The organism is Salmonella sp. A29-2 (genome assembly GCF_020150755.1).
In the GTDB taxonomy this organism is placed as follows: domain Bacteria; phylum Pseudomonadota; class Gammaproteobacteria; order Enterobacterales; family Enterobacteriaceae; genus Salmonella; species Salmonella enterica.
In genome coordinates this window covers 4,373,515-4,431,185 of record NZ_CP083731.1, presented here as the reverse complement: position 1 = coordinate 4,431,185, position 57,671 = coordinate 4,373,515, and the positions used below count along the sequence as shown (strand labels likewise).

The window sequence follows — 57,671 nt, the reverse complement described above, 5'->3', positions numbered from 1 at the left end:
CCCTGATCGCGCAACTGATGCAGAACGTCAAGCAGCTGCTGAATATCGGCAAAGTGCAGGCCGGTGGTCGGCTCGTCGAGAATATACAGCGTCTGCCCGGTGCCGCGCTTCGACAGTTCGCGCGCCAGCTTCACGCGCTGGGCCTCGCCGCCGGAAAGCGTCGTCGCCGACTGACCAAGACGGATATAGGTCAGCCCCACGTCCATCAGCGTCTGCAGCTTACGCGCCAGCGCCGGAACCGCATCAAAGAACTCACGCGCTTCTTCAATGGTCATATCCAGCACTTCGTGGATGGTCTTGCCTTTGTACTTAATCTCCAGCGTTTCCCGGTTATAGCGCTTGCCTTTGCACTGGTCGCACGGCACGTAAATATCTGGCAGAAAGTGCATTTCGACTTTAATGACGCCATCGCCCTGGCACGCTTCGCAGCGACCGCCGCGCACGTTGAAGCTGAATCGCCCTGGCGTATAGCCGCGCGAGCGAGACTCCGGCACGCCAGCAAAAAGCTCGCGAACCGGGGTAAAGACGCCCGTATAGGTCGCCGGGTTGGAACGCGGGGTGCGCCCGATCGGGCTCTGGTCGATATCGATCACTTTATCGAAATGTTCCAGCCCCTGAATATCCCGATACGGCGCCGGTTCGGCGATAGTCGCCCCGTTTAACTGACGCTGGGCGATGGGGAACAGCGTATCGTTAATCAGCGTCGATTTACCGGAACCCGAGACGCCGGTGATACAGGTAAACAGCCCTACCGGTAGCGTAAGGGTCACATCTTTCAGGTTGTTGCCGCGCGCGCCGGTGAGTTTGAGCACTTTTTCTGGATTTGCCGGCACGCGTTGTTTCGGCACTTCAATTTTGCGTTTACCGCTCATGTACTGGCCGGTCAGTGATTCCGGTACCGCCATAATGGCTTCCAGCGGGCCTTCCGCCAGCACCTCGCCGCCGTGAACGCCCGCGCCGGGGCCAATATCAATCACATGGTCGGCGGCGCGGATGGCGTCTTCATCGTGTTCCACCACAATCACGGTATTGCCAAGATTACGCAGATGAATCAGCGTACCCAGCAGCCGTTCGTTATCGCGCTGGTGCAGACCGATGGACGGTTCATCCAGCACATACATCACGCCGACTAACCCGGCGCCTATCTGGCTCGCCAGACGAATACGCTGGGCTTCGCCGCCGGAAAGCGTCTCTGCCGAGCGGGAAAGCGTGAGATAGTTCAGGCCGACGTTCACCAGAAACTTGAGGCGATCGCCGATCTCTTTTAGCACTTTTTCGGCGATTTTCGCTCGTTGCCCGGAAAGCTTGAGATTAGTGAAAAAATCCATCGCATGGCCAATGCTCATATCGGAAATAGCAGGCAGCGGCGTATTTTCCACAAATACATGGCGCGCTTCGCGATTCAGTCGCGTTCCTTCACAGCTGGCGCAGGGGCGATTACTGATGAACTTCGCCAGCTCTTCGCGCACCGCGCTGGATTCCGTCTCTTTATAACGGCGCTCCATATTATGCAGCACGCCTTCGAACGGATGGCGGCGCACGGAGGTATCGCCGCGATCGTTCATATATTTAAATTCAATGTTCTCTTTGCCGGAACCGTACAGCACGACTTTATGTACGTTGGCGCTGAGGCTTGCCCACGGCGCATCTACGTCGAACTTATAGTGTTCCGCCAGCGACTTGAGCATTTGAAAGTAGTAAAAATTGCGACGATCCCAACCACGAATCGCGCCGCCTGCCAGCGACAGGTCGGGATTCTGGATCACGCGGTCCGGATCGAAATATTGCTGAACGCCGAGCCCGTCACAGGTCGGGCAGGCGCCTGCCGGGTTGTTGAACGAGAACAGACGCGGTTCCAGCTCGCGCATACTGTAGCCGCAAATCGGGCAGGCAAAATTGGCGGAGAACAGAAGCTCCTCCGCTTTCTCATCGTCCATATCGGCAACAACCGCCGTGCCGCCGGATAATTCCAGCGCCGTTTCGAACGACTCCGCCAGGCGTTGGGAAAGATCGTTGCGAACTTTGAAGCGATCGATCACCACCTCAATGGTATGTTTCTTTTGCAGCTCCAGCTTCGGCGGATCGGAGAGATCGCAGACTTCGCCGTCAATACGGGCGCGAATGTAACCCTGGCTTGCCAGATTTTCCAGCGTTTTGGTGTGTTCGCCTTTACGCTCTTTAATAATCGGCGCCAGCAGCATCAGACGTTTGCCTTCCGGCTGCGACAGCACGTTATCGACCATCTGGCTAACGGTTTGCGCCGCCAGCGGCACGTCATGGTCCGGACAACGCGGCTCGCCCACGCGGGCAAACAGCAGGCGCAGGTAGTCGTGGATCTCGGTAATAGTACCCACCGTAGAGCGCGGGTTGTGCGATGTCGATTTCTGTTCAATTGAGATCGCGGGTGATAGCCCCTCAATATGGTCGACATCCGGTTTTTCCATGAGCGACAAAAACTGCCGCGCGTAAGCGGAGAGCGATTCAACGTAACGACGCTGCCCTTCGGCATACAGAGTGTCGAAAGCCAGTGAGGATTTGCCTGAACCCGAAAGCCCGGTCACGACAATCAGTTTGTCGCGGGGGATGACGAGGTTAATATTTTTGAGATTATGGGTGCGGGCGCCCCGAACTTCGATCTTATCCATTCACCTTTCCCGGTAGAGACTCGGATGCCTGGTTTGTTTGAAGGACAAACGGCAGAAACGGCTAATTATGACACAATTTAACCTGTTTGAATATACAGTATTGGAATGCATCTTCAGCTAAAGTATGCAACAATATGAGGTTCGCGCGAGTGACCTGGAACCTGCATCGCAGCTATTAAAATGCTACGTGGAAATGGTACACTCACGCGTTTACACTATTTATGAAACGTATTCAGGAGACTCAATTATGGCCAGCAGAGGCGTAAACAAGGTGATTCTCGTTGGTAATCTGGGCCAGGACCCGGAAGTACGCTATATGCCGAGTGGCGGCGCTGTCGCCAACTTAACGCTGGCTACTTCTGAATCCTGGCGCGATAAGCAGACCGGCGAAATGAAAGAGCAGACTGAATGGCACCGGGTGGTGATGTTCGGCAAACTGGCGGAAGTGGCCGGCGAATATCTGCGTAAAGGTTCTCAGGTGTATATCGAAGGTCAATTGCGTACCCGCAAGTGGACCGATCAGAGTGGCCAGGAACGCTATACGACTGAAATTAACGTTCCGCAGATCGGCGGCGTGATGCAGATGCTGGGTGGTCGCCAGGGCGGCGGCGCACCGGCAGGCGGTCAGCAGCAGGGGGGTTGGGGTCAACCGCAACAACCTCAGCAGCCGCAGGGCGGCAACCAGTTCAGCGGCGGCGCGCAGTCACGTCCACAGCAATCCGCGCCAGCGCCGTCTAACGAACCGCCAATGGATTTTGATGACGACATTCCGTTCTGATTTTTGGTAAAAAACTCAAAGCGTTATTTGCATTTTCGCTATAGTTCTCGTCTGCTGAAATGCCTGGTGTAAACCAGGCATTTTCTTACCTGGTATTATTGTCTTAGAGCCTATCCCACCAGGCGTTATTGGCGCAGCCAGTTTGGACACGGACAGCGCGCAAAAACCGGAGCGTATACGTAGTACGTGAAGTTTGACTCGCTACGCTCGCCCTTCGGGCCGCCGCAAGCGGCGTTCAAAACGCTAACGCGTTTTGGCGAGCACTGCCCAGGACCAAAATGGCAAGTAAAATAGCCCTAATGGGATAGGCTCTTAGTATCCCTTTCAAAAAAGAGAAGCGCATATCTTACGGAAAAATGTCGCTTATCGCCTCTGGCCGACTCGCCTCGGCACATCATTATCCAGCCGAAGTTCATAAATGTACTGCAATAACACGGATTGTCTTAAATATGAAAGAGAAAACTCATCTGCAAAATATATAATTTATAGCCATTTTTTGACAACAAAAAGATATTATAAAATAACGTTAGAGAATGGTCGGTATTATCAATAGTTAATTAAATGTTTGCTTTAGCTTGTGATGAGCTCAAATATGATATGTGCATCTTGCTTTATTTTTAATTGCTGAAGATAAAGTTGTTACTTATAGCTGGCTTTATATAAAAAATGGTTTTATTTGTGTGTGTTTTTACGCAATTCTGATTTTTTACTCCCCACTTATTATATTTTTAATGATTTAAGTTATATTGAAGTCCCTATGACCCTATGTTTTAATTGTGAAAATTAATTTTATCCTCTGGAGGCAAATTTATTAAATACGTATGGTTATAACGCGTATTAAAAAGAAATATGTCCTTAAAATGATTTAGAGTTTCAATGATTAGCTAACAAATCTATTTATCGGCGGGTGGTTTTAATTTGCTGATACTATTTTTTATTTATGAGTTGAGAGCTTATGCGATACCTATTATTGGGGAAGATATAGTTAGTGCAATAATTGATGTCTACCTAATTAAAAAATGAAGAGTGTTTTTAATTAAAGCACTCATCTTTGTTGTGGGCGCATAAAAATGGCGTCGTTGTTTTTATTTTTCTGATTACGAGATGTAAGAAAACTGAAATCTATAAAGCGTATTGGTAGCAGGAAGCCAAGGGCGGTAGCGTTCACTTTCTGAATAAGTTGAGCATCCATTATCCTTTCTAATCCACAAAAACATTTTATTCACAATGTAATATCAGGAGACAACATGGAAGACGAAAGTAATCCGTGGCCTAGTTTTGTTGATACATTCTCTACGGTATTGTGCATTTTTATATTTCTTATGTTGGTGTTTGCACTTAATAATATGATTATTATGTATGACAACTCAATTAAAGTTTATAAAGCAAATATAGAGAGTAAGACTAAATCTACTGCTCAAAATAGCGGAGCCAATGACAATTCAAATGCTAATGAAATAGATAATAAGGAAGTGAATACACAAGATGTGTCGGACGGAATGACTACAATGTCAGGTAAGGAGGTTGGAGTATACGATATCGCCGATGGTCAGAAAATTGATATAACATATACAAAAAATGAGCTTGTTATTACGTATCATGGCAGGCTGAGAAGCTTTTCAGAAGAGGACACTCATAAAATAGAGGCTTGGTTAGAAGACAAAACTAATAGTAATTTATTGATAGAAATGGTTATTCCTCAGGCAGACATCTCTTTCTCTGACTCTTTACGACTGGGATATGAACGGGGAATTATTTTAATGAAAGAGATTAAGAAGATATATCCTGATGTAGTTATTGACATGAGTGTTAACTCCGCAGCATCAAGTACAACGAGTAAAGCTATTATCACGACTATTAATAAAAAGGTGTCAGAGTGAAATATATAAATCATTACCGCTATTTGTTTGTCTGTTTTTTCCTTGCCATACTCCCTTTTTTCGCTTTATCTTTTCCCGGTATAAGAGAGTATGTCTTTGATAACTTCATGGTTTCTGCAATTTACAATGGAGTCATTATTGCCATTTATATTACAGGTTCTTTGTGTGCATTATTCACTATTCTTAAAAATATTTCAGCAAAAGACATATTAATAGCTCAGGACGCCAGTAGAAAAAATAGCATTCTTTCTAACCTCAATCAGGTTTTGTTTGCCGGGGAACCCAAACAGTGTGATTTCAATTTACTGATGGAATTAGATGACAATGTGTCTACCGCCCGTAATCAACGATTATCATTTATTATGAGCTGTAGCAATGTGTCGACGCTTGTTGGCCTGTTGGGGACGTTTGCGGGTCTGTCTATTACGATTGGTTCAATCGGGAACTTATTGAGCTCGCCATCAGATGTTGGCGGTGATAATGCAAGTAATACACTCAATATGATCGTGACAATGGTAGCGTCGCTTTCTGAACCATTGAAAGGGATGAATACCGCATTTGTATCTTCTATCTATGGTGTTGTTTGCGCCATCCTCCTGACCTCACAAAGTGTTTTTGTTCGCAGCTCCTATTCCCTTGTTTCTACGGAAATCAAAAAATTAAAAATCATAAGCAACAGATCCAATAATAAACAACGAAGCCTGCGGGTTGAATCAGAGACGCTTGTAGAATTTAAAGAGTTGTTTAAAGCGTTTTTTGATAACTACCTGACAGTTGAAAACTTACGGGCGCAGGATGAAGAAAAGAAACGAGTGATGCTATCAGATAGCTTTGTCACTTTGCAAAACCGACTATTGGATAACTCAGCAAAACTGGAACAACTTTCTACGCTGATTGATGGTTATCTGGTAAGCAGTAACGAAAATCTCAAAAAATTATCTGACGGTGTAATAACAATTACCTCTCGTTTATCTGAAGGTAATATCCTGCTTGCTGATAATAATGCACGACTGGAGGCAATGAGTACAATACAAAATATTATAGATAAAAAGAATGATTCAATAATGGCATCAGTTGATAAATGTTATCAGGAATCTCTTTCACATGGTAAGACCATAAACGATATTGCCGCTGGCAGTGCCGATATTTCCCATACTCTCGATGGGCTGAGAAAAGAAATGGATGAGGATATGAATAATGTTCATTTAGCGCTATCCGATCTATCGGCTACTGATAAAAAGATTATTACTAATACTAAAGAGATTAGTGCTGAAATGGTTAGCTACCGTGATACCTATATGCCATTAATGGAAAAAATAACATCTATGCATCAGGAAATAGTAAAGCAACGTTTGTTAAACAAGGAGGAAAAAAATGAAGATTAAGATGTTTTTTCTGACGACTGCTTTTATTACACAAAGCACATACGCCAGCGAGCTTCCGGTCATTCCTCTAAGAGATTTAGTTAATGCCGCATTAACACATCAGCCCTCTGTTGCTGTTTCATATTATGAGACTGAAAAGAAAAACAGTGACTTAGATCTTTCACGGGCAGCACTTTATCCTACCCTGGATCTAACATCTGGCCTTAATAATAACAGAAAGGAGTCGTCAGGTACCGAGAGGAACGTTGAAAATAAGGTGTCTTTATCATACCGAATAACGGATTTTGGAGTGAGGGGGGCTAATATCAGGAAATCTGAATATGAAAGAGATAATAGTAAAACTGACTATGAAAAAACAAAGAATATAGTGTCTCAGGAGGTTGTGACAACCTATTACAACATCAGTAAATATCGTGAAATGATTGATGGCGTAAATCTGGAGAAAGAGTTTTATAAAAAGATGCTGGAAACTTTTTCGTTGCTGGTATCTTCCGGTGTAGCGATGCAATCTGATATGCGTAAAGTACAAGTATCTATCGATGCATTAAATACCAGAAGCATTATGTATCAGTCGATGTTGGATGATGAAATGTATAAAATGCAGAATATGACTGGTCTGAATTTATCGCCAGTTCAGATTCAAAGCGATGAAAAATTCAACCTCTTCAAAAAATATATCTTTGTCGAAAGCCCTGAAAAACTTATGGACATGGTGATGAAATACAACGATGACTATAAGATGCTTGTCAATACCCGAAAAGCCGCGACCGAAGATATTAATGCCGCAAAATCATCCTATTTTCCGACTGTAGATCTCGTGTCCAGCTATGTACAGAATAACCCGAGCGGTAGTGCCAAAAAAAGTGATTATGAAGATGAATTTAAAACGGGTATCAATGTCAGTTTCAACATTTTTAATGGGTTCAGAAATTCAGCCCAGGAAAGAAAAATGGTGGCAAGTTACTCGCAGGCTAAGCTGCAAATTGACGATTTTTTGATTAAAACGCGTTATAACATTGATTCACAACTTTCAAGATACGCCGCTGCAAAAGAGACTTACTCAGTGGCGGAACGTTCACATACAAACGCGTTACAGCTTACTGAATTATATGAGCAGGAGTTTCAGTTAGGGCAAAAAAGTTTGCTTGATTTAATTTCAAGCCGTAATGAAGCATTTCAGGCATATGTAAGCATGATCGACAGCAAATATAGCCTGTATATTTTAAAGTTACAGCAACTCTCATTGATTTTTCATTTAATGGATTATTTAAAAGGAAATACTGAAAGTGAGTTAAATGTAATGAAATGAATAGAAGACAAAGCGATCATCTCATGATGATAATTATTTCTTTGACGATCTTAATTATTATCCTTACCTACTTTATAGAAATTAATTCAGTGGTTCATGGTCAGGGCGTTATCACCACTAAAGATAATGCTCAGTTAATATCTCTTTCTAAAGGAGGGACGATACAAGATATTTATGTAGCCGAGGGTGATACTGTAAAAAAAGGAGAACTCCTTGCAAAGGTCGTTAACCTTGATCTGCAAAAAGAATATCAAAGGTATAGAACTCAAAAAGGGTATCTGGATAAAGATGTTAACGAAATATCTTTCATTCTTGATAAAGAAAATGAGAGTGGGTTGATTACCCTGGATGGTACCCGTTCTTTAAGCAATAAAGAGGTAAAAGCGAATATTGAATTAGTGCATAGTCAGATAAGAGCTAAAGAGTTAAAAAAAACCTCTCTTGATTCTGAGATTAGCGGATTACAAGAGAAGCTGAGTTCGAAAGAAAAAGAACTTGCATTGCTTGCCGAAGAAATAAATATTCTTTCTCCACTGGTAAAAAAAGGAATTAGCCCATATACCAATTTTCTTAACAAGAAACAGGCGTATATAAAAGTTAAGTCTGAAATTAATGATATTGAAAGTAGCATCACTTTAAAAAAAGATGATATTGAGCTGGTTGTTAATGATATTGAGGCGCTTAATAATGAATTGCGCTTATCTTTATCTAAAATAATATCTAAAAATCTTCAGGAACTTGAGGTTGTTAACTCTACATTAAAAGTAATAGAGAAGCAGATAAATGAGGAGGATATCTATTCACCGGTTGACGGTGTAATTTATAAAATCAATAAAAGTGCCACTACTCATGGTGGTGTGATTCAGGCGGCAGACTTACTTTTTGAAATAAAACCAAAAGTAAGGACTATGCTGGCCGATGTGAAAATATTACCCAAATACCGTGACCAAATATATGTAGATGAAGCCGTTAAACTGGATGTGCAGTCAATTATCCAACCAAAGATAAAATCGTATAATGCGACTATCGATAATATTAGCCCTGATTCCTATGAGGAAAATACCGGAGGAACAATTCAGCGTTATTATAAAGTAATTATTGCATTCGATGTTAATGAAGATGATTTACGGTGGTTAAAACCAGGTATGACTGTTGACGCTAGTGTAATTACCGGAAAACACAGCATTATGGAATACCTGTTATCTCCCTTGATGAAAGGCGTGGACAAAGCCTTTTCAGAACCCGTTAATACTAAACGATTAGATACACCTTGAGAGTGAATATAATATTATGGGAAATAAAAGCATACAAAAGTTTTTTGCCGATCAAAATTCTGTAATTGATTTATCTTCTTTGGGTAATGCCAAAGGCGCAAAAGTTTCTCTTTCCGGGCCAGACATGAACATTACCACGCCGCGTGGTTCAGTGATCATTGTCAATGGCGCTCTTTATTCAAGTATCAAAGGCAATAACCTCGCTGTTAAATTTAAAGATAAGACTATTACCGGCGCTAAAATTCTGGGCAGCGTAGATTTAAAAGATATTCAACTGGAGAGAATTGACAGCTCATTGGTTGATTCTGCTCAGGTAGAAAAGAAAGGTAATGGCAAACGACGAAATAAGAAGGAAGAAGAGGAATTAAAAAAGCAGCTTGACGATGCTGAAAACGCAAAGAAAGAAGCTGATAAGGCGAAGGAAGAAGCAGAGAAAGCTAAGGAGGCTGCAGAAAAAGCGCTCAATGAAGCGTTTGAAGTACAGAACTCATCAAAGCAAATGGAAGAAATGCTGCAGGAATTTTTGGCTGACAATGTAGCAAAAGACAATCTGGCTCAGCAAAGCGATGCTTCCCAGCAAAATACACAGGCTAAAGCAACGCAGGCTTCTAAACAGAACGATGCTGAAAAAGTTCTTCCTCAACCTATTAATAAAAATACCAGCACTGGCAAAAGTAATAGCAGTAAAAATGAGGAAAATAAGCTCGATGCCGAGTCTGTTAAAGAGCCGCTTAAAGTCACATTAGCGCTTGCGGCCGAGAGTAACAGCGGTAGCAAAGATGATAGTATAACTAATTTTACCAAACCTCAGTTTGTAGGTAGCACTGCTCCCAATGCCACGGTCATTATTAAAATTAATGGTATTGCTGTCGGCCAGGCTGTAGCGGATAGTTTGGGTAACTTCACCTTCACTGCGCCTGAAACATTGACTGATGGAACATACAATCTGGAGGCAGAGGCCAAGACTGCTGATGGGAGCGGTAGCGCCAAACTTGTCATTACTATCGATTCCGTTACCGATAAGCCAACATTTGAACTTTCGCCTGAAAGTAGTGTGTCCGGTCATAAGGGCTTAACGCCGACCTTGACGCCTTCAATTGTTGGTACGGCGGAAGAGAATGCTAAGGTTGACATTTATGTAGATAATAAACTGGTTGCCAGCGTTGATGTCGATAAAGATGGAAACTGGAGTTATGAATTTAAGGATAATGAACTATCTGAGGGCGAAAATAGTATAAAAGTCGTTGCCGTAGATAAAGCAGGTAATAAAAACGAAACGACGGATAGTATCATAACCGACACCATTCCTCCGGAAAAGCCGACGATTGAGCTGGATGATAGTAGTGATTCCGGCATTAAAAATGACAACATTACTAATAGCACCCTGCCAACATTTATTGGTGTGGCGGAACCTGGTTCTACAGTCTCTATTTATCTTGGACTTAAACATCTTGGTGAGGTCATTGTTGCTAAAGATGGGACATGGAGCTATACGCTTACTACGCCGCTCAAGGATGGCGAATACAATATAACAGCAACAGCTACTGATATTGCCGGGCATACCTCAGCGACGGCAAATCTGCCTTTTACTATTGATACACGTATCAGCTATTTCAGCGCTGAGATTGAAACGACTGATGATAGCGGTATTGTCGGTGATAACGTTACTAACAATACTCGCCCAACCTTTACAGGTAAAACTGAGCCAAATGCTATTATCAGTGTCATAAATAGTGAGACTGGCGAAGAGGTTGTTTTTAAAGCGAATGACCAGGGTGAATGGACGTTCAATTTCACTTCAGACTCAGTGGAAGGGATTAACAATCTTACGTTCACTGTTGAAGATGTCGCTGGCAACAAAAAGGATTTTTCCTTTAGTTACGTTATTGATACTATTGCCCCTCTACCTCCGACGGTTTCTTTGGAAGATTATGTTGTTTTGCCGAATGGTATAATTTTATCAGGGAATGATTTACCGGCTTTAGTCGGTACGGCAGAGCCAAAGTCTACCATCTTATTGATGCGAGATGGTAAATTATATGACAGCATTGAGGTTGATTCAAACGGGACCTGGAATTATCAGTTTAGTAATAAATTTCTTCAGGGCGCCTATGATATTGAAATCATTTCTCAGGATGCCGCCGGCAATAAATCCTCTACTGTTAAATATTCTTTTACTATTCAAACTGAAGTTGTACCTCCAAAAGCGGAACTCGATGCCAGTGATGATTCCGGTGCAAAAGGCGACTGGATTACCAATAAACATAATGCTCTGACATTACTGGGAACAGCGGATAGGTTTGCTACCGTAAATATCCTTATCGATGGTAAAACGATAGGCGTGACGACTGCGGATGCAGACGGTAACTGGAATTTTGATATTTCCCGAAATCTGTCTGACAATGTTTATAAGATTACGGTTGAATCCATCGATCCTTTAGGAAGAACGTCATCTGTAGATTATCAGCTTACCATTGATAGCTTTACGCCGATCCCTACTGTTATGTTGCATGATAGCGCTGATTCTGGCGTTAAAGGCGATATGATTACTAAAATTAATACGCCGTTGTTTACCGGGATGGCTGAAGCTAATGCTAAGGTTTCCATCTATGTTGACGGTGTGTTAAGTGGCGAGGCTATTGCTGGCGATGATGGTGTATGGAATTTTCAATTTACCACAGCGTTATCCGATGGCTCGCATGACGTAACGGTAAAGGTAGAAGATATTGCCGGTAATACTGCCTCCTCATCAGCGTATAATTTCCAAATCGTAACACAAACGCAAAAACCAACAATAGAGTTGGTCAACGATACGGGGGTTGATAATACAGACCATATTATTAATGAAAAGAATCCTGCACTGACAGGGACCGCTGCACCCTATTCAACGGTTAAACTCTATGTTGATGGCGCACTGATCGCTGAGGTCAGAACAAATAAAGATGGCAGATGGGAGTATACCCTGAAAGCCGATCAAGGTTTGGTTGATGGCGATCATAGAATAACCGCTTCAGTTGAAGATATCGCTGGCAACATTGCCCATTCGGATCCTTTCTTAATTAGCGTCGATACTGCTATTTCAATACCGATAGTTTCATTGAGCCCGGATTCAGATTCGGGAATTTCAGATGATAATTTAACGAATATCGTTAAACCTACCTTGCACCTAAAAGATATTGATCCGGACATTATCAGTGTTCAGGTATGGGATGCCGCGTCTGATACGCAGATCGGTGTTGCCACGCAACAACCTGATGGTTCATGGGCCTATACCTTTACTTCAGATTTAACGGAAGGCTTGCATCAGGTTTATGTCAAGGTTGAGGACATTGCGGGTAATAAAGCGAACAGCGCGGTATTCGATTTTACTATCGATACCACAGTATCAACGCCGGTGATTTCCCTGCTTTCTAAGGATGATACGGGGGTGACAGGCGATAACCTGACCAACATCAATAAGCCAGGTTTTGCTATTTCCGGTGTTGATGCCGATGCGCATCGGGTCGTCGTACAGGTGATGCACAATGGCGTGAGCGAAGAGATCGAACTTTCTCACCTCAATGGTAGTTGGTTATTTACACCAGGGAATACGTGGGCGGATGGCAGCTACACGTTAACGGTGAAAGTAGAAGATAAGGCAGGAAATACCAACTACTCAGCACCGCTGACGGTCGTTATCGATACCCAAATCGCCATTGATGGGGTGGAACTGGTCAACGATAGCGGCGTGAAAGGCGATAATATGACCAACGACGACCGTCCCCACTTTCGTGTGACGGTACCTACGGATATCAATGAAGTCCGTCTGAGCATTGACGGTGGTAATTCGTGGGTTCAGGCAACTCCGGGCGTGGCAGGAAGCTGGGAGTATATCTGGCCGACAGACCTGGCAGATGGTCAATACACGCTAACGGTGGAGGCGACTGATAAAGCAGGCAATACCGTGACGAAGACCATCGATTTCGCGGTGGATACCACGCTGTCAGTGCCGGTCATCGTACTGAATAGCGCGGACGATACCGGTGTCCAGGGCGATAACATGACGAATCGCACCCAGCCGACATTTGCCCTGCAGCATATTGATGATGATGCCGTTCGCGTTACGGTCAGCGTGGAGCATGGCGGCGTCACCACCACATTTGACGCCACGAAAGGCACAGGCGGATGGACCTTTACGCCGCCGGCATTATGGGCGGATGGGGATTATACCCTGAGTGTGTCAGTCGAAGATAAAGCGGGGAACACCAGCCATTCTGCATCGCTGACGGTGACGGTGGACACGCAAATCGCCATTAATAACATTGAACTGGTCAATGACAGCGGTATTCCCGACGATAATCTGACTAATAATGTGCGTCCGCACTTCCAGGTGACGGTACCGACGGATGTTAACGAGGTACGCCTGAGCATTGACGGCGGCAAGACGTGGGTAACAGCGGCGCTGAAGGCAGCCGGGGTTTGGGAATATATCTGGCCGGATGATGTGACCGATGGCTCCCATACCGTGACGGTGGAAGCAATCGATGAGGCGGGAAATAAGGCAACACAGACGCTCGATTTCACCATCGATACCACTCTGTCTGTGCCGACCCTCTCGCTGGACAGCGCAGATGACAGCGGCATCGCGGGCGATAATATCACCAATGTTAAAACGCCGGGCTTTACCCTCAACAATATTGATACCGATGTCAGCCGGGTGATAGTGGAGGTAATGCACAATGGCATTAAACAGGAGGTGCCACTGGTTCAGACCGGCGGACAGTGGCGCTTTGCGCCGACCAGCGACTGGGCGGACGGCGACTATATCCTGACGGTGAAGGTAGAAGATAGGGCCGGAAATGTGAAGCAGTCCGCGCCGTTGACGGTGACAGTGGACACGCACATCGCCATTGACCGTATTGAACTGGTTAACGACAGCGGTATCCCCGACGATAATCTGACCAATGAAGCGCGCCCGCACTTTCAGGTGACAGTACCGGCGGATGTTAACGGTGTAAGACTGAGCATTGATGGCGGCAAAACGTGGTTTGACGCCACGCAGAGCGGGACGTCGGGCGTCTGGGATTACACCTGGCTGACGAATGTGGCTAACGGCCCTCACACCCTGATGGTGGAAGCGTCCGACAAGGCGGGAAACAAAACGACGCAGAAACTGGACTTCATCATCGATACCCTGCTGTCAGAACCGACGATTACCCTGGACAGTGCGGATGATAGCGCCGCTGGCGATAACATCACCAACGTTAAGATGCCAGGCTTTACCCTCGGTAATATCGACGCCGACGTGACCAAAGTGGTGGTGACGGTGGCGCATGATGGTAAGAACCAACAGATAGAGTTGATTAAGAACGGCGGTGTGTGGCGCTTTACGCCGGGCGCAGCCTGGACCGATGGCGACTATACGCTGACGGTAAAGGTAGAAGATAAGGCGGGTAATACAAATTATTCTGCGCCGCTGACGGTGACTATCGATACGCAAACGTCTATTGATCGCATTGAACTTCTTAATGACACGGGTATTGTTGGGGATAACCTGACCAATGAAGCACGTCCACAGTTTCATATTACGGTACCGACGGACGTGAACTCTGTGCAACTGAGTCTTGATGGCGGCATCAACTGGGTTAACGCAACGCTGACGTCTGACGGCGTTTGGGAGTATATATGGCCGACAGAACTGGTCGAAAATACGTATACCCTGACAGTGAAAGCAACCGATGTTGCAGGCAACACGGCGACGGAAACGCTCAATTTTACCATTGATACCACATTGTCGACACCGACCATCACGCTGGACAGCGCAGATGATAGCGGCACCGCCAACGATAATAAGACTAACGTTAAAACGCCGGGTTTTATTATCGGCGGTATTGATTCTGACGTGACTCAGGTCGTCGTGCAGGTGATGCGCGATGGTGGCAGCGAGGAGGTGGAGCTGACGCAGATCGGCGGGCAGTGGCGTTTTGTACCCGGCAGCGCGTGGGCCGATGGCGATTATACGTTGACGGTAACGGTGAAAGATGAGGCGGGTAATATTCGCCACTCAGCGCCGCTGAAGGTCACTGTCGATACGCAAATCGCCATTGACCATATTGAACTGGTCAATGACAGCGGTATTCCCAACGATAATCTGACTAATAACGTGCGTCCGCAGTTCCAGGTGACGGTACCGACGGATGTCAACGTGGTGCGCCTGAGCATTGACGGCGGCAAAACGTGGTTTAACGCCACACAGAGCTCGACGTCGGGCGTCTGGGATTACACCTGGCTGACCGATGTGGCTAACGGTTCTCACACTCTGACGGTGGAAGCGACCGACGCGGCGGGAAACAAGGCAACACAGAACCTGGAGTTCAACATCGACACCCTACTGTCAGAGCCGACTATCGCTCTGGACAGCACGGACGACAGCGGAACAAAAGGCGATAATCTGACCAATGTGAATAAGCCGACGTTTATACTGGGCAATATTGACGCGGACGCACGGTATGTCACGGTTGAGGTACAGCATGGCGGCACGAAAGAGGTGCTGACGGCCACCAAAGGCGCGACCGGCATCTGGAGCGTGACACCGACCGGCACATGGGCAGATGGCAGTCATACGCTGACGGTGAGGGTGGAGGATGATGCGGGTAACGTAAAATACTCATCGCCGCTGACGGTTACGGTCGATACCCATATTGCCATTGATGATATTGAACTGGTTAATGACAGCGGTACTAAGGGCGACAATCTAACTAACGACGCCAATCCACATTTCCGCATCACGGTGCCAGGGGATGTCAACGAAGTCAGTCTGAGCATTGACGGCGGTGTAACCTGGGTTAAGGCGATGCAAAGCTCGAAGTCGGGCGTCTGGAATTATACCTGGCCAAAGACATTGGCAGATGATGACTACACGTTAACGGTGAAAGCGACTGATAACGCAGGCAATACGGTGACCAGGACGCTCGACTTCACTATTGATACCACGCTGTCGACGCCGGTTATCGTACTGGATAGTGCGGACGATACCGGTGTCCAGGGCGATAACATGACCAATCGCACCCAGCCGACATTTAACCTGCAACATATTGATGATGATGCCGTTCGCGTTACGGTCAGCGTGGAGCATGGCGGCGGCGTCACCACATTTGACGCGACTAAAGACGCAGGCGGATGGACCTTTACGCCGCCGACATCATGGGGGGCGGGCGATTATACCCTGAGTGTGTCAGTCGAAGATAAAGCGGGGAACACCAGCCATTCTGCATCGCTGAAGGTCACTGTCGATACCCAAATCGGCATCGACAATATTGAACTGGTTAACGACAGTGGTATCCCCAATGACAACCAGACCAACAACGTGCGCCCGCAGTTCCAGGTGACGGTACCGACGGATGTCAACGTGGTGCGCCTGAGCATTGATGGCGGCAAAACGTGGTTTAACGCCACACAGAGCTCGACGTCGGGAGTCTGGGATTACACCTGGCTGGCTGATGTGGGAGAGGGGAAGCATACCCTGACAGTGGAGGCGACCGACAAGGCGGGAAACAAGGCAACACAGCAACTGGAGTTCACCATCGACACCCTACTGTCAGAGCCGACTATCGCTCTGGACAGCACGGACGACAGCGGAACAAAAGGCGATAATCTGACCAATGTGAATAAGCCGACGTTTATACTGGGCAATATTGACGCGGACGCACGGTATGTCACGGTTGAGGTACAGCATGGCGGCACGAAAGAGGTGCTGACGGCCACCAAAGGCGCGACCGGCATCTGGAGCGTGACACCGACCGGCACATGGGCAGATGGCAGTCATACGCTGACGGTGAGGGTGGAGGATGATGCGGGTAACGTAAAATACTCATCGCCGCTGACGGTTACGGTCGATACCCATATTGCCATTGATGATATTGAACTGGTTAATGATAACGGTATTCCCGGCGACAACCTGACCAATGACGTTCGTCCACACTTCCGCGTCACGGTGCCAGGGGATGTCAACGAGGTACGTCTGAGTATCGACGGCGGTAATACGTGGGTTCGTGCAACACAGGGCACGGCAGGGATCTGGGATTACACCTGGCCGAAAGATGTGACCGACGGGCTACATACCCTGACGGTAGAAGCGACCGATAAGGCGGGAAATAAGACGACGCAGACGCTCGATTTTACCATTGATACCCGGCTGTCAACGCCTACCATCACTATGGATAGCAGGGACGATACAGGCGCCATTGGCGATCATATTACGAGCGTCAAAACACCGGGCTTTACCATTGGCAATATTGACGCCGATGCGCACTCGGTCATTTTGCGGATCACGCAGGGCAGCAATAGCCAGGAAGTGAAACTGACCCAGGTCGGCGGTCAGTGGCGCTTTACGCCAGATACTGACTGGGCGGACGGTAGCTATACGCTAACGGTAGAAGTCCAGGATAACGCGGGGAATGTCCGCCAGTCCACGCCGCTGATAGTGACGGTAGATACGCAAACCAGCATTACCGATATTACATTGGTCAATGATCATGGCGTGCCTGATGACAATCTAACTAACAGCACCCGTCCGCAGTTTGAGATCACGGTGCCGGCGGATGTGAATTCTGTGCAACTGAGCATTGATGGGGGCGCAAACTGGGTGAGCGCGGCGCAGGGTATCGAAGGCGTCTGGGGCTATACCTGGCCAACGGATATGGGCGATGGAAAACACACCCTTACCGTCATGGTCACCGACAGAGCGGGCAATACGGCGACGCAAACGCTTGAATTTTTCATCGACACCCGGTTGTCGACGCCGACCATTGCGCTGGATAGCACGGATGATACCGGTACGCCTGGCGATGATATGACCAATCGCACCCGACCGACCTTTATTCTGCAGAATATCGATTCGGATGTTATCAACGTTACAGTCAGCGTCACGCATAATGGAACGACAACCTCGTTTACCGCGACACAGGGGGCTGGAGGCTGGAGCTTTACACCGCCAGCGCCGTGGGGCGACGGTGATTATACGCTGACGGTGACAGTGGAGGATCGGGCGGGAAATACGCGTCCGTCTACGCCGCTGACGGTGACAGTGGATACGCAAATAGCCATTGATCATATTGAATTAGTCAACGATAGCGGCGTCCCTGGCGATAATGTGACAAAACATGTGCGTCCGCAGTTCCAGATCTCGGTACCGGATGATGTGGAAAAGGTTCTTCTAAGTATTGACGGCGGCACGACCTGGGTTACTGCAATCAAGAGTTCGACGGCTGGCATTTGGGATTACACCTGGCCGACGGATATGCCAGAGGGACAGCATACCCTGACCGTGGAAGTGACTGACGGTGCGGGTAATAAGATGACAGAGACGCTCAATTTCACTATCGACATCACGTTGTTAACGCCAACCATTGAGCTAGCGCCCGATCAGGATACCGGACAGAATAAGAACGATAATCTGACCAGCGTCACTCAGCCGGTATTTGTGTTGGGGAGTATCGATAAAGATGTTCGACACGTGGAATTGAGTATTGAGCATAACGGCACGTTTAAAACGGTGGTACTCACCGAATCAGCCGACGGCTGGCGCTATCGACCGGATGCTGCTTTGGCGGACGGTAGCTACACATTCACCGTGACGGTAACAGATGTGGCAGGCAACCAGCAAACATCCGCGCCTTTAAAGGTGACGATAGACGGTACGTTGACTACGCCGGTGATTGAACTGGCAGCTGGCGAAGATAGCGGTACTGTTGGCGATCGCCTCACCAAACACGATCGGCCTGTGTTCGACATACGCCAGGTTGATTCTGACGTTACGCGCGTGATGGTCAAAGTAACTTACAACGGTAAAACGCACGAGGAAGCGGCGGTATTCACCAATGGTCAATGGCGCTTTACGCCTTCTGCGAGCTGGGCTGATGGCTCATATCAGTTAGCCGTTGTGGTGGAAGATCTGGCGGGGAATGTAAAAGAGTCTGCGCCGTTAGAGGTGCGTATTGATACCACGACAACCATTAACAATATCGTATTGCTTAATGATACTGGCGTGCAGAATGATCAATTAACGAATGTTGCCAAACCGTCATTCAGAATTGACGTTCCCGGTGATGTCATCCAGGTACGCGTAACCCTGGATGGTGGCGCTAACTGGAATGTGATACGCAAAAATGCCGACGGACAGTGGATTTTTGAAAGTCCGAACACGTTGGGTGACGGTACTCATACCCTTCGCGTAGAGGCCACTGATGAGGCCGGTAATATTGCGAATAAAGATTTAGTATTTAATATCGATACTAATATACAGGTTCCGACTATTGCTTTAGACGCAGGACAAGATACCGGAGCGAATACCGCCGATAATATCACTAATATTTCACGACCCACCTTTACGATTGGTAATGTTGACCCCGATGTTATCAAAGTCGTGGTGACGATTGATGGTCATGATTATAACGCGACTAAGGTTGGGGCTGGTTGGCAATTTACACCAGGCAATGCCATTCCGGATGGTTCTTATAATATTACCGTTACGGTTGAAGATAAGGCCGGAAATACCGCGACATCGAAACCATTACCTGTTGTGATAGATACAACGGCTGAAATTGAAAGCGTCACGTTGGTTACAGATAGCGGTGATAGCGATGTAGATAACATTACCAAAGTCGACAAGCCGCAGTTTAGTATTGTTACCGCTGATGATATTACCCATGTGCGCGTTAAAATCGATAACGCCGCTAATTGGATTGAACTCACAAAAGGAGGGGATGGCCGCTGGATATTTAATGTCGGTTCGGCATTACCTGATGGGAAACACACTCTCTTGGTTGATGTGACTGATATCGCCGGCAACGTTGCGCAAGAAACGCTGCAGTTTACGATTGATACGACTCTGCGAGAGCCGACAATTGTACTCGATCCCACCCATGATACTGGTGATGATACTAATGATAATCTTACCAGGATTAACAAACCGGTGTTTATTATCGGTAATGTCGATAATGATGTATCACACATTGTGGTTCATATTGATGGTCGGGATTACACCATTGAAAACACAGGGGGGAATTTAACCTTTACGCCGGATCAACCGCTGTCTGACGGTCAGCATACGATCTCTGTTACCGTAACGGATATTGCTGGTAATACCAAAACATCGGCCGAACTGCAGATTGAAATCGACACGCAGGTTCAGATTGACAGTGTTACGTTAACAACAGATAGCGGCGTCAACGATCACGATAATGTCACCAATGCTACCCGTCCTTCTTTTGAAATTGCAACGCCTGATGATGTGACATCGGTGCTGGTTTCTTTCGATGGCGTAAACTGGACGCCCATCAGTAAAAATGCGGCCGGGCAGTGGCAATTTACTGCAGGTAGCGCATTGTCTGATGGTCATTATACTCTCCATGTCCAGGCGACGGATCGGGCAGGGAATACGGCAAATTCCACGCTGGGCTTCACCGTGGATACGCAGATTGACGGCCTGAGCGTCGTGATGCTGGACGACGCCGGAAAGGATTCTACGGATGGTATTACGAATATTACCTCTCCACGTTTTGAAATTTCAGCCAGAGAACCGCTGCAGAGCGTGACGGTAATTTTAAACGGGAAATCCAGCACACTGACTCAGGGGGCTGGTAATAAATGGCTATTTACCCCTGATACACCGTTAGTGGATGGAACTTACAAAATAGAAATAGTGGCTGAAGATATCGCAGGTAATAAAATTAGCAAAGAGGTATCATTCACAATAGACACTATTGTTTCTGATCCCAGTATTGATTTGCTGGATGCGGATGATACTGGCGAAAGCGCTGTTGATAATATTACGAGTGTCACTAAACCACGTTTCGTTATTGGCAATGTACCCGCCGATATTGATACTGTGGTAATCAGAATTAACGGCGTTTCTTATCCGGTTACGGCAAATGGCAATAACCTCTGGGAATTTCAGGTTCCCGTTGCGTTAAACGATGGCGTATACGAAGCCGTTGTTGTCTTCAGAGATATTGCCGGAAATACTTCTGAAACTAAGCTGCCCTTTACCATTGATACCACGACAAGCGTCAGTGTCAGAATGGAGCCAGCGTCTGATACCGGCAGCTCCAATAGCGATAACCTTACGAATAAGCAAAATCCCAAATTCGAAGGTACTGCGGAGCCTAATGCGAAACTGGTGATTACCATTGTTGACGATAAGTCAGGTCGGGAGGTTCTAAAACACACGATTACGGTTGGCGCCGATGGCAACTGGAGTGTGACGCCGAATATACTGCCGGATGGCATGTATACCATCAACGTCGTCGCAACAGATGTCGCGGGAAATACTGCGCAAACGCAGGAAAGATTCACTATCGATACGGTTACGATCGATCCCACCATTCGCCTTTCGGATCCATCTATTGATGATCAGCATGAAGCAACCAGCCTACGTCCTGAGTTCAAAGGGCTCGCCGAAGCGTTCTCGACGATTATGATTCAGTGGGATGGGAAAGTGGTCGGCTCGGCAAACGCCAATGCGAATGGCGAATGGAGTTGGACGCCGCCATCAGTATTAGCGCCAGGCTCCTATGTTGTGAGCATTGTTGCCAAAGATAAAGCGGGTAATGAATCGTCGCAGGTCGACTTTCCTGTAGTAATACCGGTTATTGATGTCACGCCTCCAACCATAAAGCTCAGCGAGGAGAGCGATAGTGGTGCCTTAGGAGACTTTACCACGAATAATAAAACGCCGACCCTGGTTGGGAACACGTTACCTAATGCGATTGTGAGTATTTATGTGGATGGCGTGAAGGTCGGCGAGGCGACAGCGGATACAGCGGGTCGATATACTTTCCAGTTATCGGAAATGAAAGATGGCCATTATGTCGTCCAGGTGGGTATCGTCAACCCTCGCGATAATAGCGAACTGCGTTCCACCGCCGTTGATGTCACTATCGATACCGAGGTTGCTGAACTGGTATGGAATATATCTGGAATGCATGAGGGCGGATATATCAATACGGTGACGCCGGAGATTGGCGGCACCAGTGAGCCAAACAGCAAAATCACTATCTTTGTGAATGGCGTTGAAAAAGCGATTGCTTATACGACAGGCGCAGGACACTGGGGCGTAGTATTACCCGCTTTGGGTAATGACGGTAATTATGAATTAACGTTTAAAGTTGAAGACGTTGCCGGCAATATCAGAGAGTTTGGTCCGCAGAATGTAATACTGGATACAGTAATTTCGCCGTTAACCGTGGTATTACGCGAAGCTGATGACAGTGGCAAAGTTGGCGACTGGATCACCAATAAATCTCATGTCACCATCGATGGTACTGCCGAAGCCGGAAGTACTTTAACCATCAGGAATCCGCAGGGGGTGGTTATTGCTACCCTGGTGGTAGGCAATGATGGTCGATGGAGCGCAGAATTAGATCTGCGTGAAGGTAGTAATGCCTTTGTCGTGGTATCGGAAGATAAAGCGGGCAACAGTCAACAAAAAGATATTCTGATAGAACATGATACGCAGATTGAAATCAGCGATATTTCATTAAGTCGGGATACTAATAGCGGTGATAAATATGATCTGATTACCAATAATAAGTCTCCGGTACTGGTTGCCATGACCGATCCCGGCGCGACGGTACAGGTTTATATTAATGGTGTGTTACAAGGCACAGTAGAGGCGAGTTCGTCAGGTAATATTAGCTATACCATGCCGGCAAATAGCGCCGACGGCGAGTATCAGGTGCAATTTGTTGCTACGGATACTGCTGGTAACCGGGTTGAGTCTGCGATTACAACCGTGACAATCGATTCTAAAATTGCTGTCTTTGACATTGATGAAGATTCATTACCGGCCCTCTCTAATAACCGGGCGTTGTCAGTCTCAGGTGTCGGGGAGGCTGGTTCTCAGGTCAGCATCTTTGTCGATGGTAAATTAGTCAACGTTGTTATGGTTGAGGCTGATGGCACATGGCGCGCGCCGATACTGCTGCAAGATGATGGTACGTTTAATATTCATTTCAGCATTACTGACGTTGCTGGCAACACTGAAGTGAGCAAGGATTATAGCGTGGATGTCGATTCATCAACCGCCTTCCCAACGCTCAACCTTGAAGATGCGAGCAACTCTGGTTCACTTGACGATCTGATTACTAGTCACAACAAGCCTGTGTTAGTAGGCACCGCAGAAGCGGGAGCCACAATCCATATTTATGTGGATGAAAAGATCGTGGCAAATGTGCTTGTGCTTGAAGATGGAACCTGGTCCTATCAGTTTGATAATGCGTTAAAAGATGGTGAATATTCTATCCGAGTGGTTGCCGAAGACCCGGCAGGTAATACGGCAGAATCGCCTCGCTTACTCGTCACGATAGATACCAGTACGTTTATCGATAATCCTGTTATGATGGCAGGTTCTGATAACGGTATTTTCAGTAATGATAGTATAACGAGTCAAACCCGGCCTGCGTTTAGTATTTTTGGAGAAATGAACCAGAGTGTTCAGATTTTCATTGATGGAGTGCTAGTCGATACGATCACGGTGACGGACAGAAATCAAGTTTATCGACCTGAGTCACCGTTGGGCGATGGTTCCCATAGCATTTATTATGTTATCACCGATAAAGCAGGCAACACGGCTACCTCGAAAACGCTAAACTTTACTATCGATACCTTTAATACGACGCCTGTCGCCATTGATTCTATCGGCGGACAAACGTTAGCAGAGATGACCGGTAGTGATGGCAAAATATATATAACGGACACGACACGTAACTTATTATTTAGTGGCAGTGCCGAGCCCAATAGCAAAATAGAAATCATCATTAATGGCTTAAATGTGGGGGAAGTTTGGGTTAATGACAAAGGCCACTGGCAGATGCCGGTGAACCCGCTTTATTTCACAGAAGGCCAGCTGGATATCAATGTTAAATCTACGGACCGTGCTGGTAACGTAAATCAGGAAAAGTATTCCATTTGGGTCGATACGCATATCCAGGTATTTACCAGCGAGCTTGATGACAATAAATCATCATCGAAAACGGACTGGTGGAGTAATAGCTCCACTATTACCATGAGAGGTATGGGGGAAATTGGCGCTACGGTATCATTAATCGTGGCAGGGGTCACGCTGGCAACCGCTGTCGTTGCGGCTAATGGGAAGTGGGAGTTATCGACCGATCAGCTTCCGGAAGGGAAATACGATATCACGTTGAGTATTGAGGATAACGCAGGCAACCGTAAGGAAGAGGTACATGAAATATTTATTGATCGAACGCCGCCAAACGCTCCGGTCGTAACTTATTCAGATATTGTCAACGATCTAATTATTATGCAGGGAACGGCGGAAGCCAAATCTCAGCTAATAATAACCGATAGTAATGGGAATACTTATACGTTAACCGTTCCTGATAATGGTAAATGGAGTATGGCGATCCCGTATCCATCGGAAGGGAAGTTTACCATTACGAGTGTGGATGCGATTGGTAACCGGAGTGATGATGTCCCTCTCGATATCATGAAAGAGACTCCTGTTATTTCATTATCTCCAGACTCAGACAGTGGTACGGCGGGCGATAATATTACGCGAGATAATCAGCCTACCTTTATTATCGGGAATCTGGAAAGCGATGTTATGGTCGTTCAGGTCGATATCAATGGGACCGTATATAATGCTGAAAAAAATGCCGATGGCGTTTGGTTCTTTACGCCAGGTACACCGTTAGCTGATGGTTCCTACACGATATCGGTAATCGCAAGCGATGCCGCGGGTAATCAGAAAAACTCGTTACCCATTACCGTTACGATCGACAGTACGCTGACCGTGCCGGAGATTGCGCTGGCAGCAGGTGAAGACAATGGCGCTTCAGACAGCGATAACGTGACGAATCACAATCACACCCAGCCTAAGTTCACGCTGCAGCATATTGATGCTGATGTGACCGGGGTGACTGTAAACGTGACGCATAATGGCGTGACAGACATCTATCAGGCGACGCAAGGCGCGGATGGCTGGACCTTCACGCCGCCAGCCGCCTGGAATGATGGTACTTACACGCTGAGCGTGACGGTGGTGGATCGCGCGGGGAATTCACTGCAATCTGCTTCGCTGGAGGTGACGGTTGACTCAACGGTGACGGTAACAGCGGATAGCCAGCATGACGATGCGATCGATGACGCCACGGCAACAGCGGTTACTCCACCGGAGTCTGAAACAGTGAATGCCGAAAGCGCTACGCATCTCCGTACAGTGCCGTCTGCGGCGGAAGAAAGCGTGGTGAAGGAGACAGCCTATAGTATTACATTGTTAAACGCTGACTCTGGGGATGAAATAGATCGTTCAATTAGTCAGACACCTTCTTTTGAAATATCAGTACCTGAGAATATTGTTAATGTCAGTGTTATGTTTGAAGGAGAAGAGTTTACTCTGCCGATAACTAACCAGAAAGCAATATTCGAAGTTCCGCTATCTTTGGAAGATGGTGAATATACTATGGACGTGAAATTCATTGATAAGGACGATGATTTCCTGATTAAGGAAAAAACATTCTCAGTCGATCACTCCTCGGCGGATATTGTGAACGCAATGAATGCAAGAGGAAAGACCGAGGACGATATTAATGATTCCCCTTCCACGAGTTCTGTAGGGCACAACAATAACGGCGCTATTGATGTTTTCGCCGTTAATGAAGTTACGCTACCTGTAGATAATCAAGAAGAACACGCATAATAACGGAGACCCCTCACCTTTGGGTGAGGGGGTTTACTTATGGATAAAAAACTAGAACCTTATTATTTAAGTGCGGAAACGGCATTATCTATAGTGTCTAAAAAATTCAACATAAAAATTGACATCAAAGAGGATGATATAAATTTAAGATTTAAAAAATACGACAGAAATAACACTGATGACTCTATACAAATGAAGAATTTCTTTTTGTCGTTAGGGCTTTCTCTACAGGATATATTATTTAATAATGGTGAGGATTTACTAAATGAGCCTATGCCGATTTTACTATTAACACCAGAAATGAAGTGGATGGTGTGTGTGAGTGGCGGGCAAAAAATAAAGTTGGTAAACGCGCGCGGTGAACTCTGTTATGTTGAAATTGAAGATGAATATTTAAAAGAGTTATCTGCATTTAGTATACTACCTTTAAATAAAGTTGTTGATAGTATAAGAGTAAAAAATATCATAAAAAACTCTTTATCGATGAACAAGATTTTTTATACTAAATACTTCTTTTCATCTCTTTTTATGGCAATTTTTGCGTTAACTATCCCAGTATTTAGTAATCTGTTCTATGATAAGCTTGTTCCAAGTGCTTCGGTTTCATCTTTATTTGGCGTGGCTATAATTGTTGCTGTATTTATTGTTTTTGAGTTTATCCTTCGTACTTCGAAAGATATTTATCAGTCTATCACAGCAAGGCAGGATGACGTCGATATTGATATCGCATTTCTTGAAGCGGTACTTTATAGTAAAAAGAAAAATGGCAGATCCATGTCATCAGCATTTGTGCTATGGAATGAGTTTCAGAAAATTAAACCCGTTTTATTAAACTCGATCTTTCAACGTATAGCCGATATTCCAATATTTATTATATTTCTCATTGTTATATATGTAAATTTAGGTCTGGTCGTTATTGTACCTGTTACCATGTTTATCGTCTCTATTATTATTTCCCTCGTTAACCACCATTATACTAATGAGTTAATGAACAAACAAAAAGAAGGACAGAAGAACAGGAATATTTTTATCTCAGAAGTTTTCTTATCTATTAAAATGATCCATACCTTAAATAATCAAGGTTTACTTTTTGATTGGGTTAATACATCAAATGAACAGTCGTATCTTAACCTGAAGATAAGGAAATTAAATCTTATCTATCAATCTATATTGGGCAGCATGTCATCTGTTACCCAAATAACTATTATGGTAATAGCCTTTTTTATGGTAATTAAGGGTGATGTTACCACTGGCGCAATTGTTTCATCTGTCATTGTCTCTGGCCGTATTTCCGGGATCATTTCGAATTTTTCTTCTACATTAATCTCTATTTTATCAGCAGAAAAAACCGGTAAGGATCTGCTTTCTTTTTTTGATGAAGATCAGGCAGAAAAAACACCGGCATTACAGTCCATATCAAAGTGCAATGGCGATATCTCTATCCGGGGCGTGAGTTATCAGTATGACGCTCAATCTCCGATGATTATTAATCGACTGTCTATAGACATACCTGCGGGGCAACGTGTCGCGGTGGTAGGCGAATGCGGAGCAGGAAAAAGCTCATTACTGGGAATGCTATCTGGCTACCTTTCGCCAACAGACGGTGCCATTTTATATGATGGATATAACTTAGGACATTTATCGCAGAACTTTTTTTCTCAGCATTTAAGTGTGGTGACGACACATGATGTTTTATTCACCGGAACCATTGAAAGTAATTTCGCGTTAAAACCGCAAAACGACAGGGGCCGGGTACTCAAGGCGCTTCATCTGGCGAACTGTGGTTTTATCTTGCAACATCCTATGGGGCTGAAGTTTCCGGTGAATTTTATGGCTAAAAACCTGTCATCCGGACAGCAGCAGCAGTTATTATTAGCACGTAGTCTGAGCAGTAACGCCAGCGTCTTTTTATGGGATGAACCAACATCAAATCTGGATGAGAATACCGAGAAGCAAATTTTTGATAACTTAGATGAGTTTATTCATGGGAAAACGTTGATCATGGTGACGCATCGTCGATATCTGATAAAGTATTTTGACCGGGTCCTGGTAATGAAAGGTGGAAAAATAATCCGTGATTGTTCTCCGGATAAATTATTAATGTAAAATAAGCAGCGCTTGTCGCTGTTATCAGGTGGTACTGCTTAATAAAAAAGACCCGTTGCACAAACGGGTCTTTTTTGTCATTTAACGAGTCGGCAACGTCTTCAATGAGTTTAGCTCGATTCTGTTAGGGCTATTCCACTTGCCATTTTTGGATAACCACACCTGGCGGCCCTCATCAACGGCAATGCGAGGGACGTGATGGTTCGCAAGGCTACCCCTGGCGCGCGGTTCCGCGTTGAGATAACCGGTGGGCGGCTTCAGCGGCAGCGATAGCGTATCAGGTCAGCACCATCGGCCATTCTGGCGGGGTCTGGCTCATCGTTTCGACCATTACGGCTTCAATGTTATGCCAGATCGCAGCGAGATCCATCATGGTAATACCGAGTAAGCCGGTGGCAAACCAGCAGGCGGATACCACGCCCAGACCGCTACTGATCACCGCCAGACCAATATAATCTGATTTACGGAAACGGATATTGAGCGTGCTGGCTAAAAACATGAGCACGGCGCTCAGCAGTTGCCAGCGGAGAAGAACGACACCAGTGGTTATGGCAGCCATGAAACATTTCCTCTGAATAGACCTTTGTCCAGGACAGCACGGCGTTGTTCCCGGGAAACGTGGGACATTCTGGCTATCAACGGACGTCACATCAACATCGAATGAAACATTGTTTCTATTTCATTGTTTTTGTGAACTATATCACAAAAACCAGCTTGTTCGCCAGATCGGCAATGTATTTTTTGTGCGTTTTATAACCGTATTTTTTGTGCGACTTCTACGCGTCCGTAGAGAAACTGCCGGAAAGCAAAGATGTATTATTACTACTCTTTTATTTTTTTCGTGAAATTCAGACCTGATAAAAATATCAAGTTATTTATCAAAAGAAAGGAGTAAAGATGTATACCCCATCGTTTACTTAGGTATAAATCTGATATTATCAAAAATATTTAGCGTCCTGCCTGGTATGCGAAAGAGATTGCGCGTAGTTATTAATGGTAAATGTTGATCGGTAAAAGTCTGTTGCTAATATTGATAAATTCATGCACCGTAAACCTCCGTTTGGTTCACGTCTTATTTTGCCAACAATAGTCACAAATAATGCAGGGAAATAGGCTGAAAATGAGTCAAAGCACACGACGCAAGGTGTTGAGATTTCTCGGAACGATCATTGTGGTGTTACTTCCTGTATTGCTGGCGATCTGGTTTGCTCATATCCGGGCAGTCTCTGAAACCAGAAATCAGTTACATTCATTTGCGCAGTTGGTATTAGATAAAACGGAGCGGGTTATCCTGCAAGCGGATTTAGCCCGCGATGCCGCTGAACAATATCAGGGGCAAGCCTGTACGCCAGCCCATCAACAGCGAATGCTGAATATTATCCGCGGTCGTTTGTACATTAATGAGTTGATTTATGCTAAGGGCCAGCGTTTTCTATGCTCTACGGTTATGACGCCAACAAGTCCTTATTTTATTCCCCGCGCTGACTATAAACGAAAGCCTGACATCGCTATTTATTACTATCGTGATACGCCTTTTTTCAACGGTTATAAAATGACATATATGCAGCGGGGAAACTATGTCGCGGTTATCAATCCCTTATCTTATAGCGAGGTGATGTCAGACGATCCGGCGTTGGCCTGGGGAATGTATGATACGGTGACCAACACCTTTTTCTCCCTGAGTGAACAGGCGCAGGCTGATCAGCTATTACCTTTGGTACGACGGAGTGAACCTGTGTTCCAACAGGGTGAGCGTTTCTATACTCTGGTTAAATCAGCAAAACGACCGGTTGCCGCGATTGTGTCAACCTCAAAGCAACGCTTTTACCAGAACCTCTTTCATCAGCTTACGTTAACGCTACCGTTAGGGATCATCTGTAGCATTATCGTCTTATTTATGTGGTCACGATCCCGGCAGGCATATTACTCACCGCGTCGATTGCTGCAACGGGCCATTACCAGGCACCAGCTTTGCCTTCATTATCAGCCGATCATTGATATCCGAAACGGGACATGTGTAGGTGCCGAAGCGCTATTGCGTTGGCCGGGCTATCACGGTCCGGTGATGAGCCCGTGCGAATTTATTCCGCTGGCGGAAAAAGAGGGGATGATTGAGCAGATCACCGATTATGTCGTCGAAGAGGTATTTAATGATTTAGGTGGTTTTCTGGCCGCGCACCCGCATCTTTATGTCTCTATCAATCTCTCTGCCGCCGATTTTCTCTCTTCCCGACTAATTGTGATGATTCATGAAAAAACGCGTCAGCATTCAGTGCTTGCGCAACAGATAAAGGTTGAAGTGACCGAGCGCGGATTTATTGATGTGCCTAAAATGACGCCGATTATTCAGGCGTTTCGCCAGGCGGGATACGAGGTGGCAATTGATGACTTCGGTACCGGCTATTCGAACTTGCATAACCTGTACTCATTAAATGTCGACCTTTTAAAAATTGATAAATCTTTTGTCGATACGCTAACCACTAATAGCGCCAGCCATTTGATTGTGGAACATATTATTGAAATGGCGCAAAGTTTGCGGCTAAAAATCATTGCGGAGGGGGTTGAAACGGCTGAACAGGTTAGCTGGTTGCTAAAACGCGGCGTTCAGTATTGTCAGGGATGGCACTTTGCGAAGGCGTTACCACCGCAGGAATTCATCTCCTGGCTACAACAAACGCCCGCGCCTCTGACGATACGCGGGCAGACGCCCTACAGGCGGTGACGGTAATCGCTGGGAGTGCGATCGAACTCGCGGCGGAATACACGCGAGAAGGTTTGCTGCGATACATAGCCCAGGTCCATCGCGATATCAAAAATCGGGCGCTCGGTCGTTCGTAGCTCAACAGCCGCCAACAGGAGACGGCGCTGGCGAATATACTCGCCTAATGTTTGATGCGTTACCGTACGAAACATCCGCTGCAAATACCACTTGGAGTAGCCCGATTTTTTTGCCACCACATCAATGTTTAGCGGTTGGTCGATATGTTCATCAATCCATTCGATAAGGGTCTGAATTATCTGCTGATGCGACATATTGTTGCCTCTTAAACAGTATTCGATTCGTCGTTTTGTCTGCGGGCGAGTATAATTCCTCAAGTTAACTTGAGGTAAAGCGATTTATGGAAAAAAAATCTCCCCGTTTAAAAGCCTTACTGACGCCGGGGGAAGTTGCGAAACGTAGCGGTGTTGCTGTGTCCGCCCTGCACTTCTATGAAAGCAAAGGGCTAATTACCAGTATCCGTAATAGCGGTAACCAACGGCGATATAAGCGTGACGTGTTGCGTTATGTCGCGATTATCAAGATCGCCCAGCGTATCGGCATCCCGCTGGCAACTATCGGCGACGCGTTTGGTATCTTGCCGGAAGGACATACGTTAAGCGCGAAAGAGTGGAAGCAGCTCTCCTCGCAGTGGCGCGAAGAGTTAGACCGACGTATTCATACGCTGGTGGCGTTGCGCGATGAGCTGGACGGTTGTATCGGCTGCGGCTGTTTATCGCGTAGCGACTGTCCGCTGCGAAATCCAGGCGACAGGCTTGGCGAACACGGGACGGGTGCCCGGCTGCTTGAAGATGATTAACATGCACTCGGCCATCGGGCTGAGTTCACCTAAAACTAAAGCGCCGCTAAGGGCGCTTTAGTTTGTTTCCGGTCTTTGTCTTTCGCTCTATCCCGCTGATTACAGGAGGGTTTCCCCCGACGTCAACACCCCTCATATCGAGCACGTGGTGGAGGTTCCGGTTTGTGTTGATACTGTAAGTGTAAGCGACGACGCCCTGTTCGCCAGCGAAATGCTGATTTTTTAGCCGAAATTTTTACGGCAACTGCCATAATTTTCTATAGTTAGTTGGCATACCTTACAGGAGACAGCCATGCTGACGGTGCACCATTTAAATCAGTCTCGTTCGCAGCGCATCCTCTGGGCGCTGGAAGAGCTGGCGTTGCCTTACCAGATTGTGCGTTACCAGCGTGAAAAGACCATGCTGGCGCCGCCGGCATTGAAAAAAGTGCATCCGCTGGGCAAGTCTCCGGTTATCGAAGATTACGGTATGGTTATTGCGGAATCGGGCGCCATCCTGGAATATTTGCAGGACACTTACGACAGTATCGGACGCTTTAAACCTGCGGATGCGCAGGGGAAACAACACTATCGATTCTGGCTACATTACGCTGAAGGTTCGCTCATGCCCTTGCTATTGATGAGGCTGCTCTTTACCTCTCTGGGTAAACCGCCGGTACCATTGGGCCTGCGAACGTTGGGCGGCGTTATCGGTAAGGGCGCGCAAAAAGCGTACCTCAATCCGCAACTGGAAACCCATGCGCGCTTTATTGACGGGCATCTGGCAAATCACCCCTGGTTTGCCGGAGAGCAGTTAAGTATGGCGGATATCCAGATGAGCTTCCCGCTATTTGCGCTGCTTGCCCGAGGCGGGATCGCTCATCTCGACCATATCAACGCATGGAAAGCGCGGGTAGAAATGCGTCCAGCCTGGCAACGAGCGATTCAGCAGGGCGGTCCGTTTACCATTCCTGGCGGATAATGGCGTTTTTGTGAGCAGATTGCGCAACGTATTTGCTAACAGCGATGCGAAAAATTGTTGCTGGATTGCGCAGGGACGATAACGTTTGCGCATCGTCTGGCGATTTATTGAGCATACTAAGCAGAAAAGCATAAAAAGCGGCAAAGTTCAGTTGAAAAAGCGTTTATGATCGCTGGATAATCGTTTGCTTTTTTTTGCCACCCGTTTTGTATATGTGGAGCTAAACGTTTGCTTTTTTGCGGCGCCCCGGCTGTCGTAAATGTAGCACAAGGAGATAACGTTGCGCTGTTAGTGGATTACCTCCCACGTATACCGACGAATAATAAATTCTCAGGGGATGTTTTCTATGTCTACGCCTTCAGCGCGTACCGGCGGTTCACTCGACGCCTGGTTTAAAATTTCACAACGCGGGAGCACCGTTCGCCAGGAAGTCGTTGCTGGCTTAACCACGTTTCTTGCGATGGTTTACTCCGTCATCGTGGTGCCAGGGATGCTGGGTAAAGCCGGGTTCCCGCCTGCTGCCGTCTTTGTAGCGACCTGCCTGGTCGCAGGCGTCGGCTCTATCGTTATGGGGCTTTGGGCGAATCTGCCGCTGGCTATCGGTTGCGCTATCTCGTTGACGGCGTTTACCGCGTTTAGCCTGGTCCTGGGGCAGCATATTAGCGTCCCGGTCGCGCTTGGCGCCGTATTCCTGATGGGCGTACTGTTTACCGTTATCTCCGCCACCGGCATTCGTAGCTGGATTTTGCGTAACTTGCCGCAGGGCGTGGCCCACGGAACCGGTATCGGTATTGGCCTGTTTTTGTTGCTGATTGCCGCCAACGGCGTCGGCCTGGTCATTAAAAACCCGCTGGATGGCCTGCCGGTCGCGCTGGGCGATTTCGATACCTTCCCGGTGATTATGTCGCTTGTGGGGCTGGCTGTTATTCTCGGTCTGGAAAAGCTGAAAGTCCCCGGCGGCATTCTGTTGACCATTATTGGCATTTCTATTGTGGGTTTGCTCTTCGATCCTAACGTCCATTTTTCCGGCATTTTCGCCATGCCTTCGTTGAGCGATGAAAACGGCAACTCGCTGATCGGCAGCCTGGATATTATGGGCGCGTTAAACCCTGTCGTTCTGCCAAGCGTACTGGCGCTGGTGATGACGGCGGTGTTTGATGCGACCGGAACGATCCGTGCGGTCGCAGGGCAGGCTAATCTGCTGGACAAAGACGGACAAATTATCGATGGCGGTAAAGCGCTAACCACCGACTCCCTGAGTAGCGTTTTCTCCGGCCTGGTCGGGGCGGCGCCCGCCGCGGTGTATATCGAGTCTGCGGCCGGTACGGCGGCGGGCGGTAAAACGGGCCTGACGGCGATTACCGTGGGCGTGCTGTTTTTGCTGATCCTGTTTCTTTCGCCGCTCTCTTATCTCGTTCCCGTCTACGCAACCGCCCCGGCGCTCATGTATGTCGGTCTGCTGATGCTGAGTAACGTGGCGAAAATCGATTTTGCTGATTTCGTCGATGCGATGGCGGGGCTGGTAACGGCTGTATTTATTGTACTGACCTGTAACATTGTCACCGGGATTATGATCGGCTTTGCCACGCTGGTCGTCGGGCGTCTGGTTTCCGGCGAATGGCGTAAGCTGAATATCGGAACTGTCGTCATTGCGGTCGCGCTGGTCGCTTTTTATGCTGGCGGTTGGGCTATCTAGTTCTGCCTTCATTCTGAAAAACGGGCGGCGTTGGTCGCCCGTTTTCATTTTCAGGACACATCACGTTACCTTTTGCGTTAATCTGAAGAAGGTGAAACCGAGGCATGATGCCTCTCTCCATCATAAAAAACATCGCAAACAGGGAACGCATGGAAATTTTCTTCACAATACTCATCATGACCCTTGTGGTCTCACTGTCGGGGGTATTTACGCGTGTATTACCCTTCCAGCTTCCTTTACCCCTTATGCAGATCGCCATTGGCGCGCTGTTGGCGTGGCCGACGTTTGGTTTGCATGTGGAATTCGACCCGGAACTCTTCCTGGTGCTGTTTATTCCGCCGCTGCTGTTTGCGGATGGCTGGAAGACGCCGACTCGTGAATTTCTTGAGCATGGACGAGAGATTTTCGGGCTGGCGCTGGCGCTGGTCCTGGTAACGGTCGTGGGAATCGGCTTCCTGATTTATTGGCTGGTGCCCGGCATTCCGCTGATCCCCGCCTTTGCGCTGGCCGCCGTGCTGTCGCCGACCGATGCGGTAGCGCTCTCCGGAATTGTGGGCGAGGGGCGCATCCCGAAAAAAATCATGGGCATTCTGCAGGGAGAGGCGTTAATGAACGACGCCTCCGGTCTGGTATCGCTGAAATTCGCCGTCGCGGTGGCGATGGGGACGATGGTCTTTACCGTCGGCGGCGCGACGCTGGAATTTTTTAAGGTCGCTATCGGCGGTATTCTGGCGGGTTTTGTGGTCAGTTGGCTGTATGGCCGCTCGCTGCGTTTTTTGAGCCGCTGGGGCGGCGATGAGCCCGCGACGCAAATTGTCCTGCTGTTTCTGCTGCCCTTCGCGTCTTACCTGATTGCCGAACATATTGGCGTCTCAGGCATCCTGGCCGCGGTTGCCGCCGGGATGACCATCACCCGTTCTGGCGTAATGCGCCGCGCGCCGCTGGCAATGCGTTTGCGCGCGAACAGTACCTGGGCGATGCTGGAATTTGTCTTTAACGGTATGGTCTTTCTGCTGTTGGGACTGCAATTGCCGGGTATTCTGGAATCTTCGCTGGCGGCGGCGGAAGCTGACCCGAATGTCGAAACCTGGATGCTTTTTACCGATATCGTGCTGATTTATGCAGCATTGATGCTGGTTCGCTTCGGCTGGCTGTGGACCATGAAAAAATTCAGCCTGCGCTTTTTGAAGAAGAAACCGATGGAGTTCGCCAGCTGGACGTCGCGTGAAATTCTGATTGCTTCCTTCGCTGGCGTTCGTGGGGCGATCACCCTGGCTGGTGTGCTCTCTATACCGTTACTTTTGCCGGATGGCAGCGGATTTCCGGCGCGTTATGAACTGGTATTCCTGGCGGCTGGCGTCATTCTGTTCTCGTTGTTTGTCGGCGTGATCATGCTGCCGCTGCTGTTGCAACATCTGGAAGTCGCCGATCATGCGCAACAGTTGAAAGAGGAGCGTATCGCCCGCGCGGCGACGGCGGAAGTGGCGATTGTCGCCATTCAGAAAATGGAAGAGCGTCTGGCGGCGGATACCGAAGAAAACATCGATAATCAGTTGCTTACTGAAGTAAGCTCACGTGTCATTGGTAACTTGCGTCGCCGTGCCGATGGGCGAAATGATGTCGAAAGCTCCATACAGGAAGAAAACCTGGAGCGACGTTTCCGTCTGGCGGCGCTGCGTTCCGAACGCGCCGAGTTGTATCATCTGCGCGCCACGCGAGAAATCAGCAATGAAACATTGCAAAAGCTGCTGCACGACCTGGATTTGATGGAAGCGCTACTGATAGAAAATCAGTAGTCCTTGTGGCCCGGTGGCGCCATGCTTACCGGGCCTACAAGTAGGCCGGATAAGGTGCTTGCGCCGCCATCCGGCAAGGGTTTTAACCCATGGTTTACGGTTGTTTCAGCCAAAACCCTTCGCAACAGGTTAACCATGCCCGGGCGCTGTGCGACAGATACACGCCCTCTCGCCAAATCATGCCCAACTGCCAGCGGAGATCGCTTTCCAGCGGTAGCCAGCGCAGCGTGGCCTTATCCAGACGCTGACAAATCGGCTCCGGCAAAATGGCGATACCGACGCCCGCTTGCACCATGGCGGCGAGAAAATCCCATTGCCCGCTGCGCACGGCAATCCGTGGTTTTACGTCATGCTGGCTAAATAAGGTCATCAACTGGCGGCTCAGGGCAAAGTCTTCGTTATAGATAAGAAGAGGATGCTCCGCCAGAGCTTCAGGCGCGATGGAGTCGCAGGTTGTCCACTGACCGGAACGGGGAACCAGCACGCACAGCGGATGGCTGAACAGCGATAATGTCGTCAGCCCGCTCGCTTCTTCCACCGGGAGCGCGGTCATCGCAACATCCAGCTCGCCATTCATTACCGCCTGCTGTACCGTCAGGCCGCCAAACTCCGAAATTTTGAGTTCAACGCCAGGGTAACGTTGTCGAAACAAACTGATTGGCCCGGCCATCAACATGCCGACCATCGGGGGAATACCCAGCCGCAGCACGCCCTTATTGAGATGGTTAATATCGCTCAACTCAGCCTCTAACTGGCGAAACTCAGCGAGGATCGCCAGACCGCGTTCAAACACCACGCGTCCGGTATCGGTCAGCAATAACTTACGTCCGTCGCGGATCAGTAGCGTACAGTTAAGCTCATCTTCAAGATTTTTCAGCATCTTGCTAATGGTGGGCTGGGTGACAAATAACTTCTCCGCTGCGCGGGTGAAACTTTGCTGACGCACCACCTCGACAAAATAACGCAGCGTTCTGATATCCATGATTATTCCTTCCGACTATGCCTGCAATGATTTTAATTCATTTCTGCCCGTGGCGGAGGTTCTCTATACTGGCGCTCCGTATTATTTTTCAGGACATTCCCTCATGGCTGTGGCGATAAGCCGCGTTACGCCTGCCGTTGTGCAACGACTCCAGGTACCGGTTCAGGTACTGCTCTATGCAGGTTTATTCATTTTTTCCCAATATCTTGTCTCCTGGCTGCACCTGCCGTTGCCCGCGAATCTGGTCGGCATGGTGCTTATGTTGGCGCTGATCGTTTGCCGGATTATTCCGCTTAGCTGGGTACGCGCAGGCGCACGCTGGCTGCTGGCGGAGATGCTGTTATTCTTTGTTCCCGCCGTCGTGGCGGTAGTGAACTATGCCCATCTGTTACTGGTGGACGGCTGGCGCATTTTCTCGGTGATAGCGATCAGTACCTTAATGGTACTCGGCGCGACGGCGTGGGTGGTGGATAAAGTGTATCGCTATGAGATGAGCAGGCTAAACCGTGAATAACGTTCAGTTAAGCGTACTGTGCCTGGTGATTACGCTGGGAATTTACTTCGCCAATAAGCGCCTGTATCGCCGTTTTCGCAAATTGCCGTTGATGCCATTAGTGTTGACGCCGGCACTGCTGGTGTTAATGCTGGTGTTCGGTCATATCTCCTGGCAAAACTACATTGGTGAATCGCACTGGCTATTGTGGCTGCTCGGCCCGGCGACCATTGCCTTTGCGGTGCCGGTGTACGATAACCTCGCGATTATCAAACGTCACTGGATGTCGCTCACCGCGGGCGTAGTGACGGCGACGGTGGTGGCGGTCACCAGTTCCGTTTGGCTGGCGCGTCTGTTCACGTTATCGGATGAGATTCAGCGTAGTCTGGCGGTACGTTCCGTGACTACGCCGTTTGCGCTGGCGGCGGCAGAACCCCTGGGCGGGCAGCCGGATCTTGTAGCGCTGTTCGTGGTCGTCACTGGCGTGTTTGGCATGGCGGTCGGCGACGCGCTATTTTTGCGTCTCTCTATCCGGGAAGGCATGGCAAAAGGGGCAGGATTCGGCGCGGCGTCACATGGGGCGGGCACGGCGCGTTCCTATGAACTTGGTCAGCAGGAGGGCGTCGTCGCCAGTCTGGTCATGATGCTGTCCGGCGTGGTGATGGTGCTGGCAGCCCCGCTGGTGGCGAGGGTGATGTTCTGATTTTCCTCCGACCCACGGGGCCGGAGGAAACGGTAAGATTAATGCGCACGCCCTTGTTGTACGCCGAATCCCGTTTGGGAGCGGATAAACTGAGCGCGGAACTGCTCACGTTCACGGTTGCCTTCTGCCGAGTTATCGGTGGCCGAGAAGAACCAGATCCCCAGGAACGCCACGCTGATAGAGAACAGCGCCGGATACTCATACGGGAAGATCGCTTTTTCGTGACCGAGGATCTGCACCCAAATGGTAGGGCCAAGAATCATCAGCACCACCGCTGTCAGTAAACCTAACCAGCCGCCCAGCATAGCGCCGCGCGTGGTCAGTTTTGACCAGTACATGGAAAGCAGAATGATGGGGAAGTTGCAGCTCGCGGCGATAGCAAACGCCAGGCCCACCATAAAGGCGATGTTCTGATTTTCAAACAGGACGCCGAGGATAATGGCGATCACGCCCAGCACCAGGACGGTGATTTTCGACACCTTCAGCTCTTCACGTTCGGTTGCGCCTTTGCGGAACACGTTAGCGTACAAATCATGCGACACCGCCGATGCGCCCGCCAGCGTCAGACCGGCGACCACCGCCAGAATGGTGGCAAACGCCACTGCCGAAATAAAGCCGAGGAACAGGTTGCCGCCTACCGCGTTGGCCAGATGCACCGCCGCCATGTTATTGCCGCCAATCAGCGCGCCCGCGGCATCTTTATAGGCGGGATTCGCCCCCACCAGCATGATAGCGCCGAAGCCGATAATAAAGGTCAGAATGTAGAAATAGCCCATAAAACCGGTGGCGTAGAACACGCTCTTGCGCGCTTCGCGGGCATCGCTGACCGTAAAGAAACGCATCAGAATATGCGGCAAGCCGGCGGTGCCGAACATCAGTCCCAGACCCAACGACAACGCCGAAATCGGATCTTGCACCAACCCTCCTGGGCTCATAATCGCCGTGCCTTTCGGGTGTACCGCCATGGCTTCGGTAAACAGATTATTGAAGCTAAAGCCGACGTGTTTCATCACCATAAAGGCCATAAAACTGGCGCCAAACAGCAACAGGACGGCTTTGATAATTTGCACCCACGTTGTCGCCAGCATCCCGCCGAACAGCACGTACATCATCATCAGCACGCCGACCAGCACTACGGCGATGTGATAGTTGAGGCCGAACAGCAGTTCAATCAGTTTACCGGCGCCGACCATTTGGGCGATGAGATAAAGCGCCACCACTACCAGGGAGCCACAGGCCGAAAGAATACGGATTGGCCCCTGTTTCAGGCGATAAGAGGCAACGTCAGCAAAAGTATAACGTCCCAGATTACGCAGGCGCTCGGCAATCAAAAACAGGATGATTGGCCAGCCGACAAGGAAGCCCAGCGAATAGATCAGCCCGTCATAACCGGAGGTAAACACCAGAGCGGAAATGCCGAGAAATGACGCGGCGGACATATAGTCGCCGGCAATCGCCAGCCCGTTCTGGAACCCGGTGATATTGCCGCCTGCGGTGTAGTAGTCGCTACGGGAACGTACGCGTTTAGAGGCCCAGTAGGTAATACCGAGCGTAAACACGACGAAAATCAAAAACATGATAATCGCCTGCCAGTTGGTGGGCTGGCGTTCAACCGCGCCGCTAATGGCATCCGCCGCATGAACGGCGAAGGGGAGTGCGGCGGCGAGCGCCGTCAGAACTCTCTTCATAATGCTTTCACCTCATGCAGTACGGCGTTATTAAGACGATCGAATTCGCCATTCGCCCGCCAGATATAAATTCCGGTCAACACAAAAGAAATCACAATCACCCCGACGCCAATGGGAATTCCTCGGGTGACGCTGGTTCCCGCATGTAGAGGCGTGCCCAGCCAGCCAGGCGCGAAGGCGATCAGTAAAATAAAGCTGATATAAACCGCCAGCATGATAACCGACAGAATCGTGGCAAACCGTTGCCGTTTTTCAACTAATTCCCTGAAACGCGCACTGTCTTCTATCCGCTGATAAATTTGGTCATTCATCACAGAGCTCTCCAGAGGTCCCCCTGCGTCTTTCGCGCTACAGGCGCGTTGGCCGCACTCGCGCGCCCCAGCCACATAGTGAACTATGCTGCTGAGGATGTGCTCGCTTGCCGCCTTCCTGTAACACGAAATCCTTTGGGGGAGGGTTTTTTTATATTTCCCTCTCCCGGTTTGAGAGAGGGCAGGGGTAGGGTCGTAGGCCGGATAAAACGCGTTCGCGTTGCCATCCGGCATTTATGGTTATGACGGCATCGCGATGGCCTGCTTCTCTTCGAGCAGTTTCTCCACCACGCCAGGATCGGCGAGAGTCGAGGTATCGCCCAGATTGCTGGTATCGCCCGCCGCGATTTTGCGCAAAATACGGCGCATAATTTTGCCGGAACGGGTTTTTGGCAGTGAGTCGGTCCAGTGCAGCACGTCCGGCGTCGCCAGCGGGCCAATCTCTTTACGTACCCAGTTGCGCACCTCCGCGTACAGTTCTGGCGACGGCTCCTCGCCGTGGTTGAGCGTCACATAAGCGTAAATCGCCTGGCCCTTGATAGCGTGTGGAATACCCACCACCGCCGCTTCGGCGATCTTCGGATGCGCCACCAGCGCCGATTCGATTTCCGCCGTACCCAGACGGTGGCCGGAGACGTTTAACACGTCATCCACGCGACCGGTGATCCAGTAATAGCCGTCTTCATCGCGACGCGCGCCGTCGCCGCTGAAATACATATTCTTAAAGGTAGAGAAATAGGTCTGCTCAAAACGTTCATGATCGCCGAACAGAGTGCGCGCCTGGCCCGGCCAGGAATCGGTGATGACCAGATTGCCTTCCGTCGCGCCTTCTTGCGGATGGCCTTCGTTATCCACCAGCGCAGGCTGTACGCCAAAGAAAGGACGGGTGGCGGAACCGGCTTTCAGTTCGATAGCGCCCGGTAGCGGCGTGATCATAAAACCGCCTGTTTCAGTCTGCCACCAGGTGTCGACGACCGGACATTTTTCCTTGCCGATCTTCTTCCAGTACCATTCCCACGCTTCGGGATTGATCGGCTCGCCGACGGAACCCAGAATGCGCAGTGAAGAACGGTCGGTGCCTTCAATGGCTTTATCGCCTTCCGCCATCAGCGCGCGGATGGCCGTCGGGGCGGTATAGAGAATGTTGACCTGGTGTTTGTCGACCACCTGGCACATGCGAGCGGGCGTTGGCCAATTCGGCACGCCTTCAAACATTAAGGTGGTCGCGCCGCAGGCCAGCGGGCCATACAACAGATAGCTGTGCCCCGTCACCCAACCCACATCGGCGGTACACCAGTAAATATCGCCAGGGTGATAATCAAAGACATACTTAAAGGTGGTCGCGGCGTAGACCAGATAGCCGCCGGTGGTGTGCAGCACGCCTTTCGGCTTGCCGGTGGAGCCGGAGGTATAAAGGATAAACAGCGGATCTTCGGCATTCATCGCTTCAGGCTGGTGCTCAGGGCTGGCTTTTTCAATCAAATCGCGCCACCACAGGTCGCGGCCTTCTTGCCAGTCAATGTCGCTGCCGGTGCGCTTCAGGACGATCACATGCTCAACGCTAGTGACATTCGGGTTTTTCAGCGCGTCATCGACATTCTTTTTCAGCGGGATACTACGTCCGGCGCGTACACCTTCGTCAGCGGTGATCACCAGCCGCGAGCTGGAGTCGATAATGCGTCCGGCGACGGCTTCCGGCGAGAAGCCCCCGAAGATCACCGAATGCACCGCGCCGATGCGGGCGCAGGCCAACATTGCCACCGCCGCTTCCGGCACCATCGGCATATAAATCGCTACCACATCGCCTTTTTTAATGCCCAGATCCAGCAGTGTATTCGCGAAACGGCAGACATCGCGATGCAGTTCGCGATAAGAGATATGTTTACTCTGCGACGCGTCATCGCCTTCCCAGATAATGGCGGTGCGATCGCCATTTTCCTGCAAATGGCGGTCAAGACAGTTCGCCGCCAGATTCAGCGTGCCGTCCTCGTACCATTTAATCGACACATTGCCTGGCGCAAAGGAGGTGTTTTTCACTTTTTGGTACGGCGTGATCCAATCGAGAATTTTTCCCTGTTCGCCCCAAAACGTATCGGGGTCGTTAATAGACTGTTTATATTTAGTCTCATACTGCTCTGGATTTATCAGGCAACGATCCGCAATGTTGGCGGGAATGGCGTGTTTATGTGTTTGGCTCATGCTGTTGTTCTCCTTGTAGGATGTTAATAATATGTCGCACAAACGTTAAATGTAGGGTCTTAATAAGTTTTGTTTAGTATTTGGGCGACAGATCACGCAAAAAGGGAACTGTGCAAATAAGCAGCAATCTATTTTTTGATTGTGTCCCGCAAAATTAGATAAATTTTCGGGATAACATGACGTTATATGAAATTTTTTAAAAAAGTGATCCGTGTCCGGAAATCAGAAAAGAGAGGGAGTTTTGTCCAGGTTACTAACTCTAAAGTGGTATTTTACATACACTTACAATTGATTAAAGACAACATTTTAAGTGTGGTTATTTGTTACACATAGAGGAGAGCAATGTAATAACAGTATTTGTGCGGTTGCTGTTATGGAAAACGATAAAAAATCGCCATTAAAGATAATGGCGCAATCTGGATGAGACCTCTATGGCAAGGAAAACACTACGCGCACGCCGTTTCTTCAGCCTTATATTTCCTTTTTTCTTCATTACCTCTGTTTACGCTGAGCAAACGCCTGTATCCGCAAAAACCGTTACTGTTGAAGCGAAAAATGAAACGTTCGCGCCTCAACACCCCGACCAATATCAGTCATGGAAAGCGACGTCAGAACAGTCTGCCCGTGAAGATGCGCTGGCGGAAGACCCTCGTCTGGTGATCCTGTGGGCGGGCTATCCCTTCTCCCGTGACTACAACAAACCACGCGGCCACGCGTATGCGGTAACTGACGTGCGCGAAACGCTGCGTACCGGCGCGCCAAAAACGGCGGAAGACGGCCCGCTGCCGATGGCCTGCTGGAGTTGTAAAAGCCCCGATGTCGCGCGCCTTATCCAACAAGAAGGCGAAGACGGCTACTTCCATGGCAAATGGGCGCGAGGCGGCCCGGAAATTGTCAACGATTTGGGCTGTGCCGACTGTCATAACACCGCGTCGGACGATTTCGCCCAGGGGAAGCCAGCATTAACGTTGTCGCGCCCCTATGCCGAACGGGCGATGGAGGCTATCGGCAAACCGTTTGATAAAGCCGGTCGCTTTGATCAGCAATCGATGGTCTGCGGCCAGTGCCACGTGGAGTACTACTTTGACGGTAAAAACAAAGCCGTTAAGTTCCCGTGGGATGAGGGCATGAAAGTCGAGAACATGGAGCAATACTACGACACTATCGCCTTCTCTGACTGGACTAACTCTCTGTCGAAAACCCCGATGCTCAAAGCGCAGCACCCGGAATATGAAACCTGGAGCGCGGGCATTCACGGTAAGAACAACGTGACCTGTATCGACTGCCACATGCCGAAAGTACAGAACGCCGAAGGCAAGCTCTACACCGACCATAAAATCGGCAACCCGTTCGACAATTTCGCGCAAACCTGCGCCAACTGCCACACCCAGGACAAAGCGTCCCTGCAAAAAGTGGTCGCCGAGCGTAAACAGGCGATTCATGACCTGAAAATCAAGGTTGAAGATCAGCTGGTACATGCGCACTTCGAAGCGAAAGCCGCATGGGATGCGGGGGCGACAGACGCGGAAATGAAACCGATTCTGAACGATATTCGCCACGCGCAGTGGCGTTGGGATCTGGCGATTGCGTCACACGGTATTCATATGCATGCCCCGGAAGAAGGTCTACGGATGTTAGGCAGTGCGATGGATAAAGCCGCGGATGCCCGTACTAAACTGGCGCGACTGCTGGCGACCAAAGGCATTACCCATGAAATTCCGCTGCCGGATATTTCGACGAAAGAGAAGGCGCAGAAAGCGATTGGTTTGAATATGCAACAAATCAACGCGGAGAAGCAGGACTTCCTGAAAACGGTCGTACCGCAGTGGGAAGATCAGGCGCGTAAAAACGGTCTGTTAAGCCAATAACCTCACATGTGACAAATTTGCCGGATGACAGCGCAAGCGCTTTATCCGGCCTACAGAAGTCTTGTAGGCCTTAAAGCTGCGCGCCATCAGGCATTATGTAATGGAGTGAATATGAGCGTATTACGTTCGTTATTAACTGCTGGGGTGCTGGCGTCAGGCCTGTTCTGGAGCCTGAGTGGAATCACTGCCACGCCAACGCAGCAGGAGTCGGATCAACGCTGGACGGTCACCCAGCAGCGTAATCCGGATGCTGCCTGTCTGGACTGTCACAAGCCGGACACCGAAGGTATGCACGGTAAACATACGGGCGCTATCAACCCGAACAATAAATTGCCGATAACCTGTACCAACTGCCACGGTCAACCGTCGCTTCACCACCGTGAAGGGGTGAAAGATGTGATGCGTTTTAACGACCCGATGTATACGGTAGAGCAGCAGAACAGCGTCTGTATGTCCTGCCACTTGCCTGAACAACTGCAAAAAGCGTTCTGGCCGCACGATGTTCATGTTACTAAAGTGACCTGCGCCAGTTGCCATTCCCTGCATCCGCAGCAAGACACGATGCAGACGCTAAGCGAGAAAGGGCGGATCAAAATATGCGTGGATTGCCACAGCGATCAGCGTACTAACCCGCACTTTAATCCGGCGTCCGTTCCGTTGCTTAAGGAGCAGCCATGAGTTGCACCCGACGTCAATTTATTACCCGCGTCGGCGCGCTGGCGGCGGTCAGTGGGATGGCAGGACGCGTTGTAGCGAACACGTTGAATATTAACGGCGTGCGTTATGGCATGGTACACGATGAGTCATTATGCATCGGCTGCACGGCCTGCATGGATGCCTGTCGGGAAGTCAACAACGTGCCGGAGGGCGTATCGCGCCTGACGATTATTCGCAGCGAGCCGCAGGGGACGTTTCCGGAGGTGAAATATCGCTTTTTCCGCCACTCGTGCCAGCATTGCGACCATGCCCCCTGCGTTGACGTCTGCCCGACGGGGGCATCATTCCGCGATGCCGCCAGCGGTATTGTCGACGTGAATCCGGACCTTTGCGTCGGCTGCCAGTACTGCATTGCCGCGTGTCCCTACCGCGTGCGCTTTATCCATCCGGTGAGCAAAACGGCGGATAAATGCGATTTCTGCCGGAAAACCAACCTGAAAGCGGGCAAACAGCCCGCCTGCGTTGAGTCATGTCCGACGAAGGCGCTGACGTTTGGTAATCTGGACGATCCCAACAGCGATATCTCCCGTTTGTTGCGGCAGAAAACCACCTATCGTTACAAGCTGGCGCTGGGCACAAAACCGAAGGTCTACCGCGTTCCCTTTAACTATGGGGAGGTGAGCCAATGACACCCGCTTCTGCATTTCATTTTGCATCACTGGTGTGGGACTGGCCCATCGCCATCTATCTGTTTCTGATTGGCATCTCCGCCGGACTGGTTACGTTGGCGATTCTGCTGCGCCGCTTCCATCCGGAGGCGGGTGGTTCGGACAGCACGCTGCTACGCACCACGCTGGTGTTAGGGCCGGGGGCGATTATTCTTGGTCTGCTGATTCTGGTCTTCCACCTGACGCGCCCGTGGACCTTCTGGAAGCTGATGTTCCACTACAGCTTTACCTCGGTGATGTCGATGGGGGTGATGCTGTTCCAGCTGTACATGGTGGTGTTAGTGCTGTGGCTGGCAAAAATCTTTGAAAAAGAGGTGATTGCCCTGCAACAGCGTTGGCTGCCGCGGTTAGAGATCGTGCAGAAAGTGTTGGCGCTAATAACGCCGTTTCATCGCGCGCTGGAGACGTTAATGCTGGTACTGGCGGTTTTGCTCGGCGCGTATACCGGCTTTCTGCTGTCGGCGCTGAAATCCTATCCGTTCCTGAATAACCCGATCCTGCCGGCGCTGTTCCTGTTCTCCGGCATCTCCTCCGGCGCGGCGGTGGCGCTGATCGCTATGGCGTTACGCCATCGTAGCAACCCGCACAGCACCGAGGCGCGCTTTGTACATCGCATGGAAACTCCGGTGGTATGGCTGGAGATCTTCCTGCTGGCGGCCTTTTTTATCGGGCTGGCGCTGGGCGATGACGGCAAAATGCGCGCGCTGGCGGCGGCGCTGGGCGGCGGATTCTGGAGCTGGTGGTTCTGGCTTGGGGTCGTAGGGCTGGGATTGATTATCCCGCTGCTGCTGAAACCCTGGGCTAACCGTAGCGTCACGTTTCACGGCGTGCTGGCCGTTTGCGGCGCCAGTTTGACCGGCGTGCTGCTGCTGCGCTTTTTCATTCTTTATGCGGGACAGCTAACGGTTGCATAATCTGGACATCTTCCTTCCTGAAGCCGGATTTCTGGCGCTGTTGTTGAGTCTCGGGGTCAACGTGCTGACCCCGCTGGCGACGTGGTGCGGGATGGGGCTGCACTGGCGCGGCGTCATGCGCCTGACGACCTGCGGCGCGTGGACGGCGTTCACGCTGCTGCTACTGGCGTTTGCGATTCTGGTTAGCTGTTTTCTGACCAGCGATTTTTCGGTCGTTTATGTTGCGCAGCATAGCCATAGTCAGTTGTCATGGGGACTGAAACTGGCGGCGGTATGGGGCGGTCATGAAGGCTCGCTCCTGCTGTGGGCGTTGCTTCTTTCGGGGTGGACGGCGCTATTCGCCTGGCGCTCCCGGCATGAATCTGACGCGCTTTTTCCGCTGACCCTGAGCATCTTGTCCCTCATTATGGCCTCGCTGCTGCTATTTATTGTGCTGTGGTCCGATCCGTTCCTGCGTATTTTCCCTCCCGCCATGGAAGGGCGCGACCTTAATCCCATGCTGCAACATCTGGGGCTGATCTTACATCCGCCGCTGCTCTATCTGGGTTATGGCGGCCTGATGACCGCGGCGAGCGTAGCGCTGGCCTCGCTACTGTGCGGCGGCTTTAACGCCGCAACCGCCTGGGTGTGCTGGCGCTGGGCGTTACCCGGCTGGTGCGCTCTGACGCTGGGGATCATTCTCGGATCGTGGTGGGCGTATTGCGAACTGGGCTGGGGCGGCTGGTGGTTCTGGGACCCGGTGGAAAATGCCTCGTTGTTGCCGTGGCTTGCCGCCAGCGCGTTGCTGCACAGTCTGTATGTCAGCCGCCAGCGCGGGAGATTCCGTCACTGGTCGTTGCTGCTGGCGATACTGACGCTGATCCTCTCGTTGCTGGGAACGCTGATTGTGCGTTCCGGCATTCTTGTTTCGGTACATGCCTTTGCGCTGGATAACGTGCGCGCGGTGCCGCTGTTTACCCTTTTTGCCGCGTTAAGTCTGGCATCGCTTGCTCTGTACGGCTGGCGGGCACGGGAGCCGTATCCGGCGACGCGTTTGGGCGGCGGAAAGTGCGAAACGCTCATTCTGACGACGCTGCTGCTCTTTAGCGCCGTCTTGTTGATCGTGCTGGTCGGGACGCTCTACCCCATGATTTATGGTTTGATGGGCTGGGGAAGGCTTTCGGTGGGCGCGCCCTATTTTAATCGCGTCACGCTGCCGTTTGGCCTGCTGATGCTGGTAGTTATCGTGCTGGCGACAATCAGAAGCCGCAAAGTCTCTGTGCATCGTCAGCTTCCGGCATTGCTGGCGCATACGGGCGTATTTATCTTCGCCGCCGGGATCATGGTTTCCAGCGGTAGTCGGCATGAAATCAGCCTTAACCTCAGCCCCGGTCAGCAGGTGGTACTGGCGGGCTATACCTTTCGTTTCGAGCGTCTGGATCTGGAAGCCAAAGGCAACTACACCAGTGAAAAAGCGCGGATCACGTTGTGGCGGAATGAAAAACGCATTGGCAGCCTGCAGCCTGAAAGGCGCTTCTATGCCGCGCGTCGTCAACAGATGATGGAGCCGGGGATTCACTGGAACCTGCTACATGACTGGTACGCGGTGATGGGCGAAAAAAACGGACCGGATCGTTACGCCATGCGCTTATACGTGCAGACCGGCGTGCGCTGGATCTGGGGTGGGGGATTGTTGATGGTGTGTGGCGCGCTGCTGAGCGGATGGCGGGGGAGGAAGCATCCTGAGTTATTGCCTGATGGCGCTGCGCTTATCAGGCCTACGAGTGAAAAGGATGGTAGGCCGGATAAGGCGTTTACGCCGCCATCCGGCAAGACGATGTTACTTGTGGCTTTTCTGATTTTTCTGCCTTTTAGCACCCACGCCCAGGTGGTGGATACCTGGCGCTTTGACAATCCGCAACAGCAGGAAAAAGCGCTGTCTATTGCCAGTCAACTGCGCTGTCCGCAGTGTCAGAACCAGAATTTGTTGGAATCCAATGCGCCCGTGGCGGTCAGTATGCGCCATCAGGTTTACAGCATGGTGGCCGAAGGTAAAAGCGAAGCGGAAATCACCGCCTGGATGACCGACCGTTATGGTGATTTCGTACGCTACAACCCGCCGTTGAATGAGCAAACGCTGCTGTTGTGGGCGCTGCCGTACCTGCTGTTATTGCTGGTGGGCGTGGTGGCCTGGCGGGTGAGAAAGCGTCAGCACGCAGGAGAGGGGGAACAATGAGCCAGTCTGAACACTCCACTGCGCCGTTACGTCCCATGCCCGTAAAGCGTCTGGCGGCTGCGGCGGTGTTGATGGTGGCTGCCTGTGTCGGCGGCTATCTGTTGACGCCGAAATGGCAGGCTGTGCGTAGCGAGCAACAGCGTCTGGCCGATCCGCTACGTGACTTTACGAACCCGCAAACGCCAGAGGCGCAGCTTTCCAGGCTGCAAGAAAAAATCCGCGCCAATCCGCAGGATAGCGAGCAATGGGCGCGGCTGGGCGAGTATTATCTCTATCGCAATGCGTATGACAATGCGCTGCTGGCATATCGTCAGGCGTTGCGTCTGCGAGGCGATAACGCGCAGCTTTTCGCCGCGCTGGCAACGGTGCTGTATTACCAGGCCGGACAACATATGACGCCTGCGACGCGTGAAATGATTAATAAAGCGTTAGCGCTGGATGCGACAGAAGTGACCGCGCAGATGCTGCTGGCGGCGGATGCGTTTATGCAGGCGGATTATGCGCAAGCCGTGTCGCTGTGGCAAACCTTACTGGATGCCAACTCGCCGCGAGTGAACCGCGCGCAGCTGGTAGAGGCCATTAATTTGGCTAAATTGTTACAAAATCGGCAGAAATAATTTTTTCTTTTTTGTGACTTTTGTCATGTGTGCTGTTTAAAAAAACGGCGAATGAGACACAAGTAAAAATTAATTACCTCAGTGTATTATTCGTTTTTGACGAAGTAAAAAACTTTCCATAACAAATAGTTATTCATCATTAACGCCATAAACTCGCGTTATTATGCATAAAAACAGCCAAAAGCCCTGTTATGAAAGGGTTGCGCAAGACGCTATACAAATGATACTGATTATGCGCGTTAAAAAACTCTACAAACCAACGCAACACAAATCATACCCTTTCAGTATGTATTGCTCTCATGCTTTCGGCGGAGAGCAACGCTTCATCGAGGAAGTCTGTTGTTATGAAAAATTTGAAAGTCAGCCTGGCCTGGCAAATTTTGCTGGCTATGGTGCTGGGCATTCTGTTGGGCAGCTATCTGCATTATCACAGTGACAGTCGTGAATGGCTGATTGCCAACCTGCTGTCGCCTGCTGGCGATATCTTTATCCACCTGATTAAAATGATCGTCGTGCCGATCGTGATCTCGACTCTGATTGTCGGCATCGCCGGCGTTGGCGATGCGAAACAGCTAGGCCGTATCGGCGCCAAAACCATTCTCTATTTTGAACTGATCACCACGGTGGCGATTATCCTCGGCATTACGCTGGCGAATGTCTTTCAGCCAGGCTCAGGCATTGATATGTCGCAACTGGCGACCGTCGATATTTCGAAATACCAGAACACCACGGCGGAAGTACAAAGTCATGCGCATGGACTGATGGGGACGATACTGTCGCTGGTGCCGACCAATATCATCGCATCGATGGCCAAAGGGGATATGCTGCCAATTATCTTTTTCTCGGTCCTGTTTGGGCTGGGGTTGTCGTCCCTGCCGGCAACGCACCGCGAACCGCTGGTGACGGTATTTCGTTCCATCTCTGAAACCATGTTTAAAGTCACCCATATGGTGATGCGCTATGCGCCAGTGGGCGTTTTTGCGCTGATCGCCGTCACGGTGGCGAATTTTGGTTTCGCGTCGCTGTGGCCGCTGGCGAAACTGGTGCTACTGGTACACTTTGCCATTATCTTCTTTGCGCTGGTGGTGCTGGGCATCGTGGCGCGCCTGTGCGGGTTAAGTATCTGGATTCTGATTCGCATTCTGAAAGATGAATTGATTCTGGCGTACTCGACCGCCAGCTCCGAGAGCGTACTGCCGCGCATTATCGAGAAGATGGAAGCTTACGGCGCGCCAGCCTCTATCACCAGTTTCGTGGTACCGACCGGTTACTCATTTAACCTCGACGGCTCCACGTTATACCAGAGCATCGCCGCCATTTTTATCGCGCAGCTATACGGTATCGACCTGTCGCTGTGGCAGGAAATTGTACTGGTGCTGACGCTGATGGTGACGTCGAAAGGGATTGCCGGCGTGCCTGGCGTTTCCTTCGTGGTGTTACTGGCGACGCTGGGCAGCGTGGGCATTCCGCTGGAAGGGCTGGCGTTTATCGCCGGTGTCGACCGTATCCTCGACATGGCGCGTACTGCGCTAAATGTGGTGGGGAATGCGCTGGCGGTGCTGGTGATCGCCAAGTGGGAACACAAGTTTGACCGCAAAAAAGCGCTGGCCTATGAGCGCGATGTGCTGGGCAAATTTGATAAAACCGCCCAATAACGGATTGCCGGATGGCGCTTTGCTTATCCGGCCTACAAAGAAAGAAAATGTAGGCCGGATAAGGCGTTTACGCCGCCATCCGACAACCTGCTCCGGGTTGCCTGATGGTGCTACGCTTATCAGGCCTACAACGACTACGTTCATCCGGCAATAAACATCAGCCATTTGTTAGCGTTTCGAACTCTTCGCAACCGGTATCAAACCCTTCCAGACAGCTTAGATTCAACCAGTGCAACGCCTTCTGCTTGTTCTTTTCAATAAAGCCCGGTTCACCGTTTAAAAACATCATTCCCGCCCAGTATTCTGAATAGCCGGTACGGGAAATGGCGGAACTGCGTTTGAAATACCAGGCGGCTTTTTCATCATCGGCGGCAATGCCCACGCCGTTGGCGTAAATCAGGCCAAGCAACATTTGCGCATCCACCGCGGAGTCGTTATCCAGATCTTCAGAGGCCTTTTGCAGCAGCGAGATGGCTTTTGGGTAGTCCGGGCGCCCGGCCTGGGTGTTGACCAGGATCCGCGCCAGCGTAATTTCTCCCGCTTTACTGCCCGCGTTAGCCGCCTTTTCAGCCAGCTTTTTCGCGTCGGGATAATCCAGGCTTACCGGATTAGTGATTTTGATTTGCGCCAGTAGCGCGCAGGCGTCGGCGTCGCCACTGTCGGCGGCTTTTTGCGCCCAGTATTCAGCTTTGTTCAAATCGCCATAGCTCAACCAACTGTCGGCCAGAAAATATTGTGCGCGTCTGTCACCTGCCTCTGCTGCCTGCAAATACTGGCTACCCGGCTCAGGATCTGCGGCATGGGCAAAGAATGTCATAAATAACATCAATGCAAGAAGTAGTTTCATTTTGAATTTTATTTAGGGTACGGAAAAGACAGTATAAAGAGATCGTATGGATAAAAAAACAGCCTCCGGGTGGAGGCTGTTATAGGGAAAATGCCTGATGGCGATGCTAATGCATCTAATCAGGCCTACAGTAGACGCAGGCCGAATAAAGCATTCTGATGCCGCCATCCGGCAGATCAACCCATTGCGCTTTCGCGCAGGCGGGTTTTCAGCTTGTTGTACTCATCAATCACATACTGCTCGGCGGCTCGCTGATCGGCGATCGGCTCAACGCGTACGGCGCAGTATTTGTACTCCGGCGTTTTGGTAATCGGGCTGAGGTTTTCAGTCACCAGCTCGTTACAGGCGCCAATCCACCACTGGTAGGTCATGTAAATCGCCCCTTTGTTCGGGCGATCGCTGACCTGCGCGCGGGTGATGATTTTACCTTTGCGCGAATGAACCCACACCAGCGCTTCATCTTCAATGCCCAGACGCGCGGCGTCGACGGTATTGATTTGCGCATAGCCCGGTTCATCGGCCAGCGCGGCCAGCGCCGCACAGTTACCGGTCATTGAGCGGCAGGAGTAGTGACCGACTTCGCGCACCGTCGACAGTACCATCGGGTACTCTTCGGTGAGTTTATCAATAGGCGCTACCCAGTCGCAGGTGAAGAACTGCGCCAGACCGTTGGGGGTATCGAACTTCTCTTTAAAGAGGTACGAGGTTCCCTGATCGGCATCCGACGTGTCGCGGCATGGCCACTGGATATAGCCCAGTTCGCCCATCTTCTCGTAAGTGGCGCCGTAGAAATCCGGGCACAGATGACGCAACTCATCCCAGATTTCCTGGGTATTGTTGTAGTGCATCGGATAGCCCATCCGGGTGGCGATTTCACTGATAATCTGCCAGTCGGTTTTCAGGTCCCACTTCGGTTCAACGGCTTTAAAGAAGCGCTGGAAGCCACGGTCAGCCGCAGAGAAGACGCCTTCATGCTCGCCCCAGGAGGTGGAGGGTAAAATCACATCCGCCGCCGACGCGGTTTTGGTCATGAAGATATCCTGCACGATGACCAGTTCCAGATCCTCAAACGCTTTACGTACCGCAGAGAGTTCCGCATCGGTTTGCAGCGGATCTTCACCCATAATGTACGCCGCGCGCACTTCGCCATGCGCCGCACGGTGCGGCAGCTCGCTGATGCGATAGCCGGTATGCGCAGGCAGACTTTCTACGCCCCAGGCTTTAGCGAACTTCTCGCGGTTTTCCGGGAACTTAACGTACTGGTAGCCCGGATAAGTATCCGGGAGCGCGCCCATATCGCACGCGCCCTGAACGTTGTTCTGGCCGCGAACCGGGTTAACGCCCGCGCTTGGCTTGCCGAGGTTGCCGGTCAGCATCGCGAGGCTGGTCAGTGAACGCACGGTATCCACACCCTGATAGAACTGGGTGACGCCCATACCCCACAAGATCGCTGCGCTTTTCGCGCTGGCATACATCCGCGCCGCCTGACGAATCTCCTGTGCGCTCACGCCAGTGATCTCTTCGACGGACTCCGGCGTATAGCCTTCGACAATCTTACTGTACTCTTCAAAACCTTCGGTACGGCTGGCGACAAACGCTTTGTCGTACAGGTTTTCTTCAATAATGACATGCCCCATGGCGTTGAGCAGCGCGATATTCGAGCCGTTTTTCAACGCGATATGCATGTCAGCGATGCGCGCAGTTTCAATTTTGCGCGGATCGCAGACGATAATTTTCGCCCCGTTGCGTTTAGCGTTAATCACATGATTCGCCACGATAGGGTGGGAATCCGCCGGGTTATACCCGAAGACGAACACTAAATCAGTGTTATCAATTTCGTTAATCGCATTACTCATTGCGCCGTTACCGACCGATTGGTGCAGACCTGCAACCGATGGGCCGTGTCAGACGCGAGCGCAGCAGTCAACGTTATTGGTACCAATAACGGCGCGTGCGAATTTTTGCATTACATAGTTGGTTTCATTTCCGGTACCGCGAGAGGAGCCGGTTGTCTGGATTGCATCCGGACCGTACTTCGCTTTGATGGCGCTCAAACGTTCAGCGACGTAATTGAGCGCTTCATCCCAGGAAACAGATTCCAGTTTGCCGCCACGCTGGCGACGGATCATTGGGGTTTTCAGGCGCGGGGTCAGGATCTGGGTATCATTAATAAAATCCCAGCCGTAGTAGCCCTTCAGACACAGGGTACCCTGGTTGGTTTTCCCCTGCGCCGCCTCAGCCCGGACGATTTTGCCGTTATCGACCACCAGATTGATTTTGCAACCTGATGCGCAATACGGGCAAACCGTGACGACTTTTTTCATCGGTTTCGCTCCAGTTAATCAAATCGCGCATACGCGCTGTCGCCCTCAGTATGCATGTTTTATGCCACTTTTTTAGTATGGGCTTTCCCTGATATTACGGGCGAATTTTGTTCAAAACCCTGACGAAAAACAGGCTATCGTCAGTTTTGACGTGTCGAAAGAAAATGCCGCATGACATTTATTATGGGGAGAAACGCTGAGCGCAGGCCAGATAGGGCGGAGCCGCCATCCGGCAATCTGCTCTGCCTGAAGTGGAAATTATCCGGATGGATAGACTCAAGGCCAGGGAACGCTTTGAGACTAACGCCAGGATAGAACAGGCCGCGGCAGGCAGTTCCATACCGCGGCCCGGCTTCAGAGGAGGCTGAAAAGGATTATCGCGGCAAAAATAGCGGCAATAACGAGATATTTCAGCGCGTAATAGAGAGTGCGGTTTTTCTTTTTCAGCCGTTGCCCGGCATCGCGTGCTGCGTGAACGTATTTAAAGATGCGATTAATCGCGCCGGTGCGATCGTTCTCGTCGTTTGGCGAACTGGCGGCGGACATCAACGATGCGCCGACCCAGTGGTTTACGCTCTGCGCCCAGCGCCATTTCATTGGGCGCTCAATATCGCAAAAGAGGATAATACGCGTCTGCTCAGTTTTATTTTCCGCCCAATGAACGTAGGTTTCGTCGAAGATGACGGCTTCGCCGTCGCGCCAGCTATGGCGCTGTCGATCAACTTCAATAAAACAGCGGTCGTCATTCGGTGTGCTTAATCCAAGATGGTAACGTACTGAACCGGCATAGGGGTCGCGATGTTTTCCCAGATAGGCTCCGGGAGGCAACTCGGCGAACATCGCCGCTTTGATAGAGGGGATGCTGTTGACCAGCTTTGTCGTTATCGGGCATAACGTTTCCGCCGACGGGTGGGCATCGGAATACCATTTAAGGTAAAACCGTTTCCAGCCGCGCTTGAAAAAGGTATTGAATCCGGCGTCGTTATTGGCCTGCGCGGCTTTTATGTGATGCTGAAGCCGTAGCGCCTCTTCGCGAATCACCTGCCAGTTTTCCGTCAGCTTCTGCAGCTCTGGAAATGCCATGGTATCAAAGTACGGCTGCTTTGCCGGTAACGTTGAGAAGCGAGTCATGAACATATTGATCGGCGCCATAAACGTCGAGTGGTCAAAGAGCTGACGGGAAAGTTTTTGTTTTTCCACACCGCGTGAATGCGCATAAATGACGCTGATAATAAAAATACCGATAATGATTGCTGCGAACATAACGTCACTGTCCTTCTAAGAAAACCTCATCCCGGGATTTTCAGGCAACCCTCCCGGTGATGCCAAAGAGAAAAGTGTAGTTCGTTGACAATAAATTTACATTTCTACAACTTAAAAGGGCCATTTTTGCTAAAGAAGCGAGTCAGCCCGTTTAACCTTTATCCAGGCTTGTCGACAGTAGAATTGAGATGACTCCGCTACTTCACCCGGTGATGGCTGATTACGTTATGCCTTATCTCCCGATGACGGCTGCCCGATCACAATGCTTTCGTAAACCGAAAATGACTTTGCTTGTAACCTTCGCGAAGATAAAAACGGTGTGCATCGCGGCGTTTAATATTTGTGGAAAGCTCCGTTAGCTCGGCGCCCGCCTGACGTGCTTCTTCTTCTGCCCAGGCCAGAAGCTGACTGCCAATTTTTTGTCCCCGCATCGGCGGTAATACCACCAACTCCTGAATTTCGCCAATCCAGTTGGCATGATGGAGATGAAACTGCATATGCAGGCTGATCATGCCGACTACCTCTCCGTTGCGCAGCGCTAAACGATAATGAACGTTGGGGTCCAGTAAATTAGCGGCAAATCCATCCCTGAAAGCCTGATAATCAAGCTCATTTTTAAGTAACTCACAGATAAGCGCGTAAACAGAATCGGTATCCTCTGTTGTCGCGTGGCGTAATTCACAGACTGGCATAATGTCCTCCCGACGCTTCATCAGGATCAACCATCTTTCGCCAGACTGTAGCAAACTACCGTCATGATTTATTCTATGACAGTTAAACGGCGGATAACGTACAGCCAAAGATCACTCTGATGGCAAGGGGGAGGGCGATCCTCCCGGGGAGTTAGGTGGCAGGCTGATGTTTAACCACGTTAATCATCCACGGCACACCGAAACGATCGCTGACCTTGCCGAAACCCTGCGCCCAGAAGGTCTCCTGCCAGTCCATTTCGATTTGCCCTTGTGCGGCAAGGTTATCAAACCAGCGCTTCCCTTCTGCTACATCCTGGGTATCAAGCACCAGCGTAAAGCCGGAATAATGCGCCGTTCCCGACGCGCTGGCATCACTCATCATGATATCGCTGCCGGCAATGCGCATGTTGGCGTGGGCGATAGCAGTATCGGGAAAGCGCATTCCTGACGGGCAGCCCTCTTCGTTATCCGCCGCCGAGGGGGGCATTTCACCGAAGCTGAGTTTATAAAGCAGTTCTGCGCCTAACGTTTGTTGATAATACGCGATGGCGTCGGCACAGTTGCCGGCAAAAGAGAGATAGGGACTTAACGGCATGATGGTTACCTCAGGTAAGAGATGCTCGTTAAGTGTAGTTCGAAATTGGCACAATATTGTTGGTGGCAGGGCCGCTCAGGCCCGGTAAGCGAGGCGCTACCGGGCAATGACGCGGTAAATCAGTTCTTTTTCACGAACTCGGATTTCAGTTTCATCGGGCCAAAACCATCGATTTTGCAGTCGATGTTATGGTCGCCTTCAACCAGACGAATGTTCTTCACTTTGGTGCCGATTTTCAGCATGGAAGAGCTGCCTTTTACTTTCAGATCTTTCACGATGGTGACGCTATCGCCGTCCGCCAGCAGGTTGCCGTTGGCGTCTTTGACAATCAGTTCATCGCTCTCCTGAGCGGGTTCCGCATCGTTCCATTCGTGAGCGCATTCCGGGCAGATGAACATGCCGTTATCTTCGTAGGTATATTCGGAGTTACATTGCGGGCAGTGGGGTAATGACATGTTGGTATCCTCAAAAAGTCAGCGGGGGCAAACGCGCCCAAAAATGGCAGATCGCCGAAAAAGGCCGCAATTATACACAAAATCCTTAGCGTTGTCGGGACTATTGCCGCTTTTATAAAAGGGTCTGCGTCACGCCAGTCAGCAATGGTTTACACTCGAATAACCGCTTTTTTACTGTCACCACAGCGCATTAGGGCGTCCTTATTTACACCTTTTGACCGAATTGACATATATGTGTGAAGTTGATCACATATTTAAACCCTGTTAGGGTAAAAAGGTCATTAACTGCCCATTCAGGCGTCAACAGGTTCGGTTGTACAGTCCGTAACCGGACAGTGTAAGTAAACCTGCTACGCTT

The 57,671-nt window shown here is 49.8% G+C and carries 34 protein-coding genes and 1 pseudogene (1 of these 35 running past the window's edge); 22 read left to right on the top strand and 13 right to left on the bottom strand.

What is annotated here, in order from left to right:
* Positions 1-2,645 carry the 5' portion of an excinuclease ABC subunit UvrA gene (gene uvrA, locus K8W53_RS21505; protein ID WP_224435201.1) on the bottom strand. The gene continues 181 nt to the left of window position 1, outside the view, so only the first 2,645 of its 2,826 coding nucleotides appear in the window; the start codon lies at positions 2,643-2,645; the stop codon falls past the left edge of the window.
* 247 nt (positions 2,646-2,892) lie between these two features.
* On the opposite strand from uvrA, the gene ssb1 reads away from it, so the two are divergent.
* The 7 genes from ssb1 to siiF all read left to right on the top strand — a co-directional run bounded on the left by ssb1 (position 2,893) and on the right by siiF (position 28,076).
* Positions 2,893-3,423: a single-stranded DNA-binding protein SSB1 gene (gene ssb1 / locus K8W53_RS21500; protein ID WP_000168322.1), complete on the top strand. Its 531-nt coding sequence runs from the start codon at positions 2,893-2,895 to the stop codon at positions 3,421-3,423.
* A gap of 1,247 nt (positions 3,424-4,670) precedes the next feature.
* On the top strand, positions 4,671-5,303 hold the full coding sequence (siiA, locus tag K8W53_RS21495; protein ID WP_023224742.1) for an SPI-4 type I secretion system auxiliary protein SiiA: 633 nt from the start codon (positions 4,671-4,673) through the stop codon (positions 5,301-5,303).
* Positions 5,300-6,688 carry a MotA/TolQ/ExbB proton channel family protein gene (locus K8W53_RS21490; RefSeq protein WP_023195271.1) on the top strand — a complete coding sequence of 463 codons (1,389 nt, stop codon included), beginning with the start codon at positions 5,300-5,302 and terminating at the stop codon, positions 6,686-6,688. Before siiA ends, K8W53_RS21490 begins: the two co-directional genes overlap by 4 nt.
* On the top strand, positions 6,678-7,997 hold the full coding sequence (gene siiC / locus K8W53_RS21485) for an SPI-4 type I secretion system protein SiiC (protein ID WP_001541306.1): 1,320 nt from the start codon (positions 6,678-6,680) through the stop codon (positions 7,995-7,997). Before K8W53_RS21490 ends, siiC begins: the two co-directional genes overlap by 11 nt.
* Positions 7,994-9,271, top strand: coding sequence for an SPI-4 type I secretion system protein SiiD (siiD, locus tag K8W53_RS21480; RefSeq protein WP_001081935.1), 1,278 nt, complete (start codon positions 7,994-7,996; stop codon positions 9,269-9,271). The genes siiC and siiD overlap by 4 nt, the downstream gene beginning before the upstream one ends.
* Positions 9,272-9,287: 16 nt before the next feature.
* The gene (gene siiE / locus K8W53_RS21475) at positions 9,288-25,970 is read left to right on the top strand and encodes a non-fimbrial adhesin SiiE (RefSeq protein ID WP_208207292.1); all 16,683 of its coding nucleotides are present in this window, start codon (positions 9,288-9,290) and stop codon (positions 25,968-25,970) included.
* Between the two features lie 39 nt (positions 25,971-26,009).
* Entirely contained in the window at positions 26,010-28,076 is a 2,067-nt protein-coding gene (gene siiF / locus K8W53_RS21470; protein WP_017441246.1) for an SPI-4 type I secretion system protein SiiF, read from the top strand.
* A 277-nt stretch (positions 28,077-28,353) separates the two neighbouring features.
* Here the strand turns inward: siiF and K8W53_RS21465 are convergent, their stop codons facing one another.
* On the bottom strand, positions 28,354-28,635 hold the full coding sequence (locus K8W53_RS21465; RefSeq protein ID WP_000719058.1) for a YjcB family protein: 282 nt from the start codon (positions 28,633-28,635) through the stop codon (positions 28,354-28,356).
* Between the two features lie 561 nt (positions 28,636-29,196).
* On the opposite strand from K8W53_RS21465, the gene K8W53_RS21460 reads away from it, so the two are divergent.
* On the top strand, positions 29,197-30,798 hold the full coding sequence (locus K8W53_RS21460) for an EAL domain-containing protein (RefSeq protein WP_000083652.1): 1,602 nt from the start codon (positions 29,197-29,199) through the stop codon (positions 30,796-30,798).
* Here K8W53_RS21460 and soxS read toward each other — a convergent pair.
* A complete protein-coding gene (gene soxS, locus K8W53_RS21455; RefSeq protein WP_000019483.1) occupies positions 30,786-31,109 on the bottom strand; it encodes a superoxide response transcriptional regulator SoxS in 324 nt (107 codons plus the stop codon). The genes K8W53_RS21460 and soxS overlap by 13 nt on opposite strands.
* A gap of 86 nt (positions 31,110-31,195) precedes the next feature.
* On the opposite strand from soxS, the gene soxR reads away from it, so the two are divergent.
* The 4 genes from soxR (at position 31,196) to K8W53_RS21435 (ending at position 36,107) form a co-directional block, all read left to right on the top strand.
* Positions 31,196-31,654 carry a redox-sensitive transcriptional activator SoxR gene (soxR, locus tag K8W53_RS21450; RefSeq protein ID WP_000412686.1) on the top strand — a complete coding sequence of 153 codons (459 nt, stop codon included), beginning with the start codon at positions 31,196-31,198 and terminating at the stop codon, positions 31,652-31,654.
* Between the two features lie 292 nt (positions 31,655-31,946).
* The gene (locus tag K8W53_RS21445; protein WP_000958581.1) at positions 31,947-32,615 is read left to right on the top strand and encodes a glutathione S-transferase family protein; all 669 of its coding nucleotides are present in this window, start codon (positions 31,947-31,949) and stop codon (positions 32,613-32,615) included.
* Between the two features lie 346 nt (positions 32,616-32,961).
* Entirely contained in the window at positions 32,962-34,311 is a 1,350-nt protein-coding gene (ghxP, locus tag K8W53_RS21440; protein WP_000106907.1) for a guanine/hypoxanthine transporter GhxP, read from the top strand.
* A 149-nt stretch (positions 34,312-34,460) separates the two neighbouring features.
* The gene (locus K8W53_RS21435; RefSeq protein ID WP_000402189.1) at positions 34,461-36,107 is read left to right on the top strand and encodes a Na+/H+ antiporter; all 1,647 of its coding nucleotides are present in this window, start codon (positions 34,461-34,463) and stop codon (positions 36,105-36,107) included.
* 94 nt (positions 36,108-36,201) lie between these two features.
* Here the strand turns inward: K8W53_RS21435 and K8W53_RS21430 are convergent, their stop codons facing one another.
* On the bottom strand, positions 36,202-37,089 hold the full coding sequence (locus tag K8W53_RS21430) for a LysR family transcriptional regulator (RefSeq protein ID WP_000354962.1): 888 nt from the start codon (positions 37,087-37,089) through the stop codon (positions 36,202-36,204).
* 103 nt (positions 37,090-37,192) lie between these two features.
* Between K8W53_RS21430 and K8W53_RS21425 the strand changes: the two genes are divergently transcribed.
* Both K8W53_RS21425 and K8W53_RS21420 read left to right on the top strand, forming a co-directional pair.
* The gene (locus K8W53_RS21425; RefSeq protein WP_000257347.1) at positions 37,193-37,603 is read left to right on the top strand and encodes a CidA/LrgA family protein; all 411 of its coding nucleotides are present in this window, start codon (positions 37,193-37,195) and stop codon (positions 37,601-37,603) included.
* Positions 37,596-38,285, top strand: coding sequence for an LrgB family protein (locus K8W53_RS21420; RefSeq protein WP_001067096.1), 690 nt, complete (start codon positions 37,596-37,598; stop codon positions 38,283-38,285). The genes K8W53_RS21425 and K8W53_RS21420 overlap by 8 nt, the downstream gene beginning before the upstream one ends.
* A gap of 38 nt (positions 38,286-38,323) precedes the next feature.
* On the opposite strand, the gene actP is transcribed toward K8W53_RS21420, so the two are convergent.
* From actP to acs, 3 genes are all read right to left on the bottom strand, one after another.
* Positions 38,324-39,973: a cation/acetate symporter ActP gene (gene actP / locus K8W53_RS21415; protein WP_023224112.1), complete on the bottom strand. Its 1,650-nt coding sequence runs from the start codon at positions 39,971-39,973 to the stop codon at positions 38,324-38,326.
* Complete coding sequence (locus tag K8W53_RS21410; RefSeq protein WP_000999620.1) at positions 39,970-40,284, bottom strand: DUF485 domain-containing protein; 315 nt, start codon at positions 40,282-40,284, stop codon at positions 39,970-39,972. Before K8W53_RS21410 ends, actP begins: the two co-directional genes overlap by 4 nt.
* A gap of 240 nt (positions 40,285-40,524) precedes the next feature.
* On the bottom strand, positions 40,525-42,483 hold the full coding sequence (gene acs / locus K8W53_RS21405; RefSeq protein ID WP_000083877.1) for an acetate--CoA ligase: 1,959 nt from the start codon (positions 42,481-42,483) through the stop codon (positions 40,525-40,527).
* A 431-nt stretch (positions 42,484-42,914) separates the two neighbouring features.
* Between acs and nrfA the strand changes: the two genes are divergently transcribed.
* From nrfA to K8W53_RS24080, 8 genes and pseudogenes are all read left to right on the top strand, one after another.
* Complete coding sequence (gene nrfA / locus K8W53_RS21400; RefSeq protein ID WP_000101786.1) at positions 42,915-44,351, top strand: ammonia-forming nitrite reductase cytochrome c552 subunit; 1,437 nt, start codon at positions 42,915-42,917, stop codon at positions 44,349-44,351.
* Positions 44,352-44,462: 111 nt separating this feature from the next.
* A complete protein-coding gene (gene nrfB, locus K8W53_RS21395) occupies positions 44,463-45,029 on the top strand; it encodes a cytochrome c nitrite reductase pentaheme subunit (RefSeq protein WP_017441244.1) in 567 nt (188 codons plus the stop codon).
* Positions 45,026-45,697, top strand: a complete 672-nt coding sequence (gene nrfC, locus K8W53_RS21390) for a cytochrome c nitrite reductase Fe-S protein (RefSeq protein ID WP_001278026.1) — start codon at positions 45,026-45,028, stop codon at positions 45,695-45,697. The genes nrfB and nrfC overlap by 4 nt, the downstream gene beginning before the upstream one ends.
* Positions 45,694-46,650, top strand: coding sequence for a cytochrome c nitrite reductase subunit NrfD (gene nrfD, locus K8W53_RS21385; RefSeq protein WP_021001034.1), 957 nt, complete (start codon positions 45,694-45,696; stop codon positions 46,648-46,650). Before nrfC ends, nrfD begins: the two co-directional genes overlap by 4 nt.
* A complete protein-coding gene (gene nrfEF, locus K8W53_RS21380; RefSeq protein WP_023224113.1) occupies positions 46,643-48,865 on the top strand; it encodes a heme lyase NrfEFG subunit NrfEF in 2,223 nt (740 codons plus the stop codon). Before nrfD ends, nrfEF begins: the two co-directional genes overlap by 8 nt.
* Positions 48,862-49,482, top strand: coding sequence for a heme lyase NrfEFG subunit NrfG (gene nrfG, locus K8W53_RS21375; protein WP_000083232.1), 621 nt, complete (start codon positions 48,862-48,864; stop codon positions 49,480-49,482). The genes nrfEF and nrfG overlap by 4 nt, the downstream gene beginning before the upstream one ends.
* A gap of 344 nt (positions 49,483-49,826) precedes the next feature.
* Complete coding sequence (gene gltP / locus K8W53_RS21370; RefSeq protein WP_000793278.1) at positions 49,827-51,137, top strand: glutamate/aspartate:proton symporter GltP; 1,311 nt, start codon at positions 49,827-49,829, stop codon at positions 51,135-51,137.
* Positions 51,138-51,141: 4 nt separating this feature from the next.
* Positions 51,142-51,218: pseudogene (locus K8W53_RS24080) on the top strand (hypothetical protein); the annotation flags it as partial.
* Positions 51,219-51,294: 76 nt separating this feature from the next.
* Here K8W53_RS24080 and yjcO read toward each other — a convergent pair.
* From yjcO to K8W53_RS21340, 6 genes are all read right to left on the bottom strand, one after another.
* Complete coding sequence (gene yjcO, locus K8W53_RS21365) at positions 51,295-51,984, bottom strand: Sel1 family TPR-like repeat protein YjcO (protein ID WP_000771454.1); 690 nt, start codon at positions 51,982-51,984, stop codon at positions 51,295-51,297.
* A gap of 176 nt (positions 51,985-52,160) precedes the next feature.
* On the bottom strand, positions 52,161-54,308 hold the full coding sequence (gene fdhF / locus K8W53_RS21360; protein ID WP_077946142.1) for a formate dehydrogenase subunit alpha: 2,148 nt from the start codon (positions 54,306-54,308) through the stop codon (positions 52,161-52,163).
* 354 nt (positions 54,309-54,662) lie between these two features.
* Positions 54,663-55,571 carry a lipid A hydroxylase LpxO gene (gene lpxO, locus K8W53_RS21355; protein ID WP_023207268.1) on the bottom strand — a complete coding sequence of 303 codons (909 nt, stop codon included), beginning with the start codon at positions 55,569-55,571 and terminating at the stop codon, positions 54,663-54,665.
* Between the two features lie 257 nt (positions 55,572-55,828).
* The gene (gene phnO / locus K8W53_RS21350) at positions 55,829-56,263 is read right to left on the bottom strand and encodes an aminoalkylphosphonate N-acetyltransferase (RefSeq protein WP_001526214.1); all 435 of its coding nucleotides are present in this window, start codon (positions 56,261-56,263) and stop codon (positions 55,829-55,831) included.
* A gap of 151 nt (positions 56,264-56,414) precedes the next feature.
* Positions 56,415-56,858 (bottom strand): VOC family metalloprotein YjdN, encoded by a 444-nt coding sequence (gene yjdN / locus K8W53_RS21345; RefSeq protein WP_001131301.1) that lies wholly within the window; start codon positions 56,856-56,858, stop codon positions 56,415-56,417.
* 119 nt (positions 56,859-56,977) lie between these two features.
* Complete coding sequence (locus K8W53_RS21340; RefSeq protein ID WP_000056482.1) at positions 56,978-57,313, bottom strand: zinc ribbon domain-containing protein YjdM; 336 nt, start codon at positions 57,311-57,313, stop codon at positions 56,978-56,980.
* Between the last annotated feature and the right edge of the window lie 358 nt (positions 57,314-57,671).

Bases quoted from the DNA above. Each gene is read 5' to 3' on its own strand.
- yjdN (WP_001131301.1), bottom strand. From the start codon at position 56,858: ATGCCGTTAAGTCCCTATCTCTCTTTTGCCGGCAACTGTGCCGACGCC.
- K8W53_RS21460 (WP_000083652.1), top strand. From the start codon at position 29,197: ATGAGTCAAAGCACACGACGCAAGGTGTTGAGATTTCTCGGAACGATC.
- siiA (WP_023224742.1), top strand. From the start codon at position 4,671: ATGGAAGACGAAAGTAATCCGTGGCCTAGTTTTGTTGATACATTCTCT.
- yjcO (WP_000771454.1), bottom strand. From the start codon at position 51,984: ATGAAACTACTTCTTGCATTGATGTTATTTATGACATTCTTTGCCCAT.
- phnO (WP_001526214.1), bottom strand. From the start codon at position 56,263: ATGCCAGTCTGTGAATTACGCCACGCGACAACAGAGGATACCGATTCT.
- nrfC (WP_001278026.1), top strand. From the start codon at position 45,026: ATGAGTTGCACCCGACGTCAATTTATTACCCGCGTCGGCGCGCTGGCG.
- K8W53_RS21465 (WP_000719058.1), bottom strand. From the start codon at position 28,635: ATGGCTGCCATAACCACTGGTGTCGTTCTTCTCCGCTGGCAACTGCTG.
- siiD (WP_001081935.1), top strand. From the start codon at position 7,994: ATGAATAGAAGACAAAGCGATCATCTCATGATGATAATTATTTCTTTG.
- acs (WP_000083877.1), bottom strand. From the start codon at position 42,483: ATGAGCCAAACACATAAACACGCCATTCCCGCCAACATTGCGGATCGT.
- lpxO (WP_023207268.1), bottom strand. From the start codon at position 55,571: ATGTTCGCAGCAATCATTATCGGTATTTTTATTATCAGCGTCATTTAT.
- ssb1 (WP_000168322.1), top strand. From the start codon at position 2,893: ATGGCCAGCAGAGGCGTAAACAAGGTGATTCTCGTTGGTAATCTGGGC.
- nrfD (WP_021001034.1), top strand. From the start codon at position 45,694: ATGACACCCGCTTCTGCATTTCATTTTGCATCACTGGTGTGGGACTGG.
- K8W53_RS21430 (WP_000354962.1), bottom strand. From the start codon at position 37,089: ATGGATATCAGAACGCTGCGTTATTTTGTCGAGGTGGTGCGTCAGCAA.
- K8W53_RS21445 (WP_000958581.1), top strand. From the start codon at position 31,947: ATGCTGACGGTGCACCATTTAAATCAGTCTCGTTCGCAGCGCATCCTC.
- K8W53_RS21410 (WP_000999620.1), bottom strand. From the start codon at position 40,284: ATGAATGACCAAATTTATCAGCGGATAGAAGACAGTGCGCGTTTCAGG.
- siiC (WP_001541306.1), top strand. From the start codon at position 6,678: ATGAAGATTAAGATGTTTTTTCTGACGACTGCTTTTATTACACAAAGC.
- gltP (WP_000793278.1), top strand. From the start codon at position 49,827: ATGAAAAATTTGAAAGTCAGCCTGGCCTGGCAAATTTTGCTGGCTATG.
- siiF (WP_017441246.1), top strand. From the start codon at position 26,010: ATGGATAAAAAACTAGAACCTTATTATTTAAGTGCGGAAACGGCATTA.
- ghxP (WP_000106907.1), top strand. From the start codon at position 32,962: ATGTCTACGCCTTCAGCGCGTACCGGCGGTTCACTCGACGCCTGGTTT.
- soxS (WP_000019483.1), bottom strand. From the start codon at position 31,109: ATGTCGCATCAGCAGATAATTCAGACCCTTATCGAATGGATTGATGAA.
- nrfG (WP_000083232.1), top strand. From the start codon at position 48,862: ATGAGCCAGTCTGAACACTCCACTGCGCCGTTACGTCCCATGCCCGTA.
- nrfA (WP_000101786.1), top strand. From the start codon at position 42,915: ATGGCAAGGAAAACACTACGCGCACGCCGTTTCTTCAGCCTTATATTT.
- K8W53_RS21435 (WP_000402189.1), top strand. From the start codon at position 34,461: ATGGAAATTTTCTTCACAATACTCATCATGACCCTTGTGGTCTCACTG.
- actP (WP_023224112.1), bottom strand. From the start codon at position 39,973: ATGAAGAGAGTTCTGACGGCGCTCGCCGCCGCACTCCCCTTCGCCGTT.
- K8W53_RS21340 (WP_000056482.1), bottom strand. From the start codon at position 57,313: ATGTCATTACCCCACTGCCCGCAATGTAACTCCGAATATACCTACGAA.
- soxR (WP_000412686.1), top strand. From the start codon at position 31,196: ATGGAAAAAAAATCTCCCCGTTTAAAAGCCTTACTGACGCCGGGGGAA.
- K8W53_RS21425 (WP_000257347.1), top strand. From the start codon at position 37,193: ATGGCTGTGGCGATAAGCCGCGTTACGCCTGCCGTTGTGCAACGACTC.
- siiE (WP_208207292.1), top strand. From the start codon at position 9,288: ATGGGAAATAAAAGCATACAAAAGTTTTTTGCCGATCAAAATTCTGTA.
- nrfB (WP_017441244.1), top strand. From the start codon at position 44,463: ATGAGCGTATTACGTTCGTTATTAACTGCTGGGGTGCTGGCGTCAGGC.